Genomic DNA, 55,748 nt, shown 5'->3' with positions numbered 1-55,748 from the left:
CGAGGCGTTCGCTGTCCAGGGCTTCGCCGGGTTGTGCCGGCAGCAGCCAGATGCGCGTGGCGGCTGCCGTGCGGGCCAGTTCGCCGAGTAGCGCCAGGCTGCCGCGATCCGGCGAGCGGCGCGGGTCGCAGGCAATCGCCAGGCGCGCCGGAGGGAAGCGGGTGAGTTGTTCGAGCAGGCGCTGGCGCTGTTCGCGGCTGTCGATCATCCCGGCGTCGCTGATGGCCTTGGGCAATACCGGTGGCCACGGGCGCCGCTCGTCCAATTCGATGGCGACCAGCACTGCACCCTGGCTGCCCTGGGCGTTGCTGCCGGCGGTTGGCGGCGGCAACTGTGCGGGCGCCGCATCGCTTACGCCGAGGCGCTCGCTGCTCGGTTGCAGGCGCTCGCGCAGCAGGTTGTAGCCAGGTAAGTCGACGTCCAGGCGCAAGCTCGTGCAACCGCGGCGCCAGCGCCACAGGCAGAACAATCCCAGCAGTAGGCGCGGCAGCAGGCCGTAGACCAGCAGCACGCCGACCAGCCAGCCGGCCCAGCTGTGGCGTGCGGTTTCGCTGAGCAAGGCGCTGTCGCCGCTGGCGCGAATCAGGTCGGCATCCGGCAGGCTGAAACCGAGCAGCGCTGGCAGCGCACCTAGGGCCTGGGTCAGGCCGATAAAGGTTTCGCCGCCGAGGATGGTGCTTTCCCAGACAAAGCCGTAGCGGCGGGTGGCGAGCAGCGCCAGCAGGCTCAGCAGTGCCGCCAACAGGGCCAGCAGCCACAGACCGTGAGCCAGCATGCCGAGACCCCAGCGGCTCAGGCGCTGGCGTTGCAGCAGTAGCAGTAACGCTGGCGCCAGTTGCGCCGCCTGGGCGTCGCGGGCGAGTTTTTCGCTGAGCCACAACCACAGTCGGCCGAGGGCGCTAGTACTGTCGCGAGCCAGCAGCAGGCTTAGAATCCAGCCGAGCAATAGCAGCAGGTTGAGGCCGAGCAGGCTACCCAGGGCCCAGAACACATTGACCGGACGCTGGCCGTCGCCGAGAGCCGCCACCGCCAGGCCAATGCCGCTGAGCAGGGCCAGTACCAGCAGCGCCGCCAAGGCCAGACGGGCGCCCTGCAGCCAGTGGCGTAGCGCCTGTGTCTGGCCGTCGCGCTCGGCGAGCAGCAGGGCGCGGGCCTGGATGCGTTCGGCCAGATCGCCGCCGCCAGCCTGGGCGCGGCGGTTGGCTTCGCGGTCTTCCAGTGGGCCGGCGTGCTCTTCGCGCAGGCGAATGGTTTCGCTTAGCCAGAGACGCTGGAGTTTGTTCGGAACAGAGTCGGCAGTCACGCGGCGTCTCGTTGGCCAGGTCGAGTCTGAGCATAACCTGTGCTGTCGCGTTGGGCTAAACCTTGTCTGTCCGTGGCCGGCTGCACGGGCACAGGTTGCTCTGCTATGCTCGCCGCCATGAAAAATTATCTGCCCCTCTGCCTGATCGCCGCCCTCGCGCAGAACCGCGTGATTGGCCGCGACAACCAACTGCCCTGGCACCTGCCGGCCGACCTCAAGCACTTCAAGGCGCTGACGCTGGGCAAGCCGATCATCATGGGTCGCAAGACCTGGGACTCCCTCGGCCGGCCCTTGCCGGGCCGGCTCAACCTGGTGGTCAGTCGCCAGCCCGGCGTGCAGTTCGAGGGTGCGGAAGTCTTCGCCTCGCTCGAGGCGGCCATCGTGCGGGCCGAACAGTGGGCGCGCGAGCAGGGTGTCGACGAACTGATGCTGATCGGCGGCGCGCAGCTCTACATGCAGGCGCTGCCATTGGCCGCGCGCCTGTACCTGACCCGGGTCGAATTAAGCCCCGAGGGCGATGCCTGGTTTCCGCAATTCGACGCTGGTTCCTGGCAGCGCACGGCCGCCGAGACCTTTGCGCCTCTGGAGCAATCGCCGGCCTACACCTTCGAGACCTGGACCCGGCGTTGAGCGCATCGAGCTGCTGCGCCTGAATTGAGGTGCCGCGCTCTGCCGCTTTCTTGACCCCAGCCAATTCGGCGCGTGCGTGACAGGGCTATGCTTGGCCCTTCAGTAACAGCAATCACAGGTCATACAGCATGCGTGGAGTCGACTCCGACAGCCCTCAGGCGGATGCCATTGCCGCGATTTTCATGCGTCACCCTCTGTGGGAGGATGCTCTGGCCCTGCTGATGGGCACCATGATGGTCGCGCTGGGTATCGCCTTGTATGGTCATGCGGGGCTGCTGACCGGCGGTACCGTGGGCGTAGCCTTCCTGCTCAAGTACCTGCTCGGTTGGTCATTCGGCTGGTCGTTCTTCCTGATCAATCTGCCGTTCTATGCCCTGGCCATCTGGCAGATGGGCTGGCAGTTCACCTTGCGTACCTTCTGCGCGGTCGGCCTGGTGTCACTGTTGGCCGAACTGACCCCGCAGTGGATCGGCTTCGCCCAGCTGAATGTGGTTTATGCGGCCTTGTTCGGTGGTTTCGCCATGGGCTTGGGGCTGTTGATGCTGTTCCGTCATCGCGCCAGCCTAGGCGGGGTGAATATCCTCGCGCTGTTCTTGCAGGACCGCTTCGGCCTGCGCGCCGGCAAGATCCAGATGGGTATCGACGTGGCGATCGTGCTGGCGGCGGTGTTCATCGTGCCGCTGGACAAGGTCGCCCTGTCGATCCTCGGCGCGGTGGCGCTGAACATGGTATTGGCGATCAATCACCGCGCCGGGCGTTACATGGGCGTGAGCTAGGGCCTGAAATAAAAAGCCCGGCACTAGGCCGGGCTTTTTGGTCTGCGCGACGCGTTACGGCACCAGCTTGTCCAGCAGCGCCTTATCGCGCACCGCGCCCTTGTCGGCGCTGGTGGCGAGCAGGGCGTAGGCCTTGAGCGCGGTGGTGACCTTGCGCGGACGCGCTTCGACCGGCTTCCAGCCTTTCTTGTCCTGTTCGTGACGGCGGTGGGCAATTTCCTCGTCGCTGACCAACAGGTTGATCGAGCGCTCGTGGATGTTGATCAGGATCTTGTCGCCTTCGCGCACCAGGCCGATGGCGCCGCCCGCAGCGGCTTCCGGCGAGGCATGACCGATGGACAGGCCTGAGGTGCCACCGGAGAAGCGCCCGTCGGTGAGCAGGGCGCAGTCCTTGCCCAGGCCCTTGGACTTCAGGTACGAGGTCGGATAGAGCATTTCCTGCATGCCCGGACCGCCTTTCGGGCCTTCGTAGCGGATGATGACGATATCGCCTGCCTTGACTTCGTCATTGAGGATGCCGCGTACCGCGCTGTCCTGGCTTTCGAAGATCTTGGCATTGCCTTCGAAGATGTGGATGGATTCATCCACCCCGGCGGTCTTCACCACGCAGCCGTCGACGGCGATGTTGCCGTAGAGCACGGCCAGGCCGCCTTCTTGTGAGTAGGCATGCTCCACCGAGCGGATGCAGCCGTTTTCCCGGTCGTCATCCACGGTGTCCCAGCGGGTACTCTGGCTGAACGCGGTCTGGGTCGGAATGCCGGCGGGCCCGGCCTTGAAGAAGGTGTGTACGGCTTCATCGTCGGTCTGGGTGATATCCCACTTGGCGATGGCCTCGCTCATGCTCTTGCTGTGTACGGTCGGCAGGTCGGTGTGCAGCAGGCCGCCGCGGGCCAGGGAACCGAGGATGCTGAAGATGCCGCCAGCGCGGTGCACGTCTTCCATGTGGTACTTCTGGATGTTCGGTGCGACCTTGCACAGCTGCGGCACTTTGCGCGACAGGCGATCGATATCGCGCAGGTCGAAATCGATTTCCGCCTCCTGGGCGGCGGCCAGCAGGTGCAGGATGGTATTGGTCGAGCCACCCATGGCGATGTCCAGGGTCATGGCGTTTTCGAAGGCCTTGAAGTTGGCCACGTTGCGCGGCAGCACCGAGGCATCGTCTTCCTGGTAATAGCGTTTGCACAGCTCGACCACGGTGCGCCCGGCCTGCAGGAACAGCTGTTCGCGGTCGCTGTGGGTGGCCAGGGTCGAACCGTTGCCTGGCAGGGCCAGGCCTAAGGCTTCCATCAGGCAGTTCATCGAGTTGGCGGTGAACATGCCGGAGCAGCTGCCGCAGGTCGGGCAGGCGCTGCGCTCATACTCGGCGACTGTCTCATCCGAGGCACTGTCGTCGGCGGCGATCACCATGGCGTCGACCAGGTCCAGGCCGTGGCTGGCCAGCTTGGTCTTGCCGGCTTCCATCGGTCCGCCGGAAACGAACACCACCGGAATGTTCAGGCGCATCGCGGCCATCAGCATGCCGGGGGTGATCTTGTCGCAGTTGCTGATGCAGACGATGGCGTCGGCGCAATGGGCGTTGACCATGTACTCGACGGAGTCGGCAATGATCTCGCGGCTCGGCAGCGAATAGAGCATGCCGTCGTGACCCATGGCGATGCCGTCATCCACGGCGATGGTGTTGAATTCCTTGGCCACGCCGCCCGCGCGTTCGATCTCGCGGGCGACCAGCTGGCCCATGTCCTTCAGGTGCACGTGGCCGGGCACGAACTGGGTGAAGGAGTTGGCGATGGCGATGATCGGCTTCTTGAAGTCCTCGTCCTTCATCCCGGTGGCGCGCCAGAGGGCGCGGGCGCCGGCCATGTTGCGGCCGTGGGTGGAGGTTTTCGAGCGGTAATCAGGCATGGCGTTAATCCTGCAAAGGCTGTTCAGGTCGGGCGTTCAGTGCGGTCGCGTGGGCGACGGCGCTGTACGCGCAACGGGCTGTTGGTGCGTATGTTGAGCTGGGTTCAGGCCCAAGGCAAACGGAAGTGACCATTTGCCGGGCTGGGGCGGAGGCTGGCGCGGGGTCGGCGCCGGCTCGGCTGGGCTCAAGAATCCGCCTGGGGTGGGGCAGGAGATCGTCGATTCTAATCCCAGGCGGTGTGGCGGCGAAAGCGCAAAGCGCTTAGTTAAAGCATGAGCGAGTTATTCGATCAACTCGATGCCCCGCAGGCGCTCGGCGCGGCGGCGCAGCAGCTCAATGGTTACCAGCAGGGCGATGGATACCAGGATCAGCAGGGTGGCGATGGCCAGGATGCTCGGGTTGATCTGCTCGCGCAGGCCCGAGAACATTTGCCGGGGAATGGTGCGTTGCTGCGGCCCGGCCATGAACAGGATGACCACCACTTCGTCGAACGAGGTGATGAAGGCGAACAACGCACCGGAGATCACCCCGGGACGGATCAGCGGCATGATGATGTCGAAGAACACCCGCAACGGCCTGGCGCCGAGATTGATCGCGGCGCGCGCCAGGGAATAGTCGAAACCGGTCAGGGTTGCGGTCACGGTGATGATCACGAAGGGCGTGCCCAGCGCCGCGTGGGCCAGGATCACCCCCAGGTAGCTGCCGGCCAGACCCAGGTTGGAATAGAAGAAGAACATCCCGGCAGCCGTGATGATCAAAGGCACGATCATCGGCGACAGCAGCAAAGCGGTGATGAAACGGCGGTAGGGCATGTCGTCACGGGACAGGCCAACGGCGGCGCAGGTACCGAATACAGTGGCGAGCACGGTGGCACAGATGCCGATCAGGAAGCTGTTCTGAATCGCCAGGATCCATTTCGGGTCATTGAAGATTTCCCGGTACCAGCGTAGCGAATAGGCTTCCGGCTGCAGGGTGAGCATGCCTTCGGTGAAGCTGAAGAATGGCTCGACGTTGAAGGACAGTGGAATGATCACCACGATCGGCATGATCAAAAACAACAGCACCAGCCAGGAACTGGTTTTCAACAGCCAGGCGCCGAGGTGGTGCCAGAAGCCAAAGTAGCTAGGGATTTTCATGTAGGGCCTGTTCCTGTTTCGTTCGTGAGCCGCGTTGCTGCGCCAAATGGTGCCAGGCTAGGCGCGGGACGCCGGGAATGGTGTTCCCTTACCAAGTCCCGCAACGCCGCATGGCACCATTTGCCGCGCAACCCGGAGGGCCGGGCCAGTTTTTGCGCGGTGCTGCGTTATTCGTCGTTCATTTGGAATGACCAAACTTCTCTCCTCATGCCTTGCTCCGCGCAAAAACTGGCTCCGGCGCAGCCGCGAACGAAACAGGAACAGACCCTCTATCCCAGTTTGATATTGCTGGCGCCGACGAAACGGTCGTACACCCAGTACAGCAGCAGGATCAGGCCAAGCAGCAAGGAACCCAGCGCGGCGGCCAGTTCCCAGTTGTTCGAGCGCTGCATGTGGAAGGCGATAATGTTGCTGATCATCTGGCCATCGGTGCCGCCGACCAGCGCCGGGGTGATGTAGTAACCCACGGAAATGATGAACACCAGCAGCGCGCCGGCGCTCAGGCCCGGCAAGGTCATCGGGAAGTAGATCCGGGCGAAGGCCGGAATCGGCTTGGCGCCGAGTGACATGGCCGCACGCAAGTAGCTAGGGTCGATGCCGCGCATCACGCTGTACAGCGGCAGGATCATGAACGGCAGGAGAATATGGGTCATGGCGATGATGGTGGCGAACGAGGTGTAGAGCATCTCGAAGGGCTCATCGATCAGGCCGGTGCCGAGCAGGAATGAATTGATCACGCCGTTGGTCTGCAGCAGCGCAATCCAGGCCGTCGTGCGCACCAGCAGGGAGGTCCAGAACGGCAGCAGCACCAGCACCAGCAGCAGGTTGGCGCGGTTTTCCGGCAGGCCGGCCAGGTAGTAAGCCAGCGGGTAGCCGAGCAGGGCGCAGAACAGGGTGATGACCAGTGCCATGTTCAGGGTCTTGCCGAACAGCTGCAGGTAAATCTGCGTGTCTTCACGCACTTGGATGCCGTGCTCCGGATCCAGTTCCAGATCCAGGGCGGTCAGGTAATAGTCGTAGGTGTAGACCTTGCCCGCGCGTTCGATGGCATGCCAGACCTCGGGTTTGCTCCAGTTGCGATGTGCCTGCAGCAGGGTCTCGGCGCCTTGGCTCTCAAGCTGTTCGACCTTGAGTCGGCCGACGCGTCGGGCGGTGGATTTGACCACGCTGGACATGCCGGTATAGGCCCGGTTGAACTCCTCGGACAGCTTGCCAGACAGGCGCTCCTTGGCCAGGCCATGCAGCTCGCGGGCAAATATATTCAGGGTGGTTTCATCGGGTACTGTTTTGCCGTCCCAGCGTTGCAGTTCCACCAGGGTCAGCGGGATCAGTTCGGCCACGGCCGGGTGATGTGCGCTGCGCCAGAGCATGCTGCCGATGGGCGCAACGAAGGTCAGCAGAATGAAGGCCAGCAACGGCACCACGAAAAGAAAGGCAGTCAGGCGTTTCTTGCTGCGGGCGCTGGCGGCTTGGCCGGCTTCGGTGGTGGTAAGGGATGACAAGCAGCGACTCCTCGACGGCGCGATGGCAGTGCCCCTCTCTGCGGGAGAGGGGCACACGCAGGTATTACTTCAACAGCCACTCGTTGAATTTCTCGCCGAGCGACTCGCCGTAATCCGCCCAGAACTCCGAACCGGCCTGGATGCCTTTATCCAGGTGCGCGGTCGGCAGGTGCGGTGCAGCCGCCGGGTCCATCATCGGGGCCGAGGACTTGCGGGTCGGGCCGTAGGCGACATCTGACATGCCGGCCAGTGGCTTGGATTGAGTGACGTAGGCGATGAACTTCAAGGCCAGGTCTTTCTTCGGTGAACCTTTCAGGATCGCCCAGGCATCGAGGTCATAGACGTGACCGTCCCAGACGATGACGAAGGGCTTGCCTTCCTGGCGGATGGCGTCATAGAAGCGGCCATTGGCCGATTGCACCAGTACCGCCCCGCCGTCGTTGAGTAGCTGGGGTGCCTGCGACCAGGAGTCGAACCAGACCACGTCGTCCTTGATCGTGGCCAGCTTGTCGAAGGCGCGTTGCTGACCTTCGGGGGTCGCCAGCACTTCGTAGACCTCGGCTGGAGCTACCCCGTCGGCCAGCAGCGCCCACTCCATATTGACTTGCGGGCGTTTGCGCATGGCGCGTTTGCCGGGGATTTTGCTGGTGTCGAAGAAGTCATTGATCGAGGTTGCCTCGGTGCCGCCGATGGTGTCCTTGTTGTAGGCGAACACCACCGACCAGACGATATTGCCGACTGCGCACTCGTTGGCCAGGGCTTCGGGGATGAAGTCTTGTGCCGCGGGGGTGCCATCGACACCGGGCGGCAGGATGTCCTGCGGGATGACCTCAAGCAGACCTTCGGAGCAGGCGCGCTCGAGGTCGATGACTTCGAGGTCGACCACGTCCCACTGAATATTACCGGACTCGACCTGAGCTTTCATCTCGGCGACACCGCCTGAGTAATCCTCGAATAGCACCTTGACCCCGGTGTCCTTCTGGAACGGGTCGATCATGTGGGTTTTCTGTGCCGCGCCATAGGCGCCGCCCCATGAGACCACGGTCAGGCTTTCTGCGGCGCTGGCCGTGAAGGTGGCCGTGCCTAACGCTGCAGCCAAAGCGAATGTGGAAAAGCGGGTGGTCAGTGATCTAGCCATTGCTGTGCTCCATTGCTTTTAGTTGTGTGGTTATTGCGTAGTCGAAGTGGCTGGTCGGTCCAGCGCCTGGCTGTCCTGGGGTAGCCAGGCCAGAGCGACCTCGTCCTTGTGACTGAACTGCGGGGCCGAACTGTCGTTCAGGTTCTTCACCACCAGCTCGGTCCCATCGCTGGTTTTGAAGTGGTAACGAATGTATTCGCCGACATAATGACGGGTCACGAAGCGCGCCTTGACCTGGTTGCCGGCATTGCCGAGACGGTCGGTGAAGGTGAGTTTTTCCGGGCGAATCGAAACGGTGGTCGGCAGGCCGACGTCGCAACAGTTGGCCTTCAGGCTGCTGATCAGGCCGCCATCTTCCAGACGCACGTCGACCGTGTCGTCGCCGACCGACTCGATGGTGCCCTTGAGCTTGTTGCTCTCGCCAATGAAGTCGGCCACGAACAGGTTGGCCGGGCGCTCGTAAAGCACATGGGGCGCGGCACATTGCTGGACGATGCCGCTGTCGAACACGGCGATGCGGTCGCTCATGGTCAGGGCTTCGGTCTGATCATGGGTGACGTAGATCACCGTGAAGCCGAGCTGCTCGTGCAGGCGCTTGATCTCGAACTGCATCTGTTCGCGCAGCTTCTTGTCGAGGGCGCCGAGTGGCTCATCCATCAGGACGATATCCGGGGCGAAGATCAGCGCGCGGGCCAGGGCTACGCGTTGGCGCTGGCCGCCGGACAGTTGCCCGGGAAAGCGATTGCCGAAATCCAGCAGTTCGACCAGCGACAGGTACTCGTCGACCTTGGCCTTGATTTCGTCTTTGGGCAGTTTGCGGATTTTCAGCGGGTAGGCGAGGTTTTCGCGTAGGGTCATGTGCGGAAACAGGGCGTACTGCTGGAACACCATGCCGATGTTGCGGGCGTAGGGCGCGATGCTGGTAACCGAACGGCCGTTGATCAAAATTTCGCCGCTGGTCACGTCCTCGAAACCGGCGAGCATCATCAGGCAGGTGGTCTTGCCGGAACCGGAGGGGCCGAGCAGGGTGATGAATTCGCCCTTGGCCACCTCCAGGTTGAAATCCTTGACCACCAGGGTTTTGTGGTCGTAGGTCTTCTTCACATTAGTGAATTGTAGAAACGGTTTGTCACCAGCTTGCTCAGCCATAATCCTCCCCAGCTTCCCATCAAAACAGGCGTCCAGCTCTTGGCGTTCACCTGACTGCTTCAGTCAACCGTCTCGCTCACTTATAGGTACGAGCAGCTGTTATGAACATAACCAAAAGCAATAAGCACGCCAGCCAGCGATAACCGTGCACGGCTGCGCTGCGCGTGTATTTAAGCCTAGCCCAGCTTGGGGTTTGTGCTAGCTAGGTGGGAGAAGTGGTAACAGCAACGGGGAGGGGGGTACCTGCCGACACGCACTCGGCAGGTGCAATGGGCTCGACTATCGGGCATGAATCAGCCGCGTGCTCACGCTGGTTGCAGGAAAGAACCGCCCAGGCTGCTTTACCCGTCGGCGCTTGCCAGCCGCCGCAAATTGGTCAGTTCGCCCGCGGGCAGGCGGATGCCGTTGAGCGTGGCCTCGGCCCGCTGCCGATAACGGCGGTCGCCCGGTTGGCGCTGCTGTCCTGTCGTCTGCATGCGGGCAATCAACTGCTCGGTACGGGCCGCGAAATTGCTGCCTGCGCCATGGCTAGGATCAATGACGATCAATAACTGTCCGGTCCAGGGCGTCTGGGCGCCGGGATGGCCAGACCAGTCGACCTCGAAGGAGAAGTGTCCTCCGGTTAGTGCGGCGGCCAACAGTTCGACCATCATCGACAGGGCAGATCCTTTGTAACCGCCGAAGGGCAACAAAGCGCCACCGTCGAGAATGGCCTTTGGATCGCACGTGGGCTGGCCGGCCTGGTCGACGCCATAGCCTGGCGGCAGCTGCTTGCCTTCGCGGGCGGCGATCTGCACGTCGCCGTTGGCGATGGCACTGGTGGCCAGGTCGAACACCAGCGGCAGGCCCTGTGCGCGCGGCGCGGCGAAGGCGATCGGGTTGGTGCCGAACAGCGCGCTATGGCCGCCGTGGGGGACCACGCAGGCGAAGCTGTTGACGAAGGACAAGGCGACCAGGCCTTGCTGGGCGAACGGCTCGACATCCGGCCAGAGTGCGGCGAAGTGGTGAGAGTTGCGGATGGCCAGCAGGGCGATACCCGCCGTTCTGGCCTTTTCTTCCAGCAGCGCTCGGGCGGCGGCCAGTGCCGGCTGGGCGAAGCCGCCACGCGCGTCGACGCTGACGAAGGCCGGTGCCAGGTCTTCCACCAAGGGCTCGGCCTGACCATCGACCCAGCCGCTGGCCAGGCTCGACAGGTAGCCGGGAATGCGGAAGATGCCATGGCTGTCGGAGCCGTCGCGCTGAGCACTGGCGCAGTTTTCAGCCAGGCAGCGTGCGACCTGGGGTGAGGTGCCGTGGCGCTCGAAGATGGCGGCGAGCAGCGCGCTCAGTTCGGCAAAGCTGATGGTTTCAATCGGGGCGTCGGGTGTCATGGGAGGCTTCTCCGGAATGCTCTGAGCGGCGGGTTGAGGCGTGCCTTGGTGCGCATGCTGTGCGCTGGCCACTAGCTGATTGTGCCAGCTATCTGTCAATCATTGACGTAATGACAGAAAACATTCATTTTAATCGTGAACGGGAGTCACTCATGAATCAATCGATCAAGCAGCGTCTCGAGCACAGCCTGGAACATTCGACCGCAGCGGGGCGTGCGATTGCCAATTACATGCTGGCCAATCTGCATGAGCTGCCTTTTCAGACCTCTGTCGCCATCGCGGACAAACTGGGCATGAGTGAGTCCACGGTCGGCCGTTTCTGCCGTTCCCTGGGTTATAGCCACTTCAAGGCCCTGAAGAACGACCTGAAGGATGACCTGGGCGATAGCCCCTGGTTGATCGGCGATCGCCTGAAGGAGTTCCGACAGCACAGCGACCAGGATTCGCAGCGTGCCTCGCGCAGTCTCGAGCAGGAAATCGCGGCACTGGTGCAAGTCTACGAGCATAGCCGCAGCCTCCAGTGGCAGGCCGTGGCTCGGCGCCTGGCGACGGCCCCGCGGGTATTCGTCGCCGGTTTTCAGACCGAGCGCGGCATCGCCGTGTCGGCCGTGCATCTGCTGCAGTACCTGCGCGATGGGGTGCAGCTGGTCGATGGTGCTTCCGGGCATTTTGGCGAAGTGCTGCTCAGTCAGCCGGGGCAGGCCGCACTGCTGGTGTTCGAGGCCCGGCGCTATTCGCAGCACGCCCAGATGCTGTGTCGCAAGGCACGCGAGGCGGGCATCGCGGTGACGCTGGTGACCGATCCCTACTGCGAGTGGGCGGACGCGCATGCCGATGAGGTGTTCCGCGTGCCCACCGAGATGAATCTGTTCTGGGAGTCGACGGCGGCGATGCTGTCGCTGGTGCACCTGCTGGTCAACGAGGTGTTCCGCAACCTGGGCCCCGAAGTTGAAGCGCGGCTGGACGCCACTGCCGCGCTGCATAACGAGTTTGTCGGCTACACCACGTCGCCGGGATTCAGCAAAAAATCCATAACAACAATGTAGAGGTGAAGCATGAAGCGAATCATGGGTCTAGCAACTGCGTGCGCATTGACCTTCGGCGCCCTGGGCGCCGCGCAGGCGGAGCCGTTGCGTATCGCCACCGAGGGGGCCTACCCGCCCTTCAACTATGTCGACTCGAACAATGAGTTGCATGGCTTCGATGTGGATATCGCCAACGCGCTGTGCGCTCAAATGAAGGTGGAGTGCACCCTGGTCGCGCAGGATTGGGACGGCATCATCCCGGCCCTGATGGCCAAGAAGTACGATGCCGTGGTGGCGTCTATGGTGGTGACCGAGGAACGGCAGAAGCAGATTGGCTTCACCGATCGCTACTACCGTACCCGCCTCGCCGTGGCGGTGCCGAAGGACTCCACGCTGGCCGACACCACGGCGGCTTCGCTCGCCGGCAAGATCGTGGGCGCCCAGTCGTCCTCCACCCAGGGGGTCTACGCGGAGGACGTCTATGGCGCAGTGGGTGCCGAGGTCAAACTCTATCCGACCCAGGACAACGCCAATAACGATCTGGCCAACGGTCGCCTGGATGCGGTGGTGCATGACAAGTTCCCGCTGCTCGACTGGCTGGCGCAGAGTGGCAAGGACTGCTGCAAGCTGCTCGGCGACATCCAGGGCAGCGATGCCGATGTGGCCATCGCCGTGCGCAAGGACGATCAGGCGCTGCGTGAGCGGTTGAACAAGGCCCTGGCGGCGATTCGCGCCGACGGCACCTATCAGCAGATTGTCAGCCAGTATTTCGCTTTCGACATCTATTGATCGAGCGCCGGGCTCAGGCGCTTGCCTGAGCCCGGGGTTGCTCGCCCGTTTGCAGCCATGACGGCCGCAGGCAGGCGAGTAGCCTCAGACTCGGTGTGGGTTATCTGGCACAGGACATTCAGAGGTCACGATGATCCCGGAACCCTTTTCTCTACTCTTGTTCGGCGACGGTGGCTGGGGCCTGGTCCTGCTGGCCGGCGCCCTGGTGACTATTTCCCTGGCGCTGTGCTGCCTGCTGCTGGGGCTGCCGCTGGGCCTGGCGGTGGCGGTGGCGGCACGCTCGAAGAAGCGCTTGCCGCGCGCCCTGTCCACCGTGTTCGCCACGGTGTTCCGCGGCCTGCCGGAGTTGCTCACCCTGCTGATCGTTTATTACGGCTGCCAGATTGGGCTGCAGAAGCTGCTGGCCTATTGGGGCTACAGCAGCGAAGTCACCATCAATGCCTTCTTCGCCGCGGTGATCGCCTTCGGTCTGGTGTTCGCCGCGTTTTCCAGCCAGGTCTGGCTCGCCGCCTTCAAGACCGTGGGCAAGGGCCAGTATGAGGCGGCGAGCGTGCTGGGCCTGTCGCGCTGGCAGACCTTCCGCAAGGTAATACTGCCGCAGCTGGTGCGGGTCTCCCTGCCGGGGTTGTCGAACAACTGGCTGACCCTGCTCAAGGACACCTCGCTGGTCTCGACCATCTCGTTGGTCGACCTGATGCGCCAGACCAATCTCGCGGTGAGTGCCACCAAGGAGCCGATGTTGTTCTACTTCGCGGCCTGCCTGCTGTACCTGTTCTTCTCGGCGCTGTCCGGTCGGGTGTTCAGCTTCGCCGAGAAACGTAGCAGCCTCGGGCACAGGAGCGCGCAGTCATGAGTGCCACGGAATTGCTGCATCTGTTCTTCGACCCGCAGCTGTTCGAGCGCTATGGCCTACGCATGCTCGACGGTTTGCTGGTGACCGCCAAGTTGGTGGCGATCTCCTTCAGCCTGGGCCTGCTGCTCGGCCTGCTACTGGCGCTTGGGCGCCTGTCACGCAACTCGGTGCTGCGTGGGGTGACTGGGGCCTACATCTATTTTTTCCGCGGCTCGCCGCTGTTGGCGCAGTTGTTCCTGCTCTATTACGGCCTGGGCTCCTTTCGCGAGTTCTGGCAGGACCTGGGATTGTGGTGGTTCTTCCGTGACGCCTGGTATTGCGCGCTGCTGGCGTTCACCTTGAATACTGCGGCCTACCAGGCAGAAATCTTCCGCGGCAGTCTCCAGGCCGTCGCCCGCGGTCAGCGCGAAGCCGCCGCGGCGTTGGGGCTGAGCCGGCGTACCACCTTCTTCAAGGTGATTCTGCCGCAGTCGATGCTGATTGCCATCGGCCCCCTCGGCAATGAGCTGATCCTGATGGTCAAGGCCAGTGCGATCGCCTCCCTGGTCACCGTCTATGACCTGATGGGCATCACCAAGCTGGCTTTCTCGCGCACCTTCGACTTCCAGCTCTACCTCTGGGCGGCGGCGTTGTACCTGCTGATTGTCGAGTGCATCCGCCGGCTGCTGCGGCGTGTCGAGGCTCGACTGGGCCGGCATCTCGATACCTGAACCTGGCCACTTTCGCTAACAGTCGCGGCCCGGCAAGCGGGCGCGACCCAAGGACTTTTGCATGAGCTGCGACACTATCGTTTTGGGCGCCGGTATCGTCGGCGTCTGTACGGCGCTACACCTGCAGGCGCGCGGCCGCGAGGTAACCCTGGTTGACCTCAAGGACCCTGGCGAGGGCACCAGTTTCGGCAATGCCGGCTTGATCGAGCGGTCCAGCGTGGTGCCCTACGCCTTTCCCCGCGAGTTTCTGCGCGTGCTGCGCTATGGGCTGAACCGTGAGCCGGATGTGCGTTACAGCCTCAGTCATTTACCCAAGGCGGCGTCCTGGTTGCTGAGTTTCTGGCGGCACTCGGCGCCGAAGCCGCTGGCCGCGGCGACCCACGCCATGCGGCCGTTGATCGAGCGCTGCGTGCTGGAACACGACGCGCTGGTCGAGCAGGCCGGCCTGCAGCACCTGATTCGCGCCGATGGCTGGATCGAGATATTCCGCTGCCCACGTGCCTTGCGCCGCGCCCAGCAGGAGGCGCAGGCCATGACCGCCTATGGCCTGCATTTCGAGCTGCTGGATGCCGCGCAGTTGCATGCCCGCGAAACCAATCTGTCGGCGGCCGTGTGCGGCGGCGTGCACTGGCTGGACCCGAAGACGGTCACCGATCCGGGCAACCTGACCAAAGGCTACGCGGCCCTGTTCAGCCTACGCGGCGGGCGGGTGCTCAAGGGCGACGCGCGCTCGCTACGCAATGACGAGGCCGGCTGGCAGCTGCAGACCGCACAAGGTCTGCTGCACGCGCAGGAGGTGGTAGTCGCCCTGGGGCCGGAGTCCAACGAGCTGTTGAATCCCTTGGGGTATCGGATCCCCCTGGCGGTCAAGCGCGGTTATCACATGCACTACGCGGCCGACCACGAGCTCACTCATTCGCTTTGCGACTCCCTGGGCGGCTACGTGCTGGCGCCTATGGCTGAGGGCATTCGCCTGACCACCGGCATCGAGTTCGCCGCCGCCGATGCACCGGTCAACGAGATTCAGTTGCGCCGCGCCGAGGCGCTGGCCCGCCAGGTGTTTCCCCTGGGCGAGCGGCTCGACCCGCAACCCTGGCTGGGCAAGCGCCCCTGCCTGCCGGACATGCTGCCGGTCATCGGGCCTGCACCGCGGCATCCAGGGCTCTGGTTCAACTTCGGCCACGCCCACCACGGGCTGACTCTGGGGCCGGTCAGTGGCCGTTTGCTGGCCGAGATGATGACCGGCGAACAGCCCTTTACCGATCCTGCGCCCTACAGCGCCGCACGTTTCCCTTAGCCTCGAACCACACAACAATAAGCGCCAGTCGAGCGCCGACCTTCCGCTCGGGAGGCCGGTGCCCAACGGGCCGCAATAGGAGAGAACTCGCATGCTTTCGACTCGCAGTCAGAGCCACGCACTGGCGCCAACCCCCGGCTTGGACCAGGCTGCGCCCCGCAGTCGGCCAGCCGTTGAGATCCAGGGCGTGAGCAAGTGGTACGGCCCTTTTCAGGCGTTGCACGATATCGACCTCAGCGTGCAGTCGGGCGAACGTATCGTGCTCTGCGGGCCCTCGGGCTCGGGCAAATCGACCTTGATCCGCTGCATCAATCGGCTGGAAATCGCCGAACAGGGGCGGATTCTGGTCGAGGGCAGCGATCTGTCACAGGGCACGGCGCAGGCGGCCAAGGTGCGCCGGGAGATTGGCATGGTCTTTCAGCACTTCAACCTGTTCCCGCACATGAGCGTGCTGGACAACTGCAGCTTGGCGCCGATCAGTGTGCACGGCCTGAGCCGCAAGGCCGCCGAGGAGCGGGCGCGGCGCTACCTGGCCAAAGTGGGTATCGAAAATCAGGCGGACAAATACCCCAGTCAGCTATCGGGTGGTCAGCAGCAGCGGGTGGCCATCGCCCGGGCGCTGTGCATGCAGCCGCGCATCATGCTGTTCGATGAGCCGACCTCGGCGCTCGACCCGGAGATGGTCAACGAGGTACTGGATGTCATGGTCAAGCTGGCCGACAGCGGCATGACCATGCTCTGCGTCACCCACGAGATGGGCTTCGCCCGTCAGGTGGCGCAGCGGGTGCTGTTCCTCGATGGCGGACGGATCGTCGAGGACAGCCCGCCCGAAACCTTCTTCAATGCGCCGAAAAGCCCACGGGCGCAGGCTTTTTTGACGCAGATCCTGCACTGAAGCTGCTTGCTCCTGCCGTTGCGCAGGCCGTTGATAAATGTCGCGAGCGATGGCTAGGGCCGCGCCCGTTCCCTACGGGTAGCGGCATTTCCCACAGCCATGTGGGTCACAAGGCGCAATGGCCAGCGGGAGTAGCCGCCGAAGGCTGGCCCGCAGGGTGAGCGTAGCGAGTCAATCGGCCGAAGCCGCGCAGCGTACGAGCCGTACATGAGCATTTGCTTCGCTTGGCTCACCCCTTAGGGGCCGCGCTGAAGCGCGTTCAACACGGCGCTTTTGTGGGCTGAATGCAACGCCGTATAGCCGAGCGCAGTAGTTTTTCAGCGGTCTGTTAGCTGTTGGGCAGCAAGCGGCAGGTCAGGCTCTTGATATAGCGAGTCTCGGCGATGGCCGGGTGCACCGGATGATCGGGGCCCTGGCCGCCACGTTCGAGCAGTTGGATATTGCGGTCGAGGTGACGGGCGCTGGTCAGCAGGATGTTCTGCAGGTCGTCTTCCGGCAGGTGCATGGAGCAGGAGGCGCTGACCAGGATGCCGTCCTTGTTGAGCAGGCGCATGGCCGCTTCGTTGAGGCGGCGGTAGGCGGCTTCGCCGTTCTTCAGATCCTTCTTGCGCTTGATGAAGGCAGGTGGATCGGCGATCACCACGTCGAAGCGCTCTTCGGCGTTTTTCAGTTCCTTGAGGGCGGCGAACACGTCGCCTTCGATGCAGGCAACTTGTTCGGACAGGCCGTTGAGGGCTGCGTTGCGCTCCACCCCATCGAGGGCGAAGGCCGAGGCGTCCACGCACATCACTTCAGTGGCGCCGAAGGCCGCCGCTTGCACGCCCCAGCCGCCGATGTAGCTGAACAGGTCGAGCACGCGCTTGCCTTTGACGTAGGGCGCCAAGCGCGCGCGGTTCATGCGGTGGTCGAAGAACCAGCCGGTCTTCTGCCCCTCGATCACCGGCGCTTCGAACTTCACCCCATTCTCTTCCAGCGCCACCCATTCCGGCACCACACCGAAAACGGTGTCGACATAACGCTCGAGACCTTCGGCGTCACGGGCGGCGGAGTCGTTCTTGAGCAGGATGCCGCTCGGCTTGATCACCTGGATCAACGCGGCGAGCACCTCATCCTTGTGCCGTTCCATGGTGGCGGAGGCCAGTTGCACCACCAGGATGTCGAAGAAGCGATCCACCACCAAGCCCGGAAGCAGGTCGGAGTCGCCAAATACCAGGCGGTAGCAAGGCTGGTCGAACAGGCGCTCGCGCAAGGACAGGGCGACCTTGATGCGGTGTACCAACAGGGATTTGTCCAGTACGTGCTTGACGTCGCGCGACAGCAGGCGAGCGCAGATCAGGTTGTTCGGGCTCATGGCAACCACGCCCAGCGGCTTGCCGCCGGCGGCTTCGAGGATCGCCTGATCGCCTGCGGCAAAGCCGTGCAGCGGGGTGGCGGCGACATCGATTTCGTTGCTGTACACCCATAGATGACCAGCCCGCAGGCGTCGATCGGCGTTGGCTTTAAGCCGCAGGCTGGGCAGGGACATGGGGTGTTCTCCAGAAAAAGAGCGCGATTATAGCTGGTTCGCCAAGCGCAGGCGCAGCTCGGACGGGCTTCCTTCGCGCCGATGAATGTTTCCGGCTTGCTCGGGCGGGGGGTGATCCGGCTACACTCTGGCCCTCTGCCACTATTGTTGACTAGCCATGGCCTACGCCCTCTCCGCCGAACAGCTGCACAAAGCCCTGCAAGGCATCAGCGTGCCGCCGCAGCCACAGATCATGGTCGACCTGCAGATGGAGCAGGTCATGCCCAACCCCGACCTGAAGGCCATTGCCAGGTTGATCAGCCAGGATCCGGGGTTGTCCGGGGCGTTATTGAAGATCGTCAACTCGCCGTTCTTCGGCCTGAGCAACCGCATCGCCTCGATCCAGCAGGCGGTCAATCTGCTCGGTTGCGACACGGTGATCAACCTGATCAATGCACAGTCGATCAAGGGCGAGCTCAGCGACGAAGCGATCGTCACCCTCAGCCGATTCTGGGACAGCGCCCAGGACGTGGCCATGACCTGCCTGACCCTGGCCAAGCGTATCGGCTACCAGTCGCCGGATGAGGCCTACGCCCTCGGGTTGTTCCATAACTGCGGGATTGCGCTGATGGTCAAGCGCTTCGCCAGTTTCATGACGGTGCTGGAAGAGGCCTATTACAGCGCCAGTACCGAGTTGCGGGTGGTCGATACCGAGAATCGCCTGCTCAGTACCAACCATGCGGTGGTCGGCTATTTCACTGCCAAGTCATGGAACCTGCCGCAGCACCTGTGCGAGGCGATCGCCAGCCACCATGACGCCTTGGCGATCTTCAGCGACGACTCGGGCCGCGATGCCCAGCTGAAGACCCTGTTGGCGATTCTGAAGATGGCCGAACACATCTGTGAAAGCCACCGGGTGCTGGGCAATCAGGCCGAGGATCATGAGTGGCAGAGTATCGAACAGCTGGTGCTGGAGTATGTCGGGCTGTCTGAGTCCGACTTCGAGTACCTGCGCGAGAGCATCCGTGAACTGGGCGAGGCCTGACCCGCCGCGACTGGCAAACCTTCAGGGTTTGTCAGTCGGGCGCGGTATTTTTTGCTGGCCTGCGGCTACTGTTCTGCGGCGAGGATCGCGCTGGCCAATTCCATGTCGCTGGCCTGCAGGTCGGGATGCTCGGCGCGCAACTGGTTGAGCGCCGCTTCCAGGTAAGGCCCACGAATTTCCCCGGCGCTGGCGACATAGCTGCTGGCATCGTCACGCGCAGGCACGATCAGCTTCTTGTCCTTGAAGGTCAGGTAGGTCGAGGCGGTGGTCGCGCCGGACGAGAGGATGTCGCGCACCATGCTTTCCGCGAATGACGGCGCAGCGAAGGCGAAGAGACTGGCAAAGAGTAACGGACCAAAGCGGCTCATACGGGTGACTCCGGGAGATGGCTCTATATATCTGAGTCCTGGTTGCCGCCGGTGGTTCCAGACGTCTGCCGAAATAACCGCGCTGAGTAATCTGGATGAAAGCAGGGGCGCTAGTCGCTGCCGCCGGTTTGCAGGTAGTGCTGCTGCAGACCGGTCAGCGTCAGGTGGCTGGTCTGGGTAAAGCCGTGGCGCGGCTGAGCGGTTTCCAGGGCGAGCCGCTGGCAGCCGTGGTGACGGAGTTGGGTCAGGAGCTGGTCCACCTCACGCCGCCGCTGGCGGCGCGAGGTGCAGGGCGTTCACCCGCTGGCTTCGACTTTCAGCAGCACGCCGTCCTGGCCGATCACCTTGACCTGGCTGCCGGCCGGCAAATCCGGCCCGCTGACCAGCCACAGGGTGTCGCCGGCCTTGATCTTGCCGTGGCCAGCATTGATCGCTTCATAGAGAACGAACTGGCGGCCCATCAGTTCACTGCCGCGGCGGTTCAGCCCCGGCTGATCGGAGGGTTTGGCTGCGGTGCGTTGGCGGCGCCACCAGTACACCGCGGTGAGCACCGACAGCGCGCCGAACAGGATGAACTGCACGGCCCAGGGCAGCGCCGGGAACAGGTAGGTGAGGACGCCGACGCTGGCGGCGGCGATGCCGATCCACAGCAGGTAACCGCCCGTGCCGAACACCTCGAGGATCAGCAGCAGGGTGCCGATGGCCAGCCAGTTCCAATACGACAGGTGCTGCAAGTAATCCCACATCGCTTAACCCTGCTTGTTGTCACCGAAGGTGGCTTTGACGATTTCACCGATTCCGCTGACCGCGCCGATCACCTGGCTGGCTTCCAGCGGCATAAGGATGACCTTGCTGTTGTTGGCGCTGGCCAACTTGCCGAGGGCATCGATGTATTTCTGCGCGACGAAATAATTGATCGCCTGCACGTTACCATCCGCGATGGCGACCGAGACCACCCGGGTGGCTTCGGCTTCGGCGCCGGCGGCACGCTCACGGGCTTCGGCTTCGAGGAAGGCCGCTGCCCGTTCACCCTCGGCCTCGAGGATCTGCGCCTGCTTCTTGCCTTCGGCGGTGAGAATGGCGGCGGCGCGCAGGCCTTCGGCTTCGAGGATCTGCGCACGCTTGATCCGTTCGGCCTTCATCTGCCCGGACATGGCGGCCATCAGGTCGGCCGGCGGGCTGATGTCCTTGATTTCGATGCGGGTGATCTTGATGCCCCAAGGCGCGGTCGCCTCATCCACGGTGCGCAACAGTTTCTCGTTGATCGCATCGCGCTGGCTGAGCATCGCGTCCAGCTCCATGGAGCCGAGTACGGTACGGATATTGGTTTGCAGCAGGTTGCGGATGGCATGGATGAGGTTGTTCACCTCGTAGGCGGCCTGAGCGGCGTTGATCACCTGGAAGAAGCACACCGCATCGATCTGCACTGTGGCGTTGTCGTAGGTGATCACTTCCTGCGGGGGAATATCCAGCACGGTTTCCATGACGCTGAGCTTGTGGCCGATGCGGTCCATTACCGGCACGATGATGTTCAGGCCCGGGGTCAGGGTGTTGGTGTAGCGGCCAAAGCGCTCGACCGTCCACTGAGAGCCCTGGGGCACCACTTTGAAGCCCATAAGGACCACGGCGAAGGCCAGGCCGACGAAGAGAAAGATCACGCTGCCGATTTCCATGAGGCGTATTTCCTTGCGGGGTGCTTGTAGGGTAGCGGCCGATTGTAAGCCAATTAGCGGCGTTTTTGCCCCGAGCCAAGGCAGGCGTGTGAATCAGTATGTGTTGCGCTGCAGGGCGGCGAGCACGCTTTGATCCCGGGCGTAGAGGTCGTTGCGCAAGATCAGCTCGCCGTCGGCATCGACTTCGGCGGTCCAGTAGGCCAGGACGATCGGCAGGCGCTCGCGCAGTGGAAATTCCTTGGTGTTGCCGCTGGCCAGCAGGCGTGCGATCTCGGCGCAGTCATCGGCTGGCAGCAGGGTGTCGAGCAGCTCGACGATGCCTTCGATGCGCACGCAGCCAGAACTGAAGGCGCGCGGCGATTTGCTGAAAAGGTGCTGGCTAGGGGTGTCGTGCAGGTACACGGAGAACGGGTTAGCGAAGCGGATGACCAGTTGCCCCAGGGGATTTTTCGGACCGGCATCCTGGCGCAGGATGATCGCCCCAGGGCGCTGCCAATCAACCTTGGTCGGGTCGAGCGGGTTGCCATCGCGGTCGAGCACGCGCAGCTGGTGCAGGGCCAGGTAGCCAAGGTCGCGGCGGATCGCCGGCAGTTTGTCCTCGCGCATGATGGTGGGCGGCACGGTCCAGGTGGGGTTTAGGGTCAGACGGCTGACCAGCGATTTTAGCTGTGGCGTCTGGCGTTCCGGCCGACCGACCTGGGCGCGCCCCTGCCACAGCAGTTGATGGTCGCGGTAATAGCTGAGTTGGCCGCCGGCGATGTTAACCAGCAAGGTTTGTGCCTCGATATCGCCGGCCAGCCAGCGCCAGCGCTCGAGGTTGACCCGCAGTTGCTCGAGGCGTGCGGCCGCGCTGGTGTTGAGGGCGGTCAGGCTGTCCGGGCCGATCATGCCGTCGGCCTGCAGGCCGTGGCGAGTCTGGAAGCGCTGCGTGGCGGTCACCAGGGCAGGGTCATAGTGGTCGCTGGCGACTGCGGGTCGTTCGTCTATATAACCTTCTGCGGCCAGACGGGCGAGCAGAAGGGGGACACGCGCATCGCGCATGTCCGGGCGCAGCAGGCGACCGCCGGGAATCGGCGTCCACTCGGCGAGCGGCAGGCGCCGCCGCTCGGCATAGGCGCGGCGCAGTTGCTGGTACTGGCGCAGGATCGGGCGCGCCGTGGCGAAGGCCGCCGGCAGGTCGTCGATGCCTTGCCCGGCCATGCTGAGCAGGCTGGGGCGTGGTGTCGGGCTGACGCTGTCGGGGGCGCGCCAGAAAGGTTCGATCGGTTCCTGCGCCACGCGCCCGCGTGACAGGTGTTGCAGGGCTTGCAGGTAGCGGTGGCTGATCAGCAGGTCGGCGCAGGCGCGTTGCTGAATATCCTTCGGCAGCGCGGTGCGCAGGCTGTCGAGTAGATACTCGTTCGGGTTGAGGCCGTCATCGTCCAGTCGCTCCAGTTCATGCAGCAGCGCCACGCGTCGGCTAGGCTCTTGCCAGAGTGGCAGGAATGCCTCTTGGGCATAGAATTCGTGGAGCAAACTGGCGCTCTGCAGCTCGGCGGCCGCCAGCGTCGAGGCGCAGGCACTGGGCTGCGCCGCGAAGCTCTGGCGGATCGCCTGGCTAGCGTCGTCATCGGCGCCGTAGGCCTGGGCCGTGATCGCCAGCAGACAGCCGGCGGTCAGGTAATGTGCGGTTTTTTTGTACAATCGCGCGCTGAAGTCCATGATCGCCAGTTCCGTGATGACTCTGCCAAGCCGTTGAAAAAATACGGCGCTAGGCGTTTCAGCGTTGCTGAGACGCGTCGAACCGCCTTGCCTTGCCGTCGCCCGCGCCATTTTGCAACGAGCTGTTGCGCCGTCGAATGGGTTGTCGCAGTCGGTGCGTGTCATGCCCGGGGTGTTTAGAAAAAAACAGGCGGTCGCGGCGGTCGCCAAACATTGCCCGCAGTGTACACAGGAGCTTCCTGCCCATGATCACATCACTCCGCCGGCTCGGCCTCAACCTGATTGGCCTTTGTCTGCTGGCATCGCCCTGGCTGGCGGCGGAATCCGCGCCACGACCCCTGCTCGACAGCCTGACGCGCGTCGCGCCCGGGCTCGATCGCCAGGCGCTTGAGCATGCGCTGGCAGCCATGCAATGTGCGGTCAGCCATGGTGCTGAGCCGGCGCAGCGCCTGGCGGTGATCGACTATGCGCAGCCGTCCACGGCGCGGCGGTTGTGGATCTTCGATTTAAAGCGTCAACGGCTGCTGTTGAACGACCTGGTTGCCCACGGGCGGATGTCTGGCGAGAATCTGGCTACGCGCTTTTCCAACACGCAGGACAGTCATCAATCCAGCCTGGGCTTGTTCCGCGCGGCGGAGAGCTACAGCGGCAAGCACGGCTACTCGTTGCGCATGGACGGCCTCGAGCCGGGGGTGAACGACCGGGCCCGCGAGCGCGCCATCGTCATCCACGCCGCCAGCTATGTCGACCCGCGTCTGGCGCGCAGTCAGGGGCGGATCGGTCGCAGTCTCGGTTGCCCGGCGGTACGTCCGGAGGTGGCGCGGATGGTGGTCGATCAGCTCAAGGGTGGCCAGTTCATCTTTGCCTGGTATCCAGATCAAGACTGGCTGCAGGGCTCGGCCTACCTCAACTGCAAGTCTGCCCAGTTCGCCAGCCTGCGGTGACGGTGCGCAGCGCTCAGCAACACTCGGGTTGTGGCCCGCAGATGCGGTTGCGGCCGTTCTGCTTGGCCTGGTAGAGGCGCTCGTCTGCGGCATTGATCAATTGCTCCAAGTGCATCTGCTGCTGGCGCGCCGCCACGCCTAAGCTGGCGCTTAGGGCTACTGGGCCGGGCGTCAGGGCAGCGATCGCCTGCCGCAGGTGCTCGGCCAGCAGCAGCGCCTCCTCCAGGCGGGTGTGTGGCAGCAGCAGCAGAAATTCCTCGCCGCCCCAGCGGGCCAGCAGATCGCCCGCGCGGCATTGCTCGCTAATCAGGCGGGCAGTGCTGATCAGGTAGTGATCGCCCATGTCATGGCCATGCTGGTCATTGATGGCCTTGAAGTGATCGAGGTCGAGCATGATCAGCGCCAGTGGCTGGCCATGGCGCATGGCCTGGCCCCACAGGCTATTACCCTGTTCGAGGAAGGCCCGGCGGTTGAGAAGGCCGGTCAGTGGTTCGATGCGGGCAAGGGTTTCCGCCTCGCGGCGTGCCCGCTGGTGCTGGCGCATCTGATAGGCCAGGGCCAGTGCCAGCAAGGTGGCCTCCAGCAGAATACCGAGTTCCACCGCGCGGTAGGTCAGGGTGGTGAAGGGGATCATGCCCCACACGCTGAGGTCGGTCAGGGCGGTACCGAGCATACCGAACACGGTGGCGGCGAGAAAATAGCGCGCCGCCACCTGGCCGCGGCGCAGGCTGACCAAACCCAGTAGCACCATCAGCAGGCTGTAGACCAGCACGCTGAAAAAGGCCACCCAGAGGGCCTGGGCATGCCAATCCAGGCTGGCGCATAGCACCAGCGCCAGCATCGCGGCAGAGGCGCCGTGCTTGACCGCGCGCGCAAGACGGGGTGTATGGGCGTCCAGGGCGAGAAAATGGCGGGCAAAGTGCAGGCCGAGCCAGGCTGCTGCAGTCATCAAGAATGGGTTGGCATAGCGTTTGAGGAACAGCGAATCCGGCCAGAGCCAGGCGCCGGCATGGCCGGTGTAGGACAGGTTGAGCAGAATAAAGGCGCCGAGGTAGATCGAATAATTGAGATTGTTGCGATCCTTGAGGCCCGCATAAAGCATCAGATTGTAGGCCAGCAGCGCCAGCAGGAATCCATACAGGGCTCCGTAGCTGTACTGGCTGGCAGCGCGCGCCTGCAGCAGGGCGCTATCGCTAAGCAGGCGCACAGGCAGGAGCAGAGGGTCGGCAGTGGCGACCTGCACATAGAGCTCGGAGTGCCCCGGCGGCAGCTGCAATTCCAGCAGATAACCCATGCCAGGAGTGGCCTGTAGGCGTTGCAGCTGTCCATCACCGGCATGCAGTTGCTGCAGGAGGTGGCCATCGCCGAGCAGGTAGACGTCCACTTGGTCAATCCAGGCTTTGCCCAGTTGCAGGGTACGTTTGAGCGGCTGTGCCGTGGGGTTGTGCAGCGGCAGGTAGATCCAGTGTGGCGGGGTGCCGATGCCGAAGCGTGGCACCAGCTGCTGCGAGGGGCGGAACTCGCCTGCCTCGCGAGCCTCGATGGCGGCCGCCAGGCTGCTCGGCTCATCGGTGTCGAACAGGCTGAGGTGCAGACCGAGGGGTTGCGTCTGCTCACCGACGTCGACCCAGGCCAGGGCATGCGGTGACAGGCACAGCAATAGCCAGACGCACCAGATGGGCCAGTGCCGGCGGGGCGGGTTCGCGCTCATGGAGGACTCGATCATTTTTTTCGCTAGTCTAACAGCCTGTCGGACTTAACCCTGTCCTACTGCGGAAAAGCCGGACCTGATCATTTTCGGCGCTCTTGTTCGTTACATAGTGCGACTGTTCGCGCGGCGGCCTCCCGCCTCAACATAGCGTAATAACTGCCTCAAGCCGACATGTCTGACCACGAACGTCCCCTCGCTACGGGCGCTCAAGTCAGGCAGGCCGCTAGAAGAACACGGGCATTTTGCCTGTCTCTCAGCGCTGTTCGCTCTGCGGCGTGACCCGCAGCACTTCCTCGATGGTGGTCAGCCCCGCAGCGATTTTTTGCGCGCCCGACAGCCGGAGGCTGCGCATGCCCTCCTTGAACGCCTGGCGGCGCAGGGCAGTGAGATCGGTGTCGGCGCTGATCAGCGCTTTGATGCCATCGTTGAGCTGCATGATCTCGTAGACCCCAGCGCGGCCACGGTAGCCGGTATCACGACACTCCAGGCAACCCACGGCCCTGTGCGCACCAGTCGGCAGAGGGGCGTTCCAGGGTTTTGTCAGGCTCTGCCAGTCATCGTCGCTGAGCTCGTGTGGCGCCTTGCAATGCGGGCACAGGGTGCGCACCAGGCGCTGGGCCATGACCCCGAGCAGCGTGGCCTTGAGCAGGTAATGCGGCACGCCCAGTTCGAGCAGGCGGGTGATGGCGCTGGGCGCGTCGTTGGTGTGCAGAGTCGAGAGCACCAGGTGCCCGGTGAGTGCGGCCTGAATCGCCATCTCGGCGGTTTCCAGGTCGCGGATCTCACCGATCATGATGATGTCCGGGTCCTGGCGCATCAGCGCGCGCACGCCGCTGGCGAAGCTCAGGTCGATGTTGTGCTGCACCTGCATCTGGTTGAAGGCGCCTTCGATCATCTCGATCGGGTCTTCGATGGTGCAGACGTTGACCTCCGCCGTCGCCAGCTGCTTGAGCGTGGTGTAGAGGGTGGTGGTCTTGCCCGAGCCGGTTGGCCCGGTGACCAGAATGATGCCGTTGGGCTGGCGGGTCATGTCGGCCCAGCGCTTCATGTCGTCCGGCGAGAAGCCCAGCTGGTCGAAGCTTTTCAGCAGCACTTCCGGATCGAAAATGCGCATCACCAGTTTTTCGCCGAAGGCGGTGGGCAGGGTCGACAGGCGCAGCTCGACTTCGCCGCCGTCCGGGGTCTTGGTCTTGACCCGGCCGTCCTGGGGTTTGCGTTTTTCCGCGACGTTCATCCGGCCCAGGCTCTTCAGGCGACTGACCACTGCCATGGTCACCTGCGGCGGGAACTGGTAGACGGTGTGCAGCACGCCGTCGATGCGAAAGCGCACGCTGCCCTGCTCGCGGCGCGGCTCGATGTGGATATCGCTGGCGCGTTGCTGGAAGGCGTACTGGAACAGCCAGTCGACGATGTTGACGATATGCGCGTCGTTGGCGTCCGGCTCCTGGTCCTGGGCGCCGAGGTTGAGCAGTTGCTCGAAGTTGCCGACGCCGCTGATCTTACTGTCGCCGGCGCTGGCGCCACTGACCGACTTGGCCAGGCGATAGAGCTCCACGGTCAAGCGCTGGATATCCGCCGGGTTGGCCACCACCCGCTTGATCGGGCGTTTGAGCACGTGGGTCAGGTTGGCTTCCCAGCTGTGCATCAGCGGTTGCGCGCTGGCGATGGTCACCGCATCGGGGGCCACCGCTACGGCGAGGATCTTGTGCCGTTGGGCGAAGGCGTAGGACATCAACGGGGTAATAGCGGCGACATCGATCTTCAGCGGGTCGATGCGCATGTAGGGTTGGCCGACGAATTTCGCCAGCCAGACGGTGAGGCTTTCCAGGTCGAGTTTATGGCCCGGACGACTGAGGTCGTCGACCTGCTGCGCGGCGAGAAATTCCAGCGGGTGCTGCTGGTTGTTCACCGCGCTGCGGCGGATCGCCAGGCACTGCTCGGCGCTGTCCTGGTCGACCCGGCCCTGGGCGACCAGTTCGCGTAGCAGATCGCCGAGGTCGAGGGTACGGTCGGCGGTGGGCGAGGTGATGGCAGACATGGGACTCCCTGCGGTAGTAGCGGCAAGCGGCAAGCGGCAAGCTTAAAGCAGCAAGTTGAGAACTATTGCGTACCAATGCATAAACGCCACACTGACTTGCTTGCAGCTTGCAGCTTGCAGCTTGCAGCTTGCAGCTTGCAGCTTGCAGCTTGCAGCTTGCAGCTTGCAGCTTACTTCACCAGCATTCTCCAGGCTTTCAGCGAGGCCACAATATGGGCCTGGGCTTGCCGTGCGGCCAACGACTCGGGGTCGATGCTGCGGTTGGCCTGTTCGCTCAGTTTGCTCAGCTCGCCATACAGGCGGTCGACTTCCGGCACTTCCAATACGCCGCGGGCCATGCGCAGCCAGGCCAGCAGGCGCTCGATACGCGGCAGTTGTTCGGCCAGGTCTTCCGGTTGTTTCTGGTAGCGGTTCAGCTGCAAGTCATGGCCTTCCTCGGCCAGCAAGGTTGGCAGCCAGTTGCCCAGCGGTGCGGCGCCCTGGCGATTGCCGCGGTTGTTGCGTGCGGTCGTCCAGCCCTTGGCCAGCAGCCAGCGCGAACTGATCAGGGAGAACTGGCCCCAGCGCGTGCCCTGCAGTTCTACGGCGAACTGCGCCGGCGCGGCCCGGCGTACGGCATCGTCGAGTTGACCGGCCTGGACCCGTGGGCGCCAGTCGTGGAGCAGGGCGTCGAGGGTCTGGCGTAGTTCGCTGCTGCTGCTGCGCGGTGCAGCCTGGCCGAGGCTGCCGATCAGCGCGCGCAGGCCGACCAGTTGTTCCAGCCAGTCGACCAACAGGCGCCAGTGGCCATTGAAGCGGTATTGCTCGGCCAGCCGCTGGCTGCTGCCGAGCAGGTGCCAGGCAATCGCGGCAAAGCTATCATCCAGGCTCATTTCGCTGCTCAGCTCGGGGGCTGGCAGGCTGAGGCTGTAACTGTTGGCATCGAACAGGCGGTAGCCGCGTTCGGCCTTGCTGATGTCGCAAGGCATCAGTGGCAGATCGGCGGCGAGTTCGGCGGCCAGCTCCAACAAGGCTTCAGGTTCGCCCTGGCGCAGCTCCAGTTCCAGCTCACAGATTTCCTCGGCATGCTCGCCGGCGATAACTTGGCCGAGATCCAGGGCGGCTTCGATGACCACCTTGGCCTTGCCGCGGCCCCAGGCGATGTCGGCACGCTGGCGGACGAAATCGGTGCTGAAGATCGGTTGCAGCAGGCTCTTGTCCAGGTCGGCCAGGGCCGCCGGCCAGCAGCTGTCATCGAGCTTGCTCAGGTCCAGTTCGGCCTGATCCAGATTCCAGTCGAATTCGTTGCGTTCGGACAGGCCCGCGACGCTCTGACCACGGCTTTTCAGGGTCTGGATAAAGGCATCGCCATCGCGGCGGATGCGCAAGGCGACCTTGGCCTGGGCCAGATCACGGGCGGGCGTGTCGAAATACTGGTTGAATAACTCGCGCTGTTCCCAGCCGCTCTTGTTGCGCTTCTTCAGCAGTGGGTGCTCGCGCAGTGCTGCCAAGGTGTCGCGGCTGACCCGCAATTTGATTTCGGTTTCTTTGACCATGATGGTGAGCTAAGCGCCTACTGTGAAATTGTGACTGTCTGATGATGCGTGCTGGCGAGCTTTTCGAGTGATCCGTATACTTGCCGCCTTCATTAAAGCCGGGGTTCACCCTATGCCACTCAATCCATTCGCCAGCCTGTTCGGTCGCTCGCCCATTGGGCCGATGCAGAAACACTTCGCCAAAGCCCATGAGTGCGCAGCGCACCTGGTGCCTTTTTTCGACGCCGTGATGGCTGAGGACTGGGCCAAGGTAGAGCAGGTGCAACAGGACATGGCGCGGCTGGAGGGCGAAGCCGACAAACTCAAGAAAAGCGTACGGCTGCACCTGCCCAAGAGCCTGTTTCTGCCAGTGCCGCGCTCGGATCTGCTTGAGCTGCTGAGTGTACAGGACAAAGTTGCCAACCGCGCCAAGGACATCGCCGGCCTGATGCTGGGCCGTGAAATGGCCATTCCGCAGGCTATGCAGCCACTGATGCGCGCCTTCGTGCAGCGTACCGTGGATGCCAGTGCCCAGGCGCTGAAAGCCATGAACGAGCTCGATGAGCTGCTGGAGACCGGTTTTGGTGGGCGCGAAGCCGCCTTGGTCGGATCCATGGTCGAGGAGCTAGAATTGATCGAGCAGGACACCGACCGCATGCAAATCGAAGTTCGTCGTGCCCTGTTCAAGCTGGAAAAGGACCTTCCTCCGGTTGACGTGATGTTTCTCTACCAGATCCTCGAGTGGATCGGAGATGTCGCCGACCGTGCCGAGCGTGTCGGTAACCGACTGGAACAACTGCTGGCGCGTTAAGCGCCAGTGTCCTTTCTGGAATCTACGGATTAATTATTTATGTCTTTGATTGCGGACTACGGCCTCGTACTTCTGCTCCTTGCCTGTCTCTTCGGCTTTTTCATGGCCTGGGGCGTGGGTGCCAACGACGTGGCCAACGCCATGGGCACCTCGGTTGGCTCACAGGCGCTGACCATCAAACAGGCGATCCTGGTCGCCATGGTCTTCGAGTTCGCGGGCGCCTATCTGGCCGGCGGCCAGGTGACCGAAACGATCAAGAGCGGCATCGTCGATGCCACGTTGATCACCCCGGATTTGATGGTGCTGGGCATGATGTCGGCGCTGCTGGCGGCAGGAACCTGGCTGCTGATTGCTTCGATGCGTGGCTGGCCGGTTTCCACCACCCATTCGATCGTTGGCGCGGTGATCGGCTTCGCGGCGGTCGGCGTGTCCATGGACGCAGTGAACTGGGCCGGTGTTGGCCCGATTGTCGCTAGCTGGGTGATCTCGCCGGTGCTCTCGGGCACGGTCGCTTTTGGACTGTTCGTCAGTGTGCAGAAGCTGATCATCGATACCGATGAGCCCTTCCTCAATGCCAAGCGCTTCGTCCCGCTGTATATGTTTCTGACCGGTTTTATGGTCAGTCTGGTTACCGTGACCAAGGGCCTCAAGCATATCGGCCTGAACCTCTCTGGTGCCGAGGGCCTGGTTATCGCCCTAGGGATAGGCGCGCTGGTGATGCTGCTGGGTATCGTCCTGCTCAGCCGGATCAAGATCGACGTCGAGGCGGACAAGGGCTTCCACTACGCCAGCGTGGAGAAAGTATTCGCCGTACTGATGATCTTCACCGCCTGCTCCATGGCCTTTGCCCACGGCTCCAACGACGTGGCCAACGCCGTCGGTCCGCTGGCGGCCATCGTCGGCGTGATCCAGTCCGGCGGTGAAGCCGTAGGTGCCAAGGCAGCGCTGCCGGCCTGGGTCCTGCTGCTCGGTGCCATCGGTATCGTCATCGGCCTGGCCACCTATGGCTACAAGGTGATCGCCACCATCGGCAAGCAGATCACCGAACTGACCCCGAGCCGCGGCTTTGCCGCCGAACTGGCGACGGCCACCACCGTGGTCGGCGCCTCGGCCATCGGCTTGCCGGTGTCCACCACCCACACCCTGGTCGGTGCGGTACTGGGCGTCGGCCTGGCGCGGGGTATTGGCGCACTGAACCTGGGCGTGATCGGCAAGATCTTCATGTCCTGGCTGGTCACCCTACCGGTCGGTGCAGCCCTGGCCATCGTGTTCTTCTATATCCTGCGCGGCATCTTCCTTTGAGGCTGTGAAAAACGCGGGCGCCGGTGCGCGGTATGTTCCCAACCGCCGAGATAGTGCCCGGCGGTTTCATCCGCACCGGCGTTGCCCCTATGATGGTGGCAACGCCCGCGGAGACCGCCAATGCCCCTGCCTTCCTTCAAAGAGCAATTCGCCGCGCTGATCGCCGCGCCTTCGGTGAGCTGTACCCAGGCGCACTGGGATCAGTCCAATCGGCCGGTGATCGAGTTGCTCTCGAGCTGGCTCGGCGACCTCGGCTTCGCCTGCGAAGTGCAGGAAATCAATCCGGGTAAGTTCAACTTGCTGGCCAGCTTCGGCAGTGGCCCTGGCGGCCTGGTGCTGGCTGGGCACAGCGATACCGTGCCCTTCGATGCGGCCTTGTGGCAGAGCGACCCGCTCAAGCTGACCGAGGTCGATGGCCGCTGGGTTGGCCTCGGCAGTTGCGACATGAAGGGCTTCTTCGCCCTGGTCATCGACGCGGTGCAGCCCTTGCTGACCCAGCGCTTCCAGCAGCCACTGCTGATCCTCGCCACCTGTGATGAAGAAAGCTCGATGTCCGGCGCCCGCGCCCTGGCCGCTGCCGGCCGACCGTTGGGGCGCGCCGCGGTGATCGGCGAGCCGACCGGGTTGAAGCCGATCCGGCTGCACAAGGGCATCATGATGGAGCGCATCGACATCCTCGGGCAGAGCGGCCATTCCTCCGACCCGCGCCTCGGCCACAGCGCGCTGGAGGCGATGCAGGATGTACTGGCCGAACTGCGCGGCTTGCGCGGCCAGTGGCAGCGTGAATTCAACAACCCGCAGTTCAGCGTGCCGCAGCCAACCCTGAATCTCGGCTGCATCCACGGTGGCGACAACCCCAATCGCATCTGCGGCCAGTGCTCGCTGGAGTTCGACCTGCGCCCACTGCCGGGCATGCAGCCGGAACTGCTGCGTGCGGCGATCCGGCAGAAGCTGCAACCGCTGGCCGAGCGGCATCAGGTCAAGATCGACTTTGCCCCGCTGTTTCCTAGCGTGGCGCCCTTCGAGCAAGTCGCCGACAGCGAGTTGGTGCGCCTGGCCGAGCGCCTGACCGGGCACAGCGCGGCTTCGGTGGCGTTTGCTACCGAAGCGCCTTATCTTCAGCAGCTTGGTTGCGAGACCCTGGTGCTTGGCCCCGGCGATATCGACTGTGCCCATCAACCGGGTGAGTACCTGGAAATGTCACGTCTCGAACCGACCGTGCGTCTGTTACGTCAGCTGATTCAGCACTACTGCCTGAGCCCGGTCGGATGATCCGGGCATGACCTGTACCCATGGGAGGAGCGAACGCGTGAAGCTGTCCTACTTGCGACGATAACCTGCTGCTCCCGGCTGCCTCGTCCGGCGCTCGCGCGCCTTGTTCATGCGTTATCTTCACGACTCACAGGTTCTCTGCGCAATGCACGACTACGTTAATTGGCTTCGCCACGCTTCGCCCTATATCAATGCCCACCGCGACTGCACCTTCGTCGTGATGCTGCCGGGCGAGGGCGTTGCCCACCCGAATTTCGGCAATATCGTCCACGATCTGGTGCTGTTGCACAGTCTCGGCGTGCGCCTGGTGCTGGTGCACGGCTCGCGCTCGCAGATCGAGGCGCGGCTGGTCGCACGCGGGATAACCCCGCACTTTCACCGTGATTTACGCGTCACCGACAGCGCGACTCTGGAGTGCGTGATCGATGCGGTCGGCCAGTTGCGCATCGCCATCGAGGCGCGCCTGTCGATGGACATGGCCGCCTCGCCGATGCAGGGCGCGCGCCTGCGCGTGTCCAGCGGCAACTTCGTCACCGCGCGGCCGATTGGCGTGGTCGACGGCATCGACTATCACCACACCGGCGAAGTGCGCCGGGTCGATCGCAAGGGCATCGGCCGTCTGCTTGACGAGCGCAGCATCGTGCTGCTGTCGCCGCTGGGCTATTCGCCGACCGGGGAAATCTTCAACCTGGCCTGCGAAGACGTGGCCACCCGTGCAGCCATCGACCTGGGCGCCGACAAGCTGCTGCTGTTCAGTGCCGAGCGTGGTCTGCTCGACGAAGAGGGCAGGCTGGTGCGCGAACTGCGTCCGCAGCAGGTACCGCTCTACCTGGCGCGCCTGGGTAACAGCTACCAGGGCGAGCTGCTCGATGCCGCGGCTCAGGCCTGCCGCGCCGGGGTCAAGCGCGCGCATCTGGTCAGCTATGTGGAGAACGGCTCGCTGCTGACCGAGCTGTTTACCCGCGATGGCGGCGGCACCCTGGTCGACCAGGAGCAGTTCGAGTCATTGCGTGAGGCGAATATCGGCGATGTCGGCGGGCTGATCGAGTTGATCAGCCCGCTGGAAGAGCAGGGCATTCTGGTGCGCCGATCGCGCGAGGTGCTTGAGCGCGAGATCGAGCAGTTCAGTATCGTCGAGCGCGACGGCCTGATCATCGCCTGCGCGGCCCTGTACCAGCTCGACGACTCGGACTACGGCGAGCTGGCCTGCCTGGCAGTCAATCCCGACTATCGCCACGGCGGTCGCGGCGACGAACTGCTCGAACGCATCGAGGCCCGTGCCCGCGCCCAGGGCCTGAAGCACCTGTTCGTGCTCACCACCCGCACCGCCCATTGGTTCCGCGAGCGCGGTTTCGTGCCCAGCAGCGTCGACCGCCTGCCCACGGCGCGCGCCTCGCTGTACAACTTCCAGCGCAATTCCAAGGTGTTCGAGAAGGCCTTGTAGCCTGCCGCCGAACCCACCGCAGTCAGCCTGCAGGCGGGGTCGAGAGGTGCCGCGCCGCCGCTCAAGAGGCGGGGTTGGGTTCATCGCGGCGGGAAGGTTGCTCGGGTACAGGCGCTTTGCTGGTGTCTGGCTCCTACCGGCTGGCCCAATGGCTCAGGCGATTTTCTGCTGGCGCAGCAGCTGTTCATGGCCGTCGTCCCAGCCGGCCTCCCAGGCGGCGGCAAGCACTTCGGCGCGGTGGTCGTGACGGTTATTGGGTTGGCCGGTGAGGCCCGCCATATAGCCTTGCTGGTAAGCCTTGTTCAGGCTTTCCAAGCTCCAGTGGCGGTTATCCTTGGGATGGGCGTCGGACTCCATGGGCACAGCTCATGTTGATTGCTCTGTGCTCATGCTAGTTGCGCCCCGCTTCCCTGGCTGGGTCGCCGGTCACAGCTTTGGCGCCGTTGTTGGCTTTTGTGACTGGGTCGACTAAATGGCCGGGGCCAGGATGCTCGCCTGGTAGGTCGTGGCAAAGCTGTCGAAATCGCCCTGTTCCTGAGCCTCCAGCTCCGTCTGCTCGCGCAGTGAGCGTGTGCTCGCGGCTTCGAAGGCGGCTTGCTGCTCAGCGCTCAACGGCTGGCTACGGAAGTAGTCGGCGTGCTGCTTGCTCTGGCGCAGGGCGAACTGGCTGAAGCTTTCGCCCTGCTGCAGGTCTGCGAGCACCTGGGCCGAAGGCGTCAGGCTGGCATCATCGACCTTGTCGCGCTGCGCCTGTAAAGCCTGACTGTGCGCGTCGTCGCCATGGCTCTGGTCGAGCAGCGTAACGGTTTGCTGGATGCTGTCGAGCAGATCGTGAGCCCAGGCTTGCAGCGCCACGGGTTGACCCTGGCGCTGCAAGTGCAGGCCGGGGCGCCGCCCGTCCTTGACCACGTTGAGGAAATTGTCGGTGCAGGCGTGGCATTCGTCGCCGTCCAGTGGCGGGCTTTCCTGCAGCGCACAGAACAGCAGGAAGGCGTCGAGGAAGCGCGCCTCGACCAGGTCGATGCCCAGCGGCAGGAAGGGATTGATGTCCAGGCAACGCACTTCGATGTACTGCACACCGCGGTCCTCCAGCGCCTGGACCGGCCGCTCAGCGCTGTGGGTCACGCGTTTCGGGCGGATGTTCGAGTAGTACTCGTTCTCGATCTGCAGGATGTTGGTATTGAGTTGCAGCCATTCACCGTCCTTCTTGCTGCCGATCTCGACATAGGGCGGGTAGGGCGTGGCGACCGCTTGCCGCAGGCTGTCGGTGTAGCTGGTCAGGTCGTTGTAGCAGGGGGTGAGGCCGGCCTGGGCGTTGCTCTGGTAACCCAGGTCGCTCATGCGCAGGCTGGTGGCGTAGGGCAGGTACAGGGTGTCGTCATCGAGTTGCTGCAGTTGGTGCGGGCGGCCACGCAAAAAGCCTGCATCCAGGGCTGGCGAAGCGCCGAACAGGTACATCAGCAGCCAGCTGTAGCGGCGGAAATTGCGGATCAGGGCGATGTAGCGCGCCGACTGATAGTCGCGAGCATTGCGTGTATTGCCCTCGGCCTGCTGCAGCAGTGGCCACAGGCTGTCCGGCACGGAGAAGTTGTAGTGAATGCCGGCGATGCACTGCATGGTCTTGCCGTAACGCAGGGCCAAACCCTTGCGGTAGACGTATTTGAGCTGGCCGATATGCGAGCTGCCGTACTCGGCGATCGGAATCGTCTGCTCATCCGGCAAGGCGCAGGGCATTGACGGGCTCCACAGGTATTCGCCGTCGAGCTTGCTGTAGACGAAACGATGGATCTGCTCGAGGTCGGCCAGGGTGATGGCCGGGTCAGGCTCGGCCGGGGTGATGAATTCCAGCAGTGCCTCGGAATAGTCCGTGGTGATTTGCGGATGCGTCAGTGCCGAGCCCAACGCCAGCGGGTGCGGGGTCAGGGCCAGCTGGCCATCGCCATCGACGCGCAGGCATTCGCGCTCGATACCGTGCAAGCACTGGCTAAGCAGGGAGAGGTTGGCGCGTTCGCCGAGCAGAGCCAGGCGGCGGGAGAACAGGTCGCTCAAGATTGCATTCCTTCACGCATCGGTCGCCCCAATATGGGGGCGGCCGATGCGCTCTACAAGAGGGCGGGTGACCGACGTTGGTCGTCGGGTCGGGCAAGTCGCGGCAAAACACCAGCGACGCCTTGGCCGGCCTGCGCGATGCATTTGTGCTGCAGCCTGCCGGCTGAATGGTGCCAGTTATAACCCAGCTTGAGCCGCTACAGTTACACGCAAGCGAAGGTGGCTTGTGCCTTGGCGACCAGCTTGTCGCCCTGATGCACTTCGGCTTCGAGCACCTGGGTGCGCCTGCCGCTGTGCAGCAGCCAGGCGCGGCAGAGCAGATCGCCTTCGCTGACGGGACGAATGTAGTTGACCTTGCACTCCAGGGTGACGCTGCTCGGTGTGCCATCGGTCAGGCTGTGGCTGGCCTGGCCCATGGCGCTGTCGATCAGCGAGAACAGCGCGCCGCCGTGCAGCTTGCCGTGCAGGTTACGCAGGCCGTCGTGCATGCTCAGCCGCAGCACGGCCTCGCCAGCGTCGGCCTTGACGATTTCCAGACCGAGCAGGCGGCCAAAGGCGCTGCTCTTGCCGATTGCCTCCACGGGCTCGCTCACGGCTTACTTCCTCCGCTGCTTGGCATTGGCGAACAGCGCGGCCATGGCGGCGTTATTGGCCGGCTGCGGCTCGGCGCGCGGGGTGCTGGCCGACGGGCGCGGGCTGGAGTCGCGCTTGCCAGCGCCACGTTGGCCGCCGCGCGGGCCTTCGATTTTTTCGCCCGGGGTGTCGCCCATGCGCATCGACAGGGCGATGCGGTTACGTGGGATGTCCACCTCCATCACCTTGACCTTGACCACGTCGCCGGCCTTGACCGCTTCATGCGGGTCCTTGATGAACTTCTCCGACAGCGCCGAGATGTGCACCAGGCCATCCTGGTGCACGCCGATGTCGACGAAGGCACCGAAGTTGGTGACGTTGGTCACCACGCCTTCGAGGATCATCCCCAGTTCGAGGTCCTTGAGGGTTTCGACCCCCTCCTGGAACTCGGCGGTCTTGAATTCGGGGCGCGGGTCGCGGCCGGGCTTTTCCAGCTCTTGCAGGATGTCGCCGACGGTCACCAGGCCGAAGCTTTCGTCGGTGAATTTCTTCGGGTCGAGGCGCTTGATAAAGGCCGCATCGCCGACCAGCGAGCGGATATCACGACCGGTGTCGGCGGCGATGCGCTGCACCAGCGGGTAGGTTTCCGGGTGCACCGCCGAGGCGTCCAGCGGGTTGTCGCCGTTCATCACGCGGAGGAAGCCGGCGGCCTGCTCGAAGGTTTTCTCGCCCAGGCGCGAAACCTTTTTCAATGCGTCGCGGGTCTTGAACGCGCCGTTGGCGTCGCGGTGCGCGACTATGTTCTGTGCCAGGGTCGCATTCAGTCCGGAGATCCGCGCCAGCAGGGCGACCGAGGCGGTATTGACGTCGACGCCGACGGCGTTGACGCAGTCTTCCACCACCGCGGCCAGGCTGCGCGCCAGCTTGAGCTGGGACACGTCGTGCTGGTACTGGCCGACGCCGATGGATTTCGGGTCGATCTTCACCAGTTCGGCCAGCGGATCCTGCAGGCGGCGGGCGATGGACACGGCGCCGCGGATCGACACGTCGAGGTCGGGGAATTCCTTGGCGGCCAGTTCCGAGGCCGAATAGACCGAGGCGCCAGCCTCGCTGACCATCACCTTGGTCATCTTCAGGGCGGGGTATTTCTTGATCAGCTCGGCGGCCAGCTTGTCGCTCTCGCGGCTGGCGGTGCCGTTGCCGATGGCGATCAGGTCGACCGAGTGCTTGGTGCACAGCGCGGCGAGCACGGCGATGGTCTGATCCCACTGGTTCTTCGGCACGTGCGGGTAGACGGTGGCGGTGTCGAGCAGCTTGCCGGTGGCGTCGACTACCGCGACCTTGCAACCGGTGCGCAGGCCCGGGTCGAGGCCGAGGGTGGCGCGCGGGCCGGCCGGGGCGGCGAGCAGCAGGTCGTGCATGTTGCGGGCGAACACCGAAATGGCCTCGTCTTCGGCGCCTTCGCGCAGTTCGCCGAGCAGGTCGGTCTCCAGGTGGGTATAGAGCTTGACCTTCCAGGTCCAGCGCACCACTTCGCCCAGCCATTTGTCGGCGGCGCGACCCTGGTTGCTGATGCCGAAACGCTCGGCGACCATGCCTTCGCAAGGGTGCAGGGTGCCGGGCAGCTCTTCACCGATCTTCAGGCTGGCGCTGAGGAAGCCCTCGTTGCGCCCGCGAAAAATCGCCAGGGCACGGTGCGAGGGCGCACTTTTCAGCTTCTCGTCGTGCTCGAAGTAATCGCGGAACTTGGCGCCTTCCTGCTCCTTGCCGGCAATCAACCGAGCACTGAGGGTGGCGTTGTCCTTGAGGAAGCTGCGCAGGTTGGCCAGCAGGGTGGCGTCTTCGGCGAAGCGTTCCATGAGGATGTACTTGGCGCCTTCGAGCACCGCCTTGATGTCGGCGTAGCCTTTTTCGGCGTCGACGAAGCGCGCGGCTTCGCTCTCCGGGGCCAGGCTCGGGTCGTTGAACAGCGCGTCGGCCAGTTCGCCAAGGCCGGCTTCCAGGGCGATCTGGCCCTTGGTGCGGCGCTTCTGCTTGTAGGGCAGGTAGAGGTCTTCGAGGCGCGTCTTGGTCTCGGCCAGGTTGATTTCGCGGGTCAGCTCCGGGGTCAGCTTGCCCTGCTCCTCGATGCTGGCGAGGATGCTGGCGCGGCGATCGTCCAGTTCGCGCAGGTAGCGCAGACGCTCTTCCAGGTTACGCAGCTGGGTGTCATCCAGGCTGTCGGTGGCTTCTTTGCGGTAGCGGGCGATAAACGGCACGGTGGAGCCTTCATCGAGCAGCGCTACGGCGGCGGCAACCTGTTGCGGGCGCACGCCCAGTTCTTCGGCGATGCGGTTGTTGATGCTGAGCATATGAATAGCTACCCACACTGAGAGGCGGTGAAAAAACTCTCGCCTACTGCGGCCGTCTCAAGGCGCCCGCTGCTGACGTTGCGCTACACCGCGAACACCTGGAGAGGGCCTCGCGACGGCGTTCGATATTTTCACAACCGCTGAAACGAAAAACCGACCTCGCAAACCACGGGCCAGACAATAGAACGGCGCATTATAACCATTAGCGGCTGGATGAATGGGGGCGGAGGGCGTTAGCCGGGCGCAAGCGGATCCGGGTCGCACCACGGCCGATTACTTGGCCCCCGGCCCGCGAGGAAAAATCTGCTAACAATGGCTGCCACCGGTGAGCGCGGTGGCTGAGCCATAATGCCAGCGTTGGAGACTGTCTACGCCCGACGGGCGGTACAGATTCTCGGTCAAGGAGCTTCTATGAGCAGCACTGCACTTTCGCTTGAAGGCGAGAAAATTCTGGTTGTCGATGACGATGCCCGCTTGCGGCGCTTGCTCGAGCGTTTCTTCGAGGAGCAGGGCTACCGCGTGCGGACGGTGGAAAACGTCGAGCAGATGGATCGCCTGCTGGCGCGTGAGCTGTTCCATCTGGTCGTGCTCGACTTGATGCTGCCGGGCGAGGACGGCTTGTCTGCCTGTCGCCGGCTACGGGCGGCGAACAATCAGGTGCCGATCATCATGCTCACCGCCAAGGGCGACGAAGCCAGCCGGATCCAGGGCCTGGAGCTGGGCGCCGACGACTATCTGGCCAAACCGTTCAACCCGCGCGAACTGCTGGCGCGGATCAAGGCCGTGCTGCGTCGCCAGGTGCCGGTAGTGCCGGGAGCACCGGGAGCCGAGGACGAGAGCGTCAGCTTCGGCGAGTATGAATTGTCCCTGGCCACCCGCGAGCTGAAGAAGGGTGACGAAGTGCATATGCTCACCACCGGCGAGTTCGCCGTGCTCAAGGCCCTGGTTCAGCACGCTCGCGAACCGCTGACCCGCGACAAACTGATGAACCTGGCCCGCGGTCGCGAGTGGGACGCCCTGGAGCGCTCCATCGACGTACAGATTTCGCGCCTGCGCCGACTGATCGAGCCGGACCCGACCAAACCGCGCTATATCCAGACGGTCTGGGGCGTGGGTTACGTGTTCGTGCCGGATGGCAATAAATGACGTCGGCGCAATGATCCATCGTAGGAGCGGGCCATGCCCGCGATCCGCAGTCCAATCGCGGGCATGGGACAAGCTGTCCCCCACCGCTCCTACAGATTCCTGTAAGTGCCTATGAAAACCCCTCTCTGGTTCCCGCAAAGCTTCTTCGCTCGCACCCTCTGGCTGGTGTTGATCGTGGTGCTGTTCTCCAAGGCACTGACCCTGGTTTATCTGATGATGAACGAGGACGTGCTGGTCGATCGGCAGTACAGCCATGGCGCGGCGCTGACGCTGCGCGCCTACTGGTCCGCCGACTCGGAGAATCGCGAGAAGATTGCCGCCGCCGCGGGTCTCGAGCGGGTACCCCGTGACACTGTGCCGGTCAGCGAGCAGCACTGGCCCTACAGCGAGATTTTTCAACGGCAGATGCAGTCCGAACTCGGCCCTGAGACCGAAGTGCGGGTGAGTGCGCAAAGTCCGCCAGCGTTGTGGGTGCATGCCCCGGCGTTGGGCGCTGACTGGCTGCGGGTACCGCTGTATCCGCACCCGCTGCGCGGCCAGCGGATCTGGAGTGTACTCGGCTGGTTCCTGGGCATTGGTTTGCTCTCCACCGCCGCCGCCTGGATTTTCGTGCGCCAGCTCAGTGCGCCCTTGAAGCGCCTGGTGTTCGCCGCCCGCCAACTCGGCAAGGGCCGTAGCGTGCGTTTGCCGGAGAGCGATACGCCCAGTGAGATGGCCGAGGTCTATCGCGCCTTCAACCAGATGGCCGAAGACGTCGAGCAGGGCGGCCGCGAGCGCGAGCTGATGCTGGCCGGGGTGTCCCACGACTTGCGTACGCCACTGACCCGTTTGCGCTTATCCCTGGAGCTGTTAAACCACGACTCCGATCTGACCGAGGACATGGTCCGCGATATCGAGGACATGGACGCGATTCTCGACCAGTTCCTCGCCTTTATCCGCGACGGCCGCGACGAGCCGTTGGAACCTATCGATCTCGGCGAGCTGATCGGCGAAGTGGTGGCGCCCTATAATCAGCAGCAGAAGAGGGTGCGCCTGTGTCTGGAGCCGGTGCCGGTCTTCCCGCTGCGGCGGGTATCGATCAAGCGGCTGCTGGTCAATTTGATCGAGAATGCCCTGCGCTATGGTGGCAATGCGGTCGAAGTCGCCGTGTCGGTGGCCGGAGACTGCAGCGCGCCTTACATCGTGCTCAGCGTGCTCGACCGTGGCTGCGGTATCGATCCGAGCGAGCTGGGCAGCATCATTAATCCCTTCATTCGCGGCGACCGCGCCCGCGGTGGCCAGGGTGCCGGGCTCGGCCTGGCCATCGTCAAGCGCATCGCTGCCCTGCACGGCGGCAGCGTCGAGTTGCGCAACCGTTGCGGCGGCGGCCTGGAGGCGCGAGTCTGCCTGCCGCTGGGGCTGTTGCTGCCGCGCGACGCGGTTTAACTGCAGGCGGTTGTGGCGCTGAATTATGCCGATTCAGCCCACTGTCGCAGACCCTGCACGAGAACATAGGCTCTACGGGGAATCGGTGCGGGTGTCTCAGCCCTTGCCCTTGGTGCGGGTCAGGTTTGGTCCGCCGTTCTTCTCCAGGTACTGGATGACCAGCTCGGCAACGTCCTTGCCGGTGGTGGTTTCGATGCCCTCCAGTCCCGGCGAGGAGTTCACCTCCATCACCAGCGGGCCGTGATTGGAGCGCAGGATGTCCACGCCGGCGACGTTGAGCCCCATGATATTGGCGGCGCGAACGGCGGTCATGCGTTCTTCCGGGGTGATCTTGATCAGGCTGGCCGAGCCGCCGCGGTGCAGGTTGGAGCGGAACTCGCCGGGCTTGGCCTGACGCTTGATCGCTGCGATCACCTTGTCGCCGATCACGAAGCAGCGGATATCCGCGCCGCCCGCTTCCTTGATGTATTCCTGCACCATGATGTTGGCCTTCAGGCCCATGAAAGCCTCGATCACCGACTCGGCGGCCTGCTGCGTTTCGCACATGACCACGCCGATACCCTGGGTGCCCTCCAGCAACTTGATCACCAGTGGCGCGCCGTTGACCATCTGGATCAGGTCGGGAATATCGTCGGGGGAGTGGGCGAAACCGGTGACCGGCAGGCCGATACCTTTGCGCGAGAGCAGTTGCAGCGAGCGCAGCTTGTCGCGTGAGCGGCTGATCGCCACCGACTCGTTGAGCGGGAACACCCCCATCATCTCGAACTGGCGCAGCACCGCGCAGCCATAGAAGGTCACCGAGGCGCCGACCCGCGGGATCACCGCATCGAAACCCTCCAGGGCTTTGCCGCGGTAGTGAATTTGCGGCTTGTGGCTGGCGATGTTCATGTAGGCGCGCAGGGTATCGATCACCACCATTTCATGGCCACGCTGCTCCCCGGCTTCGACCAGGCGACGAGTGGAATACAGGCGCGGATTGCGCGATAGCACGGCGATTTTCATGGGGCACCAGAGATGTCGAGGAGCACAGGTTTGTCTTGAATATAGGTTAGCGCCGGGTTGACCACCAGTTGGCCGTCGACCAGCGCCTTGGAGCCTAGAAGTACGCGGTAACGCATGGTTTTGCGGCAGGTCAGGGTGAACTCCACCGGCCACATGCGATCGCCCAGGGTCAGGCCGGTGCGGATCACGTAGCGGCTCTGCACATGGCCGGTGGAACTCTTGATCCGTTTCACCGTGACCAGAGCGGCTTCGCAGCGATGCCGTCGCTGGACCAGGGTGCCGATGTGTGCGGTGAAGCGTACCCAGTCCTCGCCATCACGTTGGAATGGCTGGATATCACTGGCATGCAGGCAGGAGGTGCTGGCGCCGGTGTCGATCTTGGCGCGCAGGCCGATCATGCCCAGGTCCGGCAGGTTGATCCATTCGCGCAGGCCGATCACGCTGAGGTGGTCGAAGGTTTTCACGGTAGGCGAGTGCCCTCAGGCCGGGTTGCCCTATAGTGCCTGCATTCTAGTGGTGCGCCGGGACAACTGCATCAGGCAAAATCGCTGAGGGCGAGTGTTTTTGATTTGAGAGTGCGATGAGCGATAAAGACGACGACAAAGTACGCCTGGACAAGTGGCTGTGGGCGGCGCGTTTCTTCAAGACCCGGGCCCTGGCCAAGGCGGCGATCGAGGGCGGCAAGGTGCATTGCCGTGGTGAGCGTTGCAAGCCGGGTAAGGAACCTCGGATCGGTGACGAACTGCTGATCCGCATCGGTTTCGACGAGCGTAGCGTGGTCATTCAGGGCTTGTCCGTGGTGCGCCGCGGCGCCCCCGAAGCCCAGGCGCTGTACAGCGAAACGGCCGAGAGTCTCGTCCGTCGCGAACTGGCCGCCGCGCAGCGCAAGGCCGGCGCCCTGGGCATGCAGACCGACGGCCGGCCGAGCAAGAAGCAGCGCCGGCAGATCCATCGGTTTCGTGACGGACAGGATTGAGCCCCGGGTCTCCCAAGGGCTGTACGCCAGCTAGTCTGTAAGCATCGCCCTTGGCGTTGCGGAGGCAAGCATGCAGCTGTCGCGAATCAGTCGTCGTCTGTTGTTGACCGGGCTTGGCGGCGGCGTCTTGCTGTTGGCTAGCCCCGGCGTCTTCGCCGAGCTGCTGCTGACTCCGGCGCAGACGCCGGGGCCCTTCTATCCCGAGCAACTGCCGCTGGATCAGGACAACGATCTGCTGCTGATCGGCGACCAACCGACTCAAGCCAGCGGCGTCGTTGTGCAGTTGCACGGGCAGATTTTCGATGCCCGCGGCAACCCACTGAAGGGCGCACTGGTGGAAATCTGGCAGGTCGATGCCAATGGTATCTACCTGCACCGCCGTGGCGGTGAGCGGGCCAGGCGTGACCCGAATTTTCAGGGCTATGGTCGCTTCGAGACTGCCAGCGATGGCCGCTATCGTTTCCGCACCCTTCGCCCGGTGCCCTATCCGGGGCGCACCCCGCATATCCATGTCGCCGTGACCCTGCCCGGCCAGCCGCGCTTCACCACCCAGTGCTACATCCGTGGCGAGCGGCTGAACCAGGGCGATGCAGTGCTCAATGCGATCCGCGAGCCACGCCTGCGCGAACGCCTGATCGTGCCCTTCGTCCCGGCGGCCGGCGCGCGGGCGGGTGTGCAGGTGGCGCACTTCGATATCATCCTCGGCGTGACTCCGGCGTCCTGAGAGGCTGTGAAAAAAATTCTCGCCTACTGCGGGCGCCTGGAGACGGTCTCGCGACGGCGCTCGATATTTTCACAACCGCTGAGGCGTCACAGCGGCCAGACGATTAGCAGCAGCGGCACACTGACCAGCACCACAAGAATCTCCATGGGCAAGCCCAGGCGCCAGTAGTCGCCGAAGCGGAAGCCGCCGGGGCTGAGGATCAGGGTGTTGTTCTGGTGACCGATAGGCGTGAGGAACGAGCAGGAGGCGCCAATCGCCACAGCCATCAGCAGCGAATCGGGGTTGACCCCGAGCTGGCTGGCTGCGCTCAGGGCGATCTGGCACATCACCGCGGCAGTGGCGGCATTGTTCATGAAGTCCGAGAGGGTCATGCTCACCACCAATAGCAGGGTCAGCACGATCACTGGATTGCCTTGGGCTACATGCTCCATCAGCAAGCGCGCCAGCAGGTCGGCCGCGCCGCTGCTGGACATGGCGCCGGCCACTGGGATCAAGGCGCCAAGCAGCACGATCACCGGCCAGTCAATCGCCTCGTATACCGCGCGCAGGGGCACCACGCGCATCACCATGAACACCAGTACCCCAGCGGCGAAGGCTACGGCGGCCGAGAGCAGGCCAAAGCCGGCGGCCACTACGGCCATCAGCATAACCCCCAGGGCCAGGCTGGCCTGACCAGGGTTGGGAATGCTGATGGCGCGGGCGGCCAGCGGCACGCAGGCATAGTCGCCGGCAAACTCGTTGATATCGCCGGGTGCGCCCTGCATCAGCAGGACATCACCGCGCTCGATCAGGGTCGAGCGCAAGCGCTTGATCGAGCGATGACTCGCCCGCGAGATTGCCAGCAGATTGAGGCTGTAACGGCTACGCAGGCGGGTGCTGCTGGCCGAGCGCCCGATCAGTTGGGAGTCGGGGCGCACCAGCAACTCCTGCAGAACGCTGGCATCGTCGCTGGATTCCTTTTTGTCGTTGCTGCTGTCCTCGTGGTCATGCTTGGCTGCTTCGCGGGCGGCTGGCTTGCTGTCTTTTTTGTCTTTTTTGTCTTCTTTTTCTTTGTCTTTTTCTTCTTTGTTTTCTTTGTCCTCCTCGTGCTCGGCCTCCAGTTGCAGGCCCAGCTTGCCCAGTACTGTGCCGAGGGCCTCGGGTTCGGCCTCGATCACCAGGACGTCATCGGCTTGCAAGACCCATCGTGGGTCGGGCGCGGACAGCCGCAGATCATTGCGCAGCATGCCGATTACCTGGGCGTCAGCCTCATCGAGCAACAGCTCGACTTCCCGCAAAGTCTTGCCCGCCGCCTTGGCGCCTGGCTTGACCCGCGCCTCGGTGAGGTAGGTGCCGGTGTCGAAGCTGGCCACGCCAGCCACCTCGCGCTTGGGTACCAGGCGCCAGCCGAGCAGGGCGATAAACACCACGCCGGTGAGGGCCACCGCGATGCCAACGGGACTGAAGTCGAACATGTTGAAGGGGCCGGCGCCGCTCTGCGCGCGGAAGCTGGAGACGATCAGGTTGGGTGGCGTACCAATCAGCGTGGTCATCCCGCCGAGAATGGTGCCGAAGGCCAGCGGCATCAGCACGCGACCGGGAGGCAGCTTCTGTTTCCTGGCGATCTGCAAGGCAATCGGCATCAGCAGGGCGAGGGCGCCGACATTGTTCATAAAGGCCGAAAGCAGCGCGCCGAGGCCGGTCAGTGCGGCAATCGAGAACATGGGGCCGGCATTACTCGGCAGTACGCGCTGAGCCAGGACGTCCACCGCGCCGGTACTCTGCAAGCCGTAGCTCAGCACCAACACGCAGGCGACGGTGATCACCGCCGGATGGCCGAAGCCGCTGAACGCCTCCGCGTCCGGGATCAGACCAACCATGACGCAGGCCAGCAAGGAACCGAGGGCGACTATGTCATGGCGCCAGCGGCCCCAGACAAACATGCCGATGGTGGTGGCGAGGATGGCGAAGATCAAGCCTTGGTCTTGGGTCACGCGGCAAGCGCTCCTCGGGCAATTAGGACGGGATAACGACGCGGTTAATGGCCGTGTCGGTTTGTCGGTAGCTTTGTAGCAGAGCACGCGGCCTGGCGTCAGTTCAATTACCGGCTTCTCGCCAGTTTGGCCTGGCGGGCCACTCGTTGGGCCGGGGGTTAGCGTCTAAGCTCGAGCCTTCGCCGAGGAGTCCCCGCGCCATGCCTGCCAAGACCGTTCTGATCGTGTTGCCGAAGCGAGACTTCGATCCCAGCGAAGTCGCCATCAGTTGGCAACTGCTGCGCGCGGCGGGCCATCGGGTGCGCTTCGCCACCCTGGATGGCCAGCCGGCGGTTGCTGATCCGCTGATGCTCACGGGCGAGGGCCTGGACCCCTGGGGTTGGCTGCCCGGTTTGCGGCGTTTCAAGCTGCTCGGTTTGCTCCTGCGCGCCCGCCGTGATGCGCGCGAGGCCTATCGTGACGTGCTGGTGGATAGCGAGTTTCGCCAGCCGCTGGATTACCAGCAGCTCGCCGTGGCGGACTTCGACGGCCTGCTGCTGCCCGGCGGGCACTGGGCCCGAGGCATGCGTGCCTACCTGGAAAGCGAGTGCCTGCAGGCCTTCGTCGGCGCCTTCTTCGCCAGCGCCAAGCCGGTCGCGGCGATCTGTCACGGCGTGCTGCTGGCTGCGCGCAGCCGCCGGGCGGATGGTCGCTCCGCTCTGTACGGGCGGCAGACCACCGCCCTGACCTGGGCGATGGAGCGCAGCGCCTGGAACCTGACCCGCTTCTACGGCCGCTTCTGGGCGCCGAACTATTACCGTACCTACCTGGAGGCGCCGGGCGAGCCGGCCGGCCATATGAGCGTGCAGGCCGAGGTCAGTCGCGCCCTGGCCAGCCCGGCGGATTTCCTCGACGTGCCGGCGGCTGCGCCGGATCGCCTGCGCAAGACCAGCGGCCTGCACCGCGACAGCCTGGCCGACAGCCGCCCGGCCTGGGTGGTGTGCGACGGCCGCTACGTATCCGCGCGCTGGCCGGGGGATGTGCATACGTTCGCCCGGCGCTTCGTCGAATTGCTGGCTGAATAGGGCGCCCGCATGGACGCGGCGGACTTCGCCGCGGTGTTGATGCGCGCGGCAGCGCCAGTTCCTGCGCGGCTGGTTGCTCAGCGAACTGGATGACGCTAGCCCGCGCTGCTGCATGCTGGTGAATGTGGCCAACGAGTTCTCCCAGGCCGATCCGGCCGGGAAACGAGTGCGGCCTGTCGATGAATTCTTGGCTGCAATGCCGCGCCGCCGCGCCGCCGGACCGCCTTAGCTCGGGCGCTGGGCGTCGCGCATCGCGCCGCGGTTGCCTGGCCACAGGCGGCGCGCTGAGCCCGCTACCCGCCGGCTCAGCGCTGCGCTTCAGACGTACTGCGCCGCCGCATAGCCCGAGGCCCAGGCCCACTGGAAGTTGAAGCCGCCCAGGTGGCCGCTGACATCCAGTACCTCACCGATGAAATACAGCCCCGGGCTTTTCAGCGACTCCATGGTCTTCGACGACACCTCGCGGGTATCCACGCCGCCCAGGGTCACCTCGGCGGTGCGGTAACCCTCGGTGCCGGCCGGCACCAGTTGCCAGTCGGCCAGCTTGTCGGCGATCGCCTTGAGTTCGCCCGGGGTGTACTGCTTCATCGGCTTGCTGGCGAACCAGTTGTCGGCCAGCAGGCTGGCCATCTTCTTGGTGAACAGCTCGGCGAGCAGGGTCTTCAGCTCGCTGTTCGGTCGGTCGCGCTGCTGCTCGGCCAGCCACTCGGGCAGGTCGATATGCGGCAGCAGGTCGATATGCACGGTGTCGCCCGGCTGCCAGAACGAGGAAATCTGCAGGATCGCCGGGCCGCTGAGGCCACGGTGGGTGAACAGGATGTTCTCGCGAAAGCTCTGGCCGTTGCAGCTGACCAGGCAATCCTCCACCGAGGTGCCGGACAGCTCAGTGCACAGCGTCTTCAACTGCGGATCGGTAATGGTGAACGGCACCAGCCCGGCGCGGGTGGCTAGCACGCTGTGGCCGAACTGGCGCGCGACCTGATAGCCGAAGCCACTGGCGCCGAGGGTCGGGATCGACAGGCCGCCGCTGGCGATCACCAGTGACTCGCAGCTGACCAGGCCGGCGCTGGTCTGCAACTGGTAGCCGGCCTCCAGCTTGGCAATCTCGCTGACCGAGGTATCCAAGCGCAGCTCGACCCCGGCCTGCGCGCACTCGTCGAGGAGCATGCCGAGGATGTCGCTGGCCTTGTGGTCGCAGAACAGCTGGCCGAGCTTCTTCTCGTGATAGGCCACGCCATGCTTGCCCACCAGGCCGATGAAGTCCCACTGGGTATAGCGCGCCAGGGCCGACTTGCAGAAGTGCGGATTCTCCGAGAGGAAGTTGCCCGGCTCGCAGTACATATTGGTGAAATTGCAGCGCCCGCCGCCTGACATCAGGATCTTCTTGCCGGCCTTGTTCGCATGGTCGAGCAACAGCACCCGGCGCCCGCGCCCGGCAGCGGTCAATGCACACATAAGGCCGGCGGCACCGGCACCGACAATCACAACTTGAGTAACCAGCACAGCCACGTCCCCACAACACCCCAGGCGCCGCGAGCGCGGCGCCAAACAGCGCGCATCTTAACCGAAGCCGCTAGACCGGTGCGGGCTGGGCGCCGGGCGGGGCCGTGAGCAGACGTTGGTAAACCTGCAGGTCGCTGGCCGAGAAACAGCAGAAGATCACCTCGTCGAAACCGCTGAACTCCTTTAGCACCGCCCGCACCGTGCTTACCGCGATCTGCGCCGCGAGTGCGAGCGGGTAACCGTAGACGCCAGTGCTGATGCTCGGGAAGGCCAGGCTGCGGATGCCCTGGGCCACGGCGATTTCAATCGAGTGCCGATAACAGGCGGCCAGCAGCGCCGGCTCGCCGCGGTCGCCGCCATGCCAGACCGGCCCGACCGTGTGGATGACGTATTCGGCGGGTAAGCGATAACCCAGGGTCAGCTTGGCCTCACCAGTGGTGCAACCGCCCAGTTGACGGCACGCCTCCAGCAACTGCGGCCCGGCGGCGCGATGAATCGCCCCATCGACGCCGCCACCGCCGAGTAGCGTCGCGTTCGCCGCGTTGACGATGGCCTGCACCGGCAGCTGGGTGATGTCGCCCTGCAGGGCGCGGACGGCGGTTGGCATGTTATGGCTCCGGTAATGCGCATGGTTCGAATGCGGCTGGCCGCTATCGCCCCGGTCAGCTCAAACCGGACCGCACAACTGAAAAACGGTGAAAAACTCCCGCCCCTGCCTAGTTCGCAAACGCCCCGTTACCTCAAGAGACCCACGACCCGTAGGGTGACACTCGCCGCAGGCAGTGCACCTTCGATCACCGCTACGCTACACATCCGCCGGGATGCCGCGGCGCTTCGAACGGATCGCCCGACGCGCCGCGCCGAACGCAACGCGCCTTGCCGCGAACACCAGGAGTCGGCCTCGCGACCGCGCTCGCTATGTTCACAACCTCCAAGTCTAGTCGCTGCCCCCGGCCCGTTCAGCTGCCTAGCCACTCTGCCACATGGGGTCGGACCTAGCCAATTCACTGAAATTTAGAGTAATTCATCCAGTAAGACCGCGTTATCAGCCCTTAAACAGGCCATTTCCGGATCGAAATGGCTGTTGTAGCGCGCTACAGGTTCGCGTAGGCGATAGCCGTCATCGCCTTGAACAATCTCACGGTGGCGGGTGGCAATACCGCTTTCCGATTGGAACCGCGCCACGAACGCTTGACTGCCCACCGCCAGACTCTTGCTCCAACCCTCAACACGCCTGAATGGCTCGGCTTTCAGAGCCTCATCCATCCAGGCTGCATGGGTGCGCTGGAGAGTGTCCAGGTCGCGGATGCCAAGCAAACTCATCAAGGCCTCCAGGTCGATAACGCAATACCGCGTGGGCGGCTGCTGAATTTCTCGGTAACCACAGGAATCCCATTGCGCCGGATGGGAGACAGCCCCGGCACGCACCATGTTCATGTCGATATACGTCATGCAGCGCGCCAGGTAGCCGTCGGTGTCCACGGCAGTGGCATGGTAGCGATCCTCCCAGTAGGCGCCGTGCCGCTGTTTGCGCTGGTTGTATTCCTGTGCTGTGCGTCCGGCGATCAATTGCATGCCGCGCGCGATTTCACCCTGACCGCGGTCTACTACCAGCAGGTGGACGTGATTCGACGTCACGACGTAGTTCAGCACGCTGAGGCCAAAGCGTTTCCGCGCCTCGAACAGCCAGTACCGCCACCGTTGCCGGTCGCGGGCAAACTTGAGCAGAAACTCGCGCTGGTGACAGCGGTGGGTGATATGCCAGACGTGACCCGGCAACAAGAAACGATTCGCACGAGGCATCCCTTTCCCCTTTCCTTAAAGCACGAAATTTGATGCAAAAATTGGCTGTCTAAGCGGTTATTTGGTCCTTATCTGGCGATGTTTTTCTTATCAGTCAAACAGTTACGTGGGTCCGACCCTGAGATTAACCAGGTGTGAATACAGGTATGTTCATGTGGCTAACGATTAAGCTAAGGGGCGGGCTTTAGCCCGTCCCAGCGAACGAAGTGAGCGATTTGAGCGCATAGTTAGAGGAGCCAAATTTAAACTTTTGCAACTGCTATTAAAACTCCTGAGGCAGCAGTGGCTATTGCTGCAATAGCAGTGCTGCTGCCAAACGTTGTTCCCAGTGCAACACTAAACCCAGCAATATATGAACTGAAAAGCAATCCAATTACAACGATTGCCGCTGCATCTGTAAAGCTATGTATTCCTGTGGCGCTACTAAAGCTTGTTAGCGCAAATACTGCAATGCAAGCGAATAGCAGAGAAAGACCGACAGCTTTAAATGCTTCGACCAAACTGACATTATTACCTGTGACAATTCGTGTTGATATTTTTACCACGCAAAGAATCAGGAGCATCAGGGCCGCAAAGGTTATTGTTGTTTTAATAGGTGCAATAGCAACAAAAAATATAAATGCAGCAATCAGCAGAAGGATAAGCATGTTTACCTCTAACGTTTGGTTAAGGGGCGGGCTTTAGCCCGTCCCAGCGAGCACAGCGAGCGATTTGAACCATTTGTTAGAGGTTATTTAACACCGCCAACAGAGTAATACGTCTCGCCATTCGAGTCGGCGGTCAATTCAACTTTATAAGATGAAAATTTATTGCAGCCGCCAACTTTCCATAATTCGTTTGCTTTAATGATAGCCCCCGACTCAGAATTTACTAAGTTTGTTATTTCTGTATTTATAGTTTCTATGTTGTAACAGCTATGCTGGGCTTTAAAGAGTAATGATACGTTCTTATAAATATCCTGGCGAAGGACTTGGTCTGTAACGCTGCTGCCGGAATACCTAGGTGCACTTGCACAGCCTGCAATAAGTAGAGCCGCGATAATTGGTAATGAAGCGCGATGAATCATGGTTACCTCTAACGTTTTGTTAAGGGGCTGCGGCACGCAGTCCCAGTGAGCGAAGCGAACGACTTGAACTGCTAGTTAGGCATTTCTGATCGTGCGCGATTTTGTGTGTTTGCAAAACCTTGTACCTCAAGCGAACGCAGAACGCCGCCTATTTTTGAAAGCGACGCTAAGCGAAAGCCGAACATCCGGCAATTTGTAAGCCAGCGCTGAACGTGACACGAGCGCAGCGCGATAAATTGTTAATTTGTGCCTGCCGATTATTCAAACTTGAAATCCTTTTAAAGCACGAATTGAATTGAGTAGTACAAACGCCTTGCGGTGGAGCTGAATAACGTAAAGCGTGAAAATCCGATAGCGATATTGAAAACGATACAAAAGCCACAAAGAAAACTAACGGAGTGGGCCTAACGTTTGGTTAAGGGGCGGGCTTTAGCCCGTCCCAGTGAGCGAAGCGAACGGTTTGAACCAGTTGTTAGCGGTGATACCACGTGGCATTTTTGATTTTTCCTACCGGGGTATATTTTTTAAGCAACTCCGCCATTTCAGCTAAATTTTCATAGCCTTCAAAACGTAGGTTACTGAAAGATTTTGTGGTTAGCAGTAGAGATTTAATATTGCCCTTCATGCTCTGGATTTTAAGGCTTTCTATATCCGATAACGGCATGCTCACAACAGCACCTTTGTGTGATATGTCAATTTTATTCTCGGATTCGATAATCGATACGGATGGATAGGATGAGTCGTGATTTTTTATATTTTTATACGCGCCGGGCAGATGCTTTACGAGTAGCAAAAAAATAATTGCAGCTAGTATTTTGTGATACAGGCTTTCGCTGGAGATGAACATCCAGGCAGCGCCGGCTATTATCCCGATGAAAAGCAAAGCGGCGAGTATCACTTTTCGTTTTTCGCTACGTTTGTATTTTTCGGTTACGTTGAAATTCATATATACCGCTAACGTTTGGTTAAGGGGCGGGCTTTAGCCCGTCCCAGTGAGCGGAGCGAGCGATTTGAACCATTTGTTAGGTGCTGGCACGCCGAGCCTCTTTTCTTCTGCCGGGTTCGACCTCATGCAGATATCGAGTGAATGTATCTTTCGGGCGCTCAAGACCATTTGATGCCAATGTTCGTGAAGCCATACCTCTGTGATTGCTGCCGTGCGTTAGCAGATGAACCATTACTTCTTCTACTGATAGTGTTCCCAAATCACCGTCAGTGAATTTAAAGGAAATGGTTTGGCTCATGGTTTCAGGAGTGGCAGTTGCGGAAAAATCCATAAGCCATGAATCATTTTTCTCAATTCTTTCTTTTAGCTCTGAGTAAGTTGGTGTTTCTACCGTGTTGTCAGCAGAGTAAAGCTCAGGGGTTCCTAACATTCGGCTGATAAATAAGCTGTCAACCACTGTGGTGTGGTTGAGGATTCTAATAAAGAAGACTGCATCGCTCTCCGGAAGCAAGTGCAACTGGCGCTCTCCGAAAGCCAGTAGCTCAGAGTTAGCCCATTTTTTATACTGAAATGCTTTTGCAAACAGCAATTTAGAAATCTCCATTTTCTGTTGAAGGCAGTGCTTTCTCGCTCCAGCACCTAACTATAAATAGACACCAAATGGTGTGATAACGCTTTTACGGGCGTGGTGGATAACATTCCTCACCATTTTTCTCTGCCGCTCTATTCTGCGGCTTTCGGTGGATCGATGGTGGTGTAAGGATGTTATACACCCCTCCTGCAACGCCTCGGCTGCGCATTCCCGCGAAGCTAGCCATTCGCCAGCACTTTGTCCAATCGTTGCTTGCCAGGCCTGCCTTGCCGACTCAGGCACCGGCCGTATCTGGCCGACGGCTTGGCCCGTTGTATGCGGCTTTCAAACCGTACGACGTGCCAGATAGCGGTTGCCTCGCGACCCGCAGGGTGGTTCAGTACGGCGCTAACCAATAAGGCTTGCAGACCCGCCGGATGTGCGGGGACTGACCAGTCTGGAATCTTTACCTTGTGGACAGCCCGTCATGAATGGACTGCGTGCGTTCTGTTTGTCGTTTGTGTTGTTGCCGCTGGGCGTGATGGCGCAGACCCTGCGGCTGGTGGCCGACCCCTGGCCTCCGTTCACTGACCAGCCCCTGCTCAATAACGGTGTGGCTGCCGATCTGGTGAGCAGTGCGCTGGGCCGTGCCGGTTATGCCACGACCTATGTGCAGGTGCCTTGGGAGCGGGCGCTGCGTGGCTTGCAGCGCAGCGACTACGATGTGCTGATCAACGCCTGGTATACCGATGAGCGCGCCAGCATCGGTTATTTTTCCCAGCCCTATCTGATCAATCGCATCCGCTTGTTGCGGCGCAAGGGCAGCGGCATCAAGTTCGAGCAATTGTCCGATTTGTATCCCCAGCGCATCGCGGTGGTGCGTGGTTACGCCTATTCCGCCGCGTTCAACAGCGCCCCGTTGCGGCACAAGGTGGGTGTCGGCAGTTTCGAGAGCGCCGCGCGCATGCTGCAGGCCAAGCGGGTCGAGTTGACCCTGGAGGATGAGTTCGTCGCGCGTTATCACTTCGACCGCGAGCTGAGCGGTATCCGTGATGAGCTGGAGTTTCTCGAGCGGCCGTTGAGCGAGAACGGCCTGCATATCCTGATCAGCCGCAGTCATCCGCAGCATCAAGCGATCGCCGCGGCGTTCAACCAGGCCATAGTCGCCATGCACGCCGATGGCAGCTATGCGGCGATTCTCCAGCGGCATGGGCTGTAGCGGGCTGTTGCTCCGGTGCTGACACCTGCTGACTTCATCAGTCCGGCGTGGGTGTTTTGCCGGAACGGTATGGGCCGCCATTGATGGGTATCGCTGCGCTCAACACCATCCTACACGGCCGTGCCTTGGCGTTGCCGCCGATAGCTACCGGCTGCTGCGCGCCGCCTGCAATCAGCAGAGATTCACAGCGTCAGGGTCAGGCGCCGGAGCAGGGCGCCAGGCAGCAGGGTCGAGCCGTTGTGGCGCTGGTAATAGGTGCTGGTGGACAGGCTCAGCTCGCGTTCGCGGGTCAGCGCTTCGAGCTGGCTGCCGAGCAGGTCGTAGAGGCTGTCGTCGAAGCGCATGCTGGTGAGTGGCGCCTGGAGCTTGCCGTCCTCGACCCAGAAGGTGGCGAAGCGGGTCATGCCGGTCAGGCGCCCGGCCGGGCGGTCGGAGTAGTTGAGGTACCAGAGGTTGCCGATGTACAGGCCCGTGCCGAGACGGGCGAGGATCTCGTCCTGTTCCAGGCTGCCGGCGGCCATGGCCAGCGCCTGCGGGCTTTCCCAGGGGCTGGCGCCGTTGGCCGGCAGGCCGTATTCGGCGGCGCTGCGAGAGCTGACCAGTTGCTCGCCGGGCTGGCCGGCCTGGATCAGGCTGAGGTCGCGGCGCGGATAGCCTTCGCTGGAAAACGCCGGGGTCAGCGAGCCCGCGACCTGCTCATGCAGGTTTAGCAGCGGGCTGAGGCTGGCGGCGCCGGCATGCAGGCGTTGCAGCGGGCTGTCCTTGTCGGCCAGGGCCTGGGCGGAAAAGCCGCCCCAACTCATCAGTTCGAGAATTTCCTGCAGGGCGGCGGGCGCCAGGTAGGCGCGGTAGCTGCCGGGCGCCAGGGTGCGCACGGGCTGGCCCAGATAACCCAGTTGCTCGCGCGCCTGCTGCATGCGCCGGGCGAAGGCGTCGGCCTGCCAGGTCTGGCCGGCGTATTGCGCCTTGAGCGCCTGGCCGTTGGCGTGGAACAGGCTCCAGTCGAAGTTGAAGCTGCTCGCCTGGTGCCAGCCGAAGGCGCCGCTGGAGCTGGCGAAGCCGCGGCTGATCGGGCCGGCGGCGTAGAAGCCGACCAGATCCAGGCCCTGCGCGGCCTGGCCGATCTGCTCGACCACCGCGGCGCTGTCCGGCAGCGCTTCGAGTTGCAGCACATGGCTGTGCCAGGCCTCGCGGTTGAGCTGCAGGTAAGGGTCGGCTGGCAGCAGCGGCAGGGTCTGACGCAGGTGCTGCAGGGCGTCGGCCAGGCGCTGGCGGTCATCCTGCGCCGCGCCGCTGAGAGTGACTTGCAGCTCGGCATGGCGGCCGTCGCGAATCAGCTGCAGGGTCAAACTGGCCTGCTGTACATGGCCGGCCTGGCGTACCTTGCCCTGGTTGAAGCGGATGAATTCGGAGGATTCGGCGCTGTAGCCGAGGCTGAATTCTTCGCCTGGGTTTAGCGCGCCACGCAGCCATTCGCTCAGCGCTTCAAATTGCTTCAGGTTGTTCATCAGGCTGCTCCGCCGAATACGTCGACCTGGCTAAATACGCAGGCCG

At 63.0% G+C, this 55,748-nt stretch carries 52 protein-coding genes (2 of these 52 running past the window's edge); 20 read left to right on the top strand and 32 right to left on the bottom strand.

The features are described 5' to 3' along the window. Positions 1-1,303, bottom strand: the 5' portion of a protein-coding gene (locus tag B2D37_RS16380) for a DUF2868 domain-containing protein (protein WP_079203687.1). Its footprint begins 86 nt before the window's first position; 1,303 of the gene's 1,389 nt are visible here — the first part of the coding sequence; its start codon is at positions 1,301-1,303; its stop codon lies off the left edge, out of view. Positions 1,304-1,408: 105 nt separating this feature from the next. Between B2D37_RS16380 and B2D37_RS16375 the strand changes: the two genes are divergently transcribed. Both B2D37_RS16375 and B2D37_RS16370 read left to right on the top strand, forming a co-directional pair. Then, positions 1,409-1,933 carry a dihydrofolate reductase gene (locus tag B2D37_RS16375; RefSeq protein ID WP_079203686.1) on the top strand — a complete coding sequence of 175 codons (525 nt, stop codon included), beginning with the start codon at positions 1,409-1,411 and terminating at the stop codon, positions 1,931-1,933. A 128-nt stretch (positions 1,934-2,061) separates the two neighbouring features. Then, positions 2,062-2,709 (top strand): YitT family protein, encoded by a 648-nt coding sequence (locus tag B2D37_RS16370; RefSeq protein ID WP_079203685.1) that lies wholly within the window; start codon positions 2,062-2,064, stop codon positions 2,707-2,709. A 54-nt stretch (positions 2,710-2,763) separates the two neighbouring features. On the opposite strand, the gene ilvD is transcribed toward B2D37_RS16370, so the two are convergent. From ilvD to B2D37_RS16340, 6 genes are all read right to left on the bottom strand, one after another. Beyond that, entirely contained in the window at positions 2,764-4,611 is a 1,848-nt protein-coding gene (gene ilvD, locus B2D37_RS16365; RefSeq protein WP_079203684.1) for a dihydroxy-acid dehydratase, read from the bottom strand. 282 nt (positions 4,612-4,893) lie between these two features. Next, entirely contained in the window at positions 4,894-5,748 is an 855-nt protein-coding gene (locus B2D37_RS16360) for an ABC transporter permease (protein WP_079203683.1), read from the bottom strand. 269 nt (positions 5,749-6,017) lie between these two features. Next, on the bottom strand, positions 6,018-7,250 hold the full coding sequence (locus B2D37_RS16355) for an ABC transporter permease (RefSeq protein WP_079203682.1): 1,233 nt from the start codon (positions 7,248-7,250) through the stop codon (positions 6,018-6,020). 64 nt (positions 7,251-7,314) lie between these two features. Further along, positions 7,315-8,388: an ABC transporter substrate-binding protein gene (locus B2D37_RS16350; protein WP_079203681.1), complete on the bottom strand. Its 1,074-nt coding sequence runs from the start codon at positions 8,386-8,388 to the stop codon at positions 7,315-7,317. Between the two features lie 30 nt (positions 8,389-8,418). Then, positions 8,419-9,537, bottom strand: a complete 1,119-nt coding sequence (locus B2D37_RS16345; RefSeq protein ID WP_079203680.1) for an ABC transporter ATP-binding protein — start codon at positions 9,535-9,537, stop codon at positions 8,419-8,421. 341 nt (positions 9,538-9,878) lie between these two features. Beyond that, positions 9,879-10,907 (bottom strand): Ldh family oxidoreductase, encoded by a 1,029-nt coding sequence (locus tag B2D37_RS16340; protein ID WP_079203679.1) that lies wholly within the window; start codon positions 10,905-10,907, stop codon positions 9,879-9,881. A gap of 152 nt (positions 10,908-11,059) precedes the next feature. On the opposite strand from B2D37_RS16340, the gene B2D37_RS16335 reads away from it, so the two are divergent. The 6 genes from B2D37_RS16335 to B2D37_RS16310 all read left to right on the top strand — a co-directional run bounded on the left by B2D37_RS16335 (position 11,060) and on the right by B2D37_RS16310 (position 16,476). Further along, positions 11,060-11,953, top strand: a complete 894-nt coding sequence (locus B2D37_RS16335; protein ID WP_079203678.1) for a MurR/RpiR family transcriptional regulator — start codon at positions 11,060-11,062, stop codon at positions 11,951-11,953. A gap of 9 nt (positions 11,954-11,962) precedes the next feature. Further along, entirely contained in the window at positions 11,963-12,721 is a 759-nt protein-coding gene (locus tag B2D37_RS16330; protein WP_079203677.1) for an ABC transporter substrate-binding protein, read from the top strand. A gap of 130 nt (positions 12,722-12,851) precedes the next feature. Then, positions 12,852-13,574, top strand: coding sequence for an ABC transporter permease (locus tag B2D37_RS16325; RefSeq protein ID WP_371915404.1), 723 nt, complete (start codon positions 12,852-12,854; stop codon positions 13,572-13,574). Continuing rightward, complete coding sequence (locus tag B2D37_RS16320) at positions 13,571-14,284, top strand: ABC transporter permease (protein WP_079203676.1); 714 nt, start codon at positions 13,571-13,573, stop codon at positions 14,282-14,284. The genes B2D37_RS16325 and B2D37_RS16320 overlap by 4 nt, the downstream gene beginning before the upstream one ends. A gap of 61 nt (positions 14,285-14,345) precedes the next feature. Further along, positions 14,346-15,581 carry an FAD-binding oxidoreductase gene (locus B2D37_RS16315; protein WP_079203675.1) on the top strand — a complete coding sequence of 412 codons (1,236 nt, stop codon included), beginning with the start codon at positions 14,346-14,348 and terminating at the stop codon, positions 15,579-15,581. A gap of 91 nt (positions 15,582-15,672) precedes the next feature. Then, on the top strand, positions 15,673-16,476 hold the full coding sequence (locus B2D37_RS16310; RefSeq protein ID WP_079203674.1) for an amino acid ABC transporter ATP-binding protein: 804 nt from the start codon (positions 15,673-15,675) through the stop codon (positions 16,474-16,476). Between the two features lie 328 nt (positions 16,477-16,804). On the opposite strand, the gene B2D37_RS16305 is transcribed toward B2D37_RS16310, so the two are convergent. Beyond that, the gene (locus tag B2D37_RS16305) at positions 16,805-18,001 is read right to left on the bottom strand and encodes a class I SAM-dependent rRNA methyltransferase (RefSeq protein WP_079203673.1); all 1,197 of its coding nucleotides are present in this window, start codon (positions 17,999-18,001) and stop codon (positions 16,805-16,807) included. Positions 18,002-18,212: 211 nt separating this feature from the next. Here B2D37_RS16305 and B2D37_RS16300 point away from each other — a divergent pair, with 211 nt between their 5' ends. Then, positions 18,213-19,025, top strand: coding sequence for an HDOD domain-containing protein (locus B2D37_RS16300; protein ID WP_177345291.1), 813 nt, complete (start codon positions 18,213-18,215; stop codon positions 19,023-19,025). 65 nt (positions 19,026-19,090) lie between these two features. Here the strand turns inward: B2D37_RS16300 and B2D37_RS16295 are convergent, their stop codons facing one another. The 5 genes from B2D37_RS16295 to B2D37_RS16280 all read right to left on the bottom strand — a co-directional run bounded on the left by B2D37_RS16295 (position 19,091) and on the right by B2D37_RS16280 (position 22,767). Next, the gene (locus tag B2D37_RS16295) at positions 19,091-19,393 is read right to left on the bottom strand and encodes a DUF2388 domain-containing protein (protein ID WP_079203671.1); all 303 of its coding nucleotides are present in this window, start codon (positions 19,391-19,393) and stop codon (positions 19,091-19,093) included. Positions 19,394-19,503: 110 nt separating this feature from the next. Continuing rightward, entirely contained in the window at positions 19,504-19,653 is a 150-nt protein-coding gene (locus tag B2D37_RS23195) for a hypothetical protein (protein WP_154067108.1), read from the bottom strand. 36 nt (positions 19,654-19,689) lie between these two features. Continuing rightward, entirely contained in the window at positions 19,690-20,139 is a 450-nt protein-coding gene (locus tag B2D37_RS16290; protein ID WP_079203670.1) for an NfeD family protein, read from the bottom strand. A gap of 3 nt (positions 20,140-20,142) precedes the next feature. Continuing rightward, a complete protein-coding gene (locus tag B2D37_RS16285) occupies positions 20,143-21,066 on the bottom strand; it encodes an SPFH domain-containing protein (protein ID WP_079203669.1) in 924 nt (307 codons plus the stop codon). Positions 21,067-21,159: 93 nt separating this feature from the next. Then, the gene (locus B2D37_RS16280; RefSeq protein ID WP_079203668.1) at positions 21,160-22,767 is read right to left on the bottom strand and encodes a murein L,D-transpeptidase; all 1,608 of its coding nucleotides are present in this window, start codon (positions 22,765-22,767) and stop codon (positions 21,160-21,162) included. Positions 22,768-23,012: 245 nt separating this feature from the next. Between B2D37_RS16280 and B2D37_RS16275 the strand changes: the two genes are divergently transcribed. Then, positions 23,013-23,711, top strand: a complete 699-nt coding sequence (locus B2D37_RS16275) for a murein L,D-transpeptidase catalytic domain family protein (RefSeq protein ID WP_079203667.1) — start codon at positions 23,013-23,015, stop codon at positions 23,709-23,711. Between the two features lie 13 nt (positions 23,712-23,724). On the opposite strand, the gene B2D37_RS16270 is transcribed toward B2D37_RS16275, so the two are convergent. The 3 genes from B2D37_RS16270 to B2D37_RS16260 all read right to left on the bottom strand — a co-directional run bounded on the left by B2D37_RS16270 (position 23,725) and on the right by B2D37_RS16260 (position 28,995). Continuing rightward, positions 23,725-25,422, bottom strand: coding sequence for a diguanylate cyclase (locus B2D37_RS16270; RefSeq protein WP_177345238.1), 1,698 nt, complete (start codon positions 25,420-25,422; stop codon positions 23,725-23,727). A 253-nt stretch (positions 25,423-25,675) separates the two neighbouring features. After that, positions 25,676-27,460 carry a GspE/PulE family protein gene (locus B2D37_RS16265; RefSeq protein WP_079203665.1) on the bottom strand — a complete coding sequence of 595 codons (1,785 nt, stop codon included), beginning with the start codon at positions 27,458-27,460 and terminating at the stop codon, positions 25,676-25,678. Between the two features lie 170 nt (positions 27,461-27,630). After that, on the bottom strand, positions 27,631-28,995 hold the full coding sequence (locus tag B2D37_RS16260) for an inorganic triphosphatase (RefSeq protein WP_079203664.1): 1,365 nt from the start codon (positions 28,993-28,995) through the stop codon (positions 27,631-27,633). Positions 28,996-29,107: 112 nt separating this feature from the next. Between B2D37_RS16260 and B2D37_RS16255 the strand changes: the two genes are divergently transcribed. The 4 genes from B2D37_RS16255 (at position 29,108) to argA (ending at position 33,803) form a co-directional block, all read left to right on the top strand. Then, complete coding sequence (locus B2D37_RS16255) at positions 29,108-29,785, top strand: TIGR00153 family protein (protein ID WP_079203663.1); 678 nt, start codon at positions 29,108-29,110, stop codon at positions 29,783-29,785. Positions 29,786-29,824: 39 nt separating this feature from the next. After that, complete coding sequence (locus B2D37_RS16250; protein ID WP_079203662.1) at positions 29,825-31,087, top strand: inorganic phosphate transporter; 1,263 nt, start codon at positions 29,825-29,827, stop codon at positions 31,085-31,087. A 120-nt stretch (positions 31,088-31,207) separates the two neighbouring features. After that, positions 31,208-32,359 carry an acetylornithine deacetylase gene (gene argE, locus B2D37_RS16245; protein ID WP_079203661.1) on the top strand — a complete coding sequence of 384 codons (1,152 nt, stop codon included), beginning with the start codon at positions 31,208-31,210 and terminating at the stop codon, positions 32,357-32,359. Between the two features lie 145 nt (positions 32,360-32,504). Beyond that, on the top strand, positions 32,505-33,803 hold the full coding sequence (gene argA, locus B2D37_RS16240; protein ID WP_079203660.1) for an amino-acid N-acetyltransferase: 1,299 nt from the start codon (positions 32,505-32,507) through the stop codon (positions 33,801-33,803). A gap of 153 nt (positions 33,804-33,956) precedes the next feature. Here the strand turns inward: argA and rmf are convergent, their stop codons facing one another. The 4 genes from rmf to B2D37_RS16220 form a co-directional block, all read right to left on the bottom strand. Beyond that, positions 33,957-34,160 carry a ribosome modulation factor gene (rmf, locus tag B2D37_RS16235; protein WP_079203659.1) on the bottom strand — a complete coding sequence of 68 codons (204 nt, stop codon included), beginning with the start codon at positions 34,158-34,160 and terminating at the stop codon, positions 33,957-33,959. Positions 34,161-34,271: 111 nt separating this feature from the next. Beyond that, positions 34,272-35,852 carry a glutamate--cysteine ligase gene (gene gshA / locus B2D37_RS16230; RefSeq protein WP_079203658.1) on the bottom strand — a complete coding sequence of 527 codons (1,581 nt, stop codon included), beginning with the start codon at positions 35,850-35,852 and terminating at the stop codon, positions 34,272-34,274. A 203-nt stretch (positions 35,853-36,055) separates the two neighbouring features. Continuing rightward, a complete protein-coding gene (locus B2D37_RS16225) occupies positions 36,056-36,445 on the bottom strand; it encodes a PaaI family thioesterase (protein ID WP_079203657.1) in 390 nt (129 codons plus the stop codon). Between the two features lie 3 nt (positions 36,446-36,448). Then, positions 36,449-38,776: a Tex family protein gene (locus B2D37_RS16220; RefSeq protein WP_079203656.1), complete on the bottom strand. Its 2,328-nt coding sequence runs from the start codon at positions 38,774-38,776 to the stop codon at positions 36,449-36,451. 411 nt (positions 38,777-39,187) lie between these two features. On the opposite strand from B2D37_RS16220, the gene ompR reads away from it, so the two are divergent. Then, complete coding sequence (gene ompR / locus B2D37_RS16215) at positions 39,188-39,922, top strand: two-component system response regulator OmpR (RefSeq protein ID WP_079203655.1); 735 nt, start codon at positions 39,188-39,190, stop codon at positions 39,920-39,922. 111 nt (positions 39,923-40,033) lie between these two features. Next, entirely contained in the window at positions 40,034-41,347 is a 1,314-nt protein-coding gene (locus B2D37_RS16210) for an ATP-binding protein (RefSeq protein WP_079203654.1), read from the top strand. 96 nt (positions 41,348-41,443) lie between these two features. On the opposite strand, the gene rimK is transcribed toward B2D37_RS16210, so the two are convergent. Next, positions 41,444-42,349, bottom strand: a complete 906-nt coding sequence (rimK, locus tag B2D37_RS16205; protein ID WP_079203653.1) for a 30S ribosomal protein S6--L-glutamate ligase — start codon at positions 42,347-42,349, stop codon at positions 41,444-41,446. Then, positions 42,346-42,780: an ATP-dependent zinc protease gene (locus tag B2D37_RS16200; RefSeq protein WP_256573206.1), complete on the bottom strand. Its 435-nt coding sequence runs from the start codon at positions 42,778-42,780 to the stop codon at positions 42,346-42,348. The genes rimK and B2D37_RS16200 overlap by 4 nt, the downstream gene beginning before the upstream one ends. Before the next feature lie 149 nt (positions 42,781-42,929). Here B2D37_RS16200 and B2D37_RS16195 point away from each other — a divergent pair, with 149 nt between their 5' ends. Both B2D37_RS16195 and B2D37_RS16190 read left to right on the top strand, forming a co-directional pair. Next, the gene (locus B2D37_RS16195) at positions 42,930-43,325 is read left to right on the top strand and encodes an RNA-binding S4 domain-containing protein (protein ID WP_079203651.1); all 396 of its coding nucleotides are present in this window, start codon (positions 42,930-42,932) and stop codon (positions 43,323-43,325) included. A 70-nt stretch (positions 43,326-43,395) separates the two neighbouring features. Beyond that, positions 43,396-44,049 (top strand): protocatechuate 3,4-dioxygenase, encoded by a 654-nt coding sequence (locus tag B2D37_RS16190; protein ID WP_079203650.1) that lies wholly within the window; start codon positions 43,396-43,398, stop codon positions 44,047-44,049. Positions 44,050-44,135: 86 nt separating this feature from the next. Here B2D37_RS16190 and B2D37_RS16185 read toward each other — a convergent pair whose 3' ends face one another. Then, positions 44,136-46,022, bottom strand: a complete 1,887-nt coding sequence (locus B2D37_RS16185; RefSeq protein ID WP_079203649.1) for an SLC13 family permease — start codon at positions 46,020-46,022, stop codon at positions 44,136-44,138. A 200-nt stretch (positions 46,023-46,222) separates the two neighbouring features. Here B2D37_RS16185 and B2D37_RS16180 point away from each other — a divergent pair, with 200 nt between their 5' ends. Further along, positions 46,223-47,086 carry a type 1 glutamine amidotransferase domain-containing protein gene (locus B2D37_RS16180; RefSeq protein ID WP_079203648.1) on the top strand — a complete coding sequence of 288 codons (864 nt, stop codon included), beginning with the start codon at positions 46,223-46,225 and terminating at the stop codon, positions 47,084-47,086. A 318-nt stretch (positions 47,087-47,404) separates the two neighbouring features. On the opposite strand, the gene B2D37_RS16175 is transcribed toward B2D37_RS16180, so the two are convergent. From B2D37_RS16175 to B2D37_RS16155, 7 genes are all read right to left on the bottom strand, one after another. Continuing rightward, on the bottom strand, positions 47,405-48,589 hold the full coding sequence (locus tag B2D37_RS16175) for an NAD(P)/FAD-dependent oxidoreductase (RefSeq protein ID WP_079205004.1): 1,185 nt from the start codon (positions 48,587-48,589) through the stop codon (positions 47,405-47,407). Positions 48,590-48,659: 70 nt separating this feature from the next. Beyond that, positions 48,660-49,196, bottom strand: a complete 537-nt coding sequence (locus tag B2D37_RS16170; protein ID WP_079203647.1) for an O-acetyl-ADP-ribose deacetylase — start codon at positions 49,194-49,196, stop codon at positions 48,660-48,662. A 407-nt stretch (positions 49,197-49,603) separates the two neighbouring features. After that, positions 49,604-50,392: a transposase gene (locus B2D37_RS16165; protein ID WP_079203646.1), complete on the bottom strand. Its 789-nt coding sequence runs from the start codon at positions 50,390-50,392 to the stop codon at positions 49,604-49,606. Between the two features lie 242 nt (positions 50,393-50,634). Further along, a complete protein-coding gene (locus B2D37_RS23190; RefSeq protein WP_154067107.1) occupies positions 50,635-51,039 on the bottom strand; it encodes a hypothetical protein in 405 nt (134 codons plus the stop codon). Between the two features lie 83 nt (positions 51,040-51,122). After that, positions 51,123-51,458 (bottom strand): hypothetical protein, encoded by a 336-nt coding sequence (locus B2D37_RS23185; RefSeq protein ID WP_154067106.1) that lies wholly within the window; start codon positions 51,456-51,458, stop codon positions 51,123-51,125. A 472-nt stretch (positions 51,459-51,930) separates the two neighbouring features. Next, complete coding sequence (locus tag B2D37_RS16160; protein ID WP_079203645.1) at positions 51,931-52,404, bottom strand: hypothetical protein; 474 nt, start codon at positions 52,402-52,404, stop codon at positions 51,931-51,933. Between the two features lie 76 nt (positions 52,405-52,480). Continuing rightward, on the bottom strand, positions 52,481-52,993 hold the full coding sequence (locus B2D37_RS16155; RefSeq protein WP_079205003.1) for a DinB family protein: 513 nt from the start codon (positions 52,991-52,993) through the stop codon (positions 52,481-52,483). A 469-nt stretch (positions 52,994-53,462) separates the two neighbouring features. On the opposite strand from B2D37_RS16155, the gene B2D37_RS16150 reads away from it, so the two are divergent. Then, the gene (locus tag B2D37_RS16150; protein ID WP_079203644.1) at positions 53,463-54,194 is read left to right on the top strand and encodes an ABC transporter substrate-binding protein; all 732 of its coding nucleotides are present in this window, start codon (positions 53,463-53,465) and stop codon (positions 54,192-54,194) included. A 182-nt stretch (positions 54,195-54,376) separates the two neighbouring features. On the opposite strand, the gene B2D37_RS16145 is transcribed toward B2D37_RS16150, so the two are convergent. After that, on the bottom strand, positions 54,377-55,702 hold the full coding sequence (locus tag B2D37_RS16145; RefSeq protein WP_079203643.1) for a TldD/PmbA family protein: 1,326 nt from the start codon (positions 55,700-55,702) through the stop codon (positions 54,377-54,379). Beyond that, positions 55,702-55,748, bottom strand: partial view of a TldD/PmbA family protein gene (locus B2D37_RS16140; protein ID WP_079203642.1) — the 3' end only. It continues 1,396 nt past the right edge of the window; the window shows 47 of its 1,443 coding nt (coding positions 1,397-1,443); the start codon falls outside the window, past its right edge — the gene reads right to left on this strand; the stop codon is at positions 55,702-55,704. Before B2D37_RS16140 ends, B2D37_RS16145 begins: the two co-directional genes overlap by 1 nt.

It is taken from the genome of Pseudomonas sp. CC6-YY-74, from assembly GCF_002025205.1.
In the GTDB taxonomy this organism is placed as follows: domain Bacteria; phylum Pseudomonadota; class Gammaproteobacteria; order Pseudomonadales; family Pseudomonadaceae; genus Aquipseudomonas; species Aquipseudomonas paeninsulae.
Note: the sequence above shows the minus strand (reverse complement) of the source record. Positions and strands in the feature narration are given on the sequence as shown.

What these genes read in the sequence shown, in the direction of transcription:
- B2D37_RS16375 (WP_079203686.1), top strand. Translation starts at nt 1,409, where the DNA reads ATGCTCGCCGCCATGAAAAATTATCTGCCCCTCTGCCTGATCGCCGCC.
- B2D37_RS16370 (WP_079203685.1), top strand. Translation starts at nt 2,062, where the DNA reads ATGCGTGGAGTCGACTCCGACAGCCCTCAGGCGGATGCCATTGCCGCG.
- ilvD (WP_079203684.1), bottom strand. Translation starts at nt 4,611, where the DNA reads ATGCCTGATTACCGCTCGAAAACCTCCACCCACGGCCGCAACATGGCC.
- B2D37_RS16360 (WP_079203683.1), bottom strand. Translation starts at nt 5,748, where the DNA reads ATGAAAATCCCTAGCTACTTTGGCTTCTGGCACCACCTCGGCGCCTGG.
- B2D37_RS16350 (WP_079203681.1), bottom strand. Translation starts at nt 8,388, where the DNA reads ATGGCTAGATCACTGACCACCCGCTTTTCCACATTCGCTTTGGCTGCA.
- B2D37_RS16345 (WP_079203680.1), bottom strand. Translation starts at nt 9,537, where the DNA reads ATGGCTGAGCAAGCTGGTGACAAACCGTTTCTACAATTCACTAATGTG.
- B2D37_RS16340 (WP_079203679.1), bottom strand. Translation starts at nt 10,907, where the DNA reads ATGACACCCGACGCCCCGATTGAAACCATCAGCTTTGCCGAACTGAGC.
- B2D37_RS16335 (WP_079203678.1), top strand. Translation starts at nt 11,060, where the DNA reads ATGAATCAATCGATCAAGCAGCGTCTCGAGCACAGCCTGGAACATTCG.
- B2D37_RS16330 (WP_079203677.1), top strand. Translation starts at nt 11,963, where the DNA reads ATGAAGCGAATCATGGGTCTAGCAACTGCGTGCGCATTGACCTTCGGC.
- B2D37_RS16325 (WP_371915404.1), top strand. Translation starts at nt 12,852, where the DNA reads ATGATCCCGGAACCCTTTTCTCTACTCTTGTTCGGCGACGGTGGCTGG.
- B2D37_RS16320 (WP_079203676.1), top strand. Translation starts at nt 13,571, where the DNA reads ATGAGTGCCACGGAATTGCTGCATCTGTTCTTCGACCCGCAGCTGTTC.
- B2D37_RS16315 (WP_079203675.1), top strand. Translation starts at nt 14,346, where the DNA reads ATGAGCTGCGACACTATCGTTTTGGGCGCCGGTATCGTCGGCGTCTGT.
- B2D37_RS16310 (WP_079203674.1), top strand. Translation starts at nt 15,673, where the DNA reads ATGCTTTCGACTCGCAGTCAGAGCCACGCACTGGCGCCAACCCCCGGC.
- B2D37_RS16305 (WP_079203673.1), bottom strand. Translation starts at nt 18,001, where the DNA reads ATGTCCCTGCCCAGCCTGCGGCTTAAAGCCAACGCCGATCGACGCCTG.
- B2D37_RS16295 (WP_079203671.1), bottom strand. Translation starts at nt 19,393, where the DNA reads ATGAGCCGCTTTGGTCCGTTACTCTTTGCCAGTCTCTTCGCCTTCGCT.
- B2D37_RS16290 (WP_079203670.1), bottom strand. Translation starts at nt 20,139, where the DNA reads ATGTGGGATTACTTGCAGCACCTGTCGTATTGGAACTGGCTGGCCATC.
- B2D37_RS16285 (WP_079203669.1), bottom strand. Translation starts at nt 21,066, where the DNA reads ATGGAAATCGGCAGCGTGATCTTTCTCTTCGTCGGCCTGGCCTTCGCC.
- B2D37_RS16280 (WP_079203668.1), bottom strand. Translation starts at nt 22,767, where the DNA reads ATGGACTTCAGCGCGCGATTGTACAAAAAAACCGCACATTACCTGACC.
- B2D37_RS16275 (WP_079203667.1), top strand. Translation starts at nt 23,013, where the DNA reads ATGATCACATCACTCCGCCGGCTCGGCCTCAACCTGATTGGCCTTTGT.
- B2D37_RS16270 (WP_177345238.1), bottom strand. Translation starts at nt 25,422, where the DNA reads ATGAGCGCGAACCCGCCCCGCCGGCACTGGCCCATCTGGTGCGTCTGG.
- B2D37_RS16265 (WP_079203665.1), bottom strand. Translation starts at nt 27,460, where the DNA reads ATGTCTGCCATCACCTCGCCCACCGCCGACCGTACCCTCGACCTCGGC.
- B2D37_RS16260 (WP_079203664.1), bottom strand. Translation starts at nt 28,995, where the DNA reads ATGGTCAAAGAAACCGAAATCAAATTGCGGGTCAGCCGCGACACCTTG.
- B2D37_RS16255 (WP_079203663.1), top strand. Translation starts at nt 29,108, where the DNA reads ATGCCACTCAATCCATTCGCCAGCCTGTTCGGTCGCTCGCCCATTGGG.
- B2D37_RS16250 (WP_079203662.1), top strand. Translation starts at nt 29,825, where the DNA reads ATGTCTTTGATTGCGGACTACGGCCTCGTACTTCTGCTCCTTGCCTGT.
- argE (WP_079203661.1), top strand. Translation starts at nt 31,208, where the DNA reads ATGCCCCTGCCTTCCTTCAAAGAGCAATTCGCCGCGCTGATCGCCGCG.
- argA (WP_079203660.1), top strand. Translation starts at nt 32,505, where the DNA reads ATGCACGACTACGTTAATTGGCTTCGCCACGCTTCGCCCTATATCAAT.
- rmf (WP_079203659.1), bottom strand. Translation starts at nt 34,160, where the DNA reads ATGGAGTCCGACGCCCATCCCAAGGATAACCGCCACTGGAGCTTGGAA.
- B2D37_RS16220 (WP_079203656.1), bottom strand. Translation starts at nt 38,776, where the DNA reads ATGCTCAGCATCAACAACCGCATCGCCGAAGAACTGGGCGTGCGCCCG.
- ompR (WP_079203655.1), top strand. Translation starts at nt 39,188, where the DNA reads ATGAGCAGCACTGCACTTTCGCTTGAAGGCGAGAAAATTCTGGTTGTC.
- B2D37_RS16210 (WP_079203654.1), top strand. Translation starts at nt 40,034, where the DNA reads ATGAAAACCCCTCTCTGGTTCCCGCAAAGCTTCTTCGCTCGCACCCTC.
- rimK (WP_079203653.1), bottom strand. Translation starts at nt 42,349, where the DNA reads ATGAAAATCGCCGTGCTATCGCGCAATCCGCGCCTGTATTCCACTCGT.
- B2D37_RS16195 (WP_079203651.1), top strand. Translation starts at nt 42,930, where the DNA reads ATGAGCGATAAAGACGACGACAAAGTACGCCTGGACAAGTGGCTGTGG.
- B2D37_RS16190 (WP_079203650.1), top strand. Translation starts at nt 43,396, where the DNA reads ATGCAGCTGTCGCGAATCAGTCGTCGTCTGTTGTTGACCGGGCTTGGC.
- B2D37_RS16180 (WP_079203648.1), top strand. Translation starts at nt 46,223, where the DNA reads ATGCCTGCCAAGACCGTTCTGATCGTGTTGCCGAAGCGAGACTTCGAT.
- B2D37_RS16170 (WP_079203647.1), bottom strand. Translation starts at nt 49,196, where the DNA reads ATGCCAACCGCCGTCCGCGCCCTGCAGGGCGACATCACCCAGCTGCCG.
- B2D37_RS16165 (WP_079203646.1), bottom strand. Translation starts at nt 50,392, where the DNA reads ATGCCTCGTGCGAATCGTTTCTTGTTGCCGGGTCACGTCTGGCATATC.
- B2D37_RS23190 (WP_154067107.1), bottom strand. Translation starts at nt 51,039, where the DNA reads ATGCTTATCCTTCTGCTGATTGCTGCATTTATATTTTTTGTTGCTATT.
- B2D37_RS23185 (WP_154067106.1), bottom strand. Translation starts at nt 51,458, where the DNA reads ATGATTCATCGCGCTTCATTACCAATTATCGCGGCTCTACTTATTGCA.
- B2D37_RS16160 (WP_079203645.1), bottom strand. Translation starts at nt 52,404, where the DNA reads ATGAATTTCAACGTAACCGAAAAATACAAACGTAGCGAAAAACGAAAA.
- B2D37_RS16150 (WP_079203644.1), top strand. Translation starts at nt 53,463, where the DNA reads ATGAATGGACTGCGTGCGTTCTGTTTGTCGTTTGTGTTGTTGCCGCTG.
- B2D37_RS16145 (WP_079203643.1), bottom strand. Translation starts at nt 55,702, where the DNA reads ATGAACAACCTGAAGCAATTTGAAGCGCTGAGCGAATGGCTGCGTGGC.